Source organism: Pseudomonas thivervalensis, assembly GCF_001269655.1.
Lineage (GTDB): Bacteria > Pseudomonadota > Gammaproteobacteria > Pseudomonadales > Pseudomonadaceae > Aquipseudomonas > Aquipseudomonas thivervalensis.
On the sequence record NZ_LHVE01000011.1, the window covers coordinates 56930 to 113272 of the forward strand.

A 56343-nucleotide genomic window follows, 5' to 3' on the forward strand; every position below is an offset into this window, starting at 1 on the left:
TGGACGCGGTAGATGTCGTCGCGGATCATTTCGCCGGCAATCACGCCGTACTTGTTGGTTTCTTGCGGATCGACTTCCTGGATTGCCACGATGGAGCAGCGGAACTGCTTGTACAGCTTGACCATCTGGGTCAGGACGCCGTCGCCTTCGAGGTTGACACACAGGTCGTCCGCCAGGACCACGGCGAACGGTTCGTCACCGATCAGTGGGCGACCGGTCAGGATCGCGTGGCCCAGGCCTTTCATTTCGGTCTGGCGGGTGTACGAGAACGAGCACTCATCCAGCAATTTGCGGATGCCGACCAGGTACTTTTCCTTGTCGGTGCCTTTGATCTGGTTTTCCAGCTCGTAGCTGATGTCGAAATGGTCTTCCAGCGCGCGCTTGCCACGGCCAGTCACGATGGAGATTTCAGTCAGACCTGCATCAAGGGCTTCTTCGACGCCGTACTGGATCAGTGGCTTGTTCACCACCGGCAGCATTTCTTTGGGCATGGCTTTAGTCGCTGGCAGGAAGCGAGTACCGTAACCGGCTGCTGGGAACAAGCATTTCTTGATCATATAAGTCCTTGAAAAGGCGGTGTGTACGAGTTTCGGCGCAGTCTAATCAGGCGACGGGCACCTTACAATGCCCGCACTGGCCAACCGGTGCCATCATAGAGAAATAAAAAACGGCGGATAGTTCAATCGCCTTTCGTTTCGATGGCGGCAGCGGTCCACTGTACGCCAGTGAGCGCTGTTTGCGAGCATTTGACGTATCATGGCGGCCTTGATAACGCCAACGAGGCAGCTAGATGTCGGCAAGAAACGCAAACGGTTATTCGGTCAGCCAGGGCAAGGACGGCCAGTGGTGGATTATCAACTACCACGGCGAGCAGGTCGCCGGCCCCTTGCCTACCAAGGCCATGGCAGTGGAAGTGGCTGCGGTATTCCAGGACGAGCGCGAGGCTCCGGCGGCGAAAGAACGCGAAAGCGCCCCTGCACGTAGCCCCCGCCGCAAGAAATAAACGGGCGAGCCTCGTTCAATGCCACCCGGTGATTGAACGAGGCTTGTTTAGCTGTACCGCAATGGCCATTCGCTATAACCTCGCCGTTGCCCTTCCCTCCTCGATGACGATCCCATGAAGACACTTCTGGCGCTGTTTACAGTCCTGGCCCTGGCGGGCTGTGCCTCGGCCGAAAAAACCTATCTCGATAATGGCGAACAAGGCTTGGCGATCGACTGCTCGGGCGAGGCCAATTCCTGGGCGACTTGCTACGAAAAGGCCGATGCGTCCTGTGCCGGCACCGGCTACCGCATCGTCGGCACCGACGGCACGCCCCAGGCCAAGGAAAGCGAGAAGACCCTGGGCGTCGACGTCGGCAACTTCAGCAGCCGCAGTGTCGTGGTGGTCTGCAAATAAGTCAGATGTGTATTTCGGCGAACTTGATGCCCAGCCCGCGTATGGTCTCGATCAGGTCATCGAGTTGGCTGAAGGACTCGACTTCGTCCTGCTCATCCACCAGGAAAAAACTGCGCCCGGCGCTTTTCTTGAAGAACACGATCCATTCGCCCGGGCTCGCCGGGTTCTGAATCACGTGGGTGGCAAAGATAAGCCCTTCTGCATGGCGCTCACGCACCTGCTCGCGTTTCATCGAGTGACTCCATGAATGACAATGCCGCCAACGTTGACCGGGGCGGCATTTTTTGTCGAGGGGCAGCAGTTTATCCGATGGCCGGTCCGCTCGTCAGGCGTTGACGGTGTTCAGCCGGAAATGCAGGCGTTGGCCGCGTCCTGCACATCGCCCGGACGCACGGGCACGTTGGACATGCTTTCGTGCAGCTTGATGCTGCTGCCACTGGAACGTTCGTCAATGTCGAACACCGCCGCCGGCAGGGTCGACAGTTTGCCCGGGACGATCAGCCGCACGCCATTCTTGTGCGGCTCCATTTGCAGCGAGCCCCGGCTGCTGGCCAGCTTGTCGGCTACGCACTTGGCATACTCGTGGGGTTTCTTTCCGGAGATGACGCTCATGGTGGGGGGCGTCTGGTTGATGTCCGATACCGATGCACATCCACTCATGGCCAATGCCAACACCCACACGCTGCGCTTCATATGTTTCCTCCAATAAAGATCCTCCGACAGTGCTAACACCGTTTTGCTCCGGTGCCGCACCGCTTTTTTTTCCCGCTACCTGCGATAAATGAACAAAGCCTGGCGCGCGGGCCGGATATTAACACTCGGGGCTGATAAACTGCGCCTCATTGCCCCTTGCTATCGTTTTGATTTTGTAGAAAAAGCCCTTCTGGAGGCGCCCATGAAATTCATTCACCAGCGCGAGCACCTGAACGAAGACGACATTGTCGTCATCGAATGCTCCCAAATGTGCAACATCCGTTTGATGAACGACGCCAACTTCCGCAGCTTCAAGAACGGCGGCCGGCACACGTATCACGGTGGTGCGTTCGACACCTTCCCGGCCAGGATCACGGCGCCGAGCACCGGTTTCTGGAACATCACCATCGACACCGTCAACCGCCGTGCAATCAGCGTCACGCGCAAGCCGACCCTGACCCACAAGATCAAAATCATCCGGCGTTCCAGCTCGAAACTGAGCTGAGCATCGCCCTTTCAAGAAAGGCAAAACCGTGGCCCAGACGACCAAATACGTCATCAAGTACAAGCTCAACGGCGAACGCCGCTTCGAATTCGCGCAACTGAGAACCGGCACCGAGGAAGAAGCCCGGGCCGCGTTGCAGGAGCTGCATGGCGAGACTGGCGATGTGATCAGCGAGGTCAAGGTCAGCAAGGCTCTGTAAGCCTTCGTAGCGGTGAGCTTGCTTGCGCTGAACTCCGTAGGAGCTGACGAGTGCAACGAGGCTGCGATCTTGTTCCAGGCAATTGAGTCGAGGGCGAAAGATCAAAAGATCGCAGGCTTCGCCAGCTCCTACAGAGCCCAGCGGGAGCAAGCTCCCTCGCCACAGGGATGGCTACGCACCGCAAGAATCGGAGTGCCCGGCAACACCGCACTGCGCAGACTGAACAGTCCTTCCAACAAGGATTGCCCTCATGCCCCCCACGCCTTCCCTGTCCAAAGACCTCGCCAACCTTGACTGGCCCACCCTGGAGCACAGTCTTGACCAGGACGGCTGTGCAATCATTCGCAACCTGCTGCCGCCATCGCAATGCCGGCAACTGAGTGGTTTGTACACCGAGCCCGGGCTTTTCCGCTCGCGGGTGATCATGGCCCGCCACGGATTCGGGCGCGGCGAATATCAGTATTTTCGCTATCCACTAACGGACCTCATCCAACAGTTGCGTCAGTCGTTGTACCCCATGCTGGTGCCGCTGGCGAACCGCTGGAACGAATGCATGGGCCTGGAGGTGCGGTATCCCCACGAACATGCCGACTTCATCCAACGCTGTCACGCCGCCGGGCAATCGCACCCCACGCCGTTGTTGCTGCAATACGGCCCGCAGGACTACAACTGCCTCCACCAGGATCTGTACGGCGAAGAAGTGTTCCCCTTGCAGGTGGCGATCCTGCTGTCGGAACCGGGCCAGGACTTTACCGGTGGCGAGTTTGTCCTCACCGAACAACGCCCGCGCATGCAGTCGCGACCCCAGGTCATCGATCTGAAACAGGGCGATGCACTGGTATTTGCTGTACACCAACGGCCGGTCAAAGGCGTTCGCGGTTATTATCGGGTGAACATGCGCCATGGCGTCAGCCGCGTGCACAGCGGCAGACGGCACACCTTGGGAATCATTTTTCATGATGCGCAGTAATGACACACCGCTCACCTTGGACCTGTTCGCCGACCAGGCGCCCACCCCGCCCGGCCAGGTCGAACAGATCGGCCAGCAAGCGTTCGTATTGCGCGGCTTCGCCCTGCCCTGGCTCGAACGTTTGCTGCCGGCGCTGGAAAACGTCTTGCAGGCTGCGCCGTTCCGGCAGATGGTCACGCCCGGCGGCTTTACCATGTCGGTGGCCTTGAGCAGTTGCGGCGCGCTGGGCTGGACCACCGACCGCAGCGGCTATCGCTACACCGCCCATGACCCGCAGACCGGCCAGCCCTGGCCGGACATGCCGGCGGTGTTTCGTGAGTTGGCCCAGGCCGCTGCACGCCAGGCACGGTTCGAGCATTTCGAGCCCGACGCCTGCCTGATCAACCGCTACGTACCCGGCGCCCGCATGTCGTTGCACCAGGACAAGAACGAACGCTCCCTCACGGCCCCCATCGTCTCGATGTCCCTGGGCTTGCCGGCGGTGTTCCAGTTCGGCGGCTTCGAGCGCAGCGACAAGAGCCAGCGCATCCCGTTGTTTCATGGCGACATCGTGGTCTGGGGCGGCGTGGACCGGTTGCGTTACCACGGCGTGTTGCCGCTCAAGGAAGGACAACACCCGCGCCTGGGCGCCCAGCGGATCAACCTGACGTTTCGCACCGCAGGATGAAAATGCGGAATTCAACCGCAAGACCCGGAGTGTTGCCGTCTCATAGGCTCGCTACTGTAGCCAAAACGGGCCAATGGAATAACGACCATGAACAGCACTTCAAACAATCTCGCCCCTGAACTGGATCCCCGCTGGGCCGCCGTGCTCGCTCGCGATCCGCACGCCGACGGTACATTTGTCTATGGCGTGAAAACCACCGGCGTCTACTGCCACCCCAGCAGCCTGTCGCGCTTGCCCAACCCGCGCAACGTGGAATTCTTCGACACGCCGGAACAGGCCCAGGCCGCCGGCTACCGGCCCAGCAAGCGCGTGGCCCGGGACCAGACTCAGATCGCCGCCCAACAAGCGGCACGGGTCGCAGCGGCGTGCCGGCAGATCGAGGCGGCCGAGGAACTGCCAGGCCTGAATGAACTGGCGGAAAGCGCCGGCTTGAGTCCCTTCCATTTTCATCGGATCTTCAAGGCGGTCACCGGCCTGACCCCCAAGGGTTACGCCGCCGCCCACCGCTCACGCAAGGTGCGCGAACGCCTGGCCGATGGCGGCACGATCACCGAGGCGCTGTATGACGCCGGTTTCAATTCCAACAGTCGCTTCTATGAAGCGGCCGATAAAGTGTTGGGCATGAAACCCGCCGACTACCGCGCCGCCGGGCAGAACACCGACATCCGTTTCGCCGTCGGCCAATGTTCCCTCGGGGCGATTCTGGTGGCGCAAAGCGAGCGTGGTGTCTGCGCGATTCTGCTGGGTGACGACCCGGACGCGCTGGTGCGGGACCTGCAGGACAAGTTCCGCCGGGCCAACCTCATCGGTGCCGACCGCGAGTTCGAGCAGTTGATCGCCCAGGTGGTGGGCTTCATCGAAGCACCGGCCCTGGGCCTGGACTTGCCCCTGGATCTGCGCGGCACTGCCTTCCAGGAACGGGTCTGGCAAGCGTTGCGGGACATTCCCGCGGGCAGCACTGCCAGCTATGCCGAGATCGCCCAGCGCATCGGCATGCCCAAGGCCGTGCGAGCCGTGGCCCAGGCCTGTGGCGCCAACAGCCTGGCGGTGGCGATCCCTTGCCATCGGGTGGTGCGCAGCGACGGCAACCTGTCGGGCTATCGCTGGGGCGTGGAGCGCAAGCGTCAGTTGCTGGCGCTGGAACGCTCGTTGGGGGACTGAACGCCGATGTAGATCGCCACCGAGTCGGGGCCGCTGTAGACCTCGAAATCGGTGGTGAAACGGCGCAGTGTCTGCGGGTTATCCGCGAAATATGCCCAGATCAGGCCCCAGGCCTGGATCACGCAATCAGGCATCTCCCCCTTGGCTGAAAACACCAGGTAATCCCCGCCTTCGATGTCCACGGCGGGGTAGCCTGCGCTGGTCTCATCCACCTGGACGCCGGCCGTCACGTCGAAGTGGCCGGTGGCGTCGGACTCGTAATTGGAATACACCCCGTAGACGAACAACTCCGATTGCCGGGCCGGAATCGTGTCGAACAACCCTTCGCTGAAGAACCGTTGCCACATCGGGCCGATCCTCGCCGTGTCGGGCTGCTGCTCGTCGGTGTTGCGGGTGCGCACCTGCAAACCGGCCACGGTGAAGGGTTCGACAGTCTTGAGTTTCACGTCCATGGGTCAGGCTCCTTGATGTATGAAGCCCGCATGGTAACCCTCCCGCCGTCGGGATCAAGGTGCAGCGCTCGATTGAAAAACTCGACTGGCCCTGGCTAACCCACTCCTGTTAAAAACGCTATTTCCTTCTGCCGTCGGAGACCCCGCACATGAGCCAGTGGCCAGACACTCGCATTCTTGACCTGCTCGGTATCGAGTTGCCCATCATCCAGGGGCCGCTGGCCGGGGTGACCGGACCGGCCATGGTGGTCGCGACCTGCAACGCCGGCGGGCTGGGTTCGATGCCGGCGGCGATGCTCGATGTCGAACAACTGCGCCAGGCGCTGACGACCATCCGCGAACAGACCGACAAGCCGTTCAATGTGAATTTTTTCTGTCACCAGCCGCCGGCCTTCGACGAACAGCGGGCCGAGGCCTGGAAGCAACGGCTCGAGCCGTACTACCAGGAATTGGGCGTCGACTTCAATGCGCCGACCCCGGTGTCCAACCGCACGCCTTTCGATGATGCCGCCTGCCGGGTGCTGGAAGAGATGCGGCCCAAGGTCGTCAGTTTCCACTTTGGCCTGCCGGAAAAATCGCTGTTGGACCGGGTAAAGGCCACCGGGGCGAAAATCCTTTCTTCGGCCACCACCGTCGAGGAGGCTATCTGGCTCGAACAGCATGGTTGCGACGCAATCATCGCCATGGGTTATGAAGCCGGGGGGCATCGCGGGATGTTTCTCAGCGACGACCTCAACACCCAGGTCGGCCTGTTTGCCTTGCTGCCGCAGGTGGTGGATGCAGTGAAGGTGCCGGTGATCGCCACCGGTGGCATTGGCGATGCGCGCGGGATTGTCGCGGCGTTCGCCCTGGGCGCCTCGGCGGTGCAACTGGGCAGCGCCTATCTGTTCACGCCCGAGGCGAAGATCAGCGCGTCTCATCACCGGGCTTTGCGCACGGCCAAGGAAAGCCAGACCGCGATCACCAACCTGTTCACCGGCCGCCCGGCCCGGGGCATCGTCAACCGGGTGATGCGCGAAGTGGGTCCGATGAGTCCGCTGGCACCGGCATTTCCCCTCGCGGGTGGTGCGTTGATGCCGCTGCGCGCCAAGGGCGAAGCGGACTTCAGCAACCTCTGGGCCGGCCAGGCCTTCCCGCTGGGGCGCGAGCTGTCGACGGCCGAGCTGACGCGGCGGTTGGCTGAAGAGGCGTTGGCCCGACTCCACAGGACGAATACCTGATCGAACGCCATCGCGAGCAGGCTCGCTCCCACAGGGTTCTGGGGTGGGCATAAATCCGGCGACCACCTCAGGTCCCATGTGGGAGCGAGCTTGCTCGCGATGGGGCCAGCCCTATCACCCGCACCCCAGGCAAAATGCCACGTTCCGTTTGTCGGCCATTCGCTATATATTCCGGTATATAGCGAATCCACCCTTCGGAGCCTCACCCATGCGCCTCACCCGCTTCGCGCCGTTGTTGTTGATCCCGTTCCTGACTATTGGTGCCGTCCAGGCCGCTGAGGTACAGGTTGCGGTCGCCGCCAATTTCACCGCGCCGATCCAGGCCATCGCCACCGACTTCGAAAAAGACACCGGGCACAAACTGGTGGCGGCGTACGGCGCCACCGGGCAGTTCTACACCCAGATCAAGAATGGTGCGCCCTTCGAAGTCTTCCTTGCCGCCGATGACACCACCCCGGCCAAGCTCGAAAGCGAAGGCGACACCGTCAAGGGCTCGCGCTTCACCTACGCCGTCGGCACCCTGGCGCTGTGGTCGGCCAAGGACGGTTATGTCGACAACCAGGGCCAGGTCCTCAAGCACAACGATTTCCAACACCTGTCCATCGCCAACCCGAAAGCCGCGCCCTATGGCCTGGCTGCGACTCAAGTACTGGACAAGCTCGGACTGACCACCCAGGTCAAAAGCAAGCTCGTCGAAGGCCAGAACATCACCCAGGCCTACCAGTTCGTCTCCACCGGTAACGCTGAACTGGGCTTCGTCGCCTTGTCCCAGGTGTATAAGGACGGCAAAGTCACCGGTGGTTCGGCGTGGATCGTTCCGGCCGACCTGCACGACCCGATCAAACAGGACGCGGTGATCCTTACCAAAGGCAGGGACAACCCCGCCGCCGTGGCCTTGGTGGATTACCTCAAGGGGCCGAAAGCCGCCGCCATCATCCAAGCCTACGGTTATCAACGCTAAATGCCCCTGACCAGCGCCGACTATGCCGCCATCTGGCTGACCCTGAAACTGGCGTCCTTGACCACGGTGATCCTGCTGATCATCGGCACGCCCATCGCGTTGTGGCTGTCGCGCACCCGCTCCTGGCTGCGCGGACCGGTGGGCGCGGTGGTGGCATTGCCTTTGGTGCTGCCGCCCACGGTGATCGGCTTTTACCTGTTGTTGGCGTTGGGGCCGAACGGCTGGATCGGCCAGATCACCCAAGCCCTCGGGCTGGGCACCCTCACCTTCAGTTTCACCGGGCTGGTGATCGGCTCGGTGATCTATTCCATGCCGTTTGTGGTGCAGCCGTTGCAAAACGCCTTCGCCGCCATCGGCAGTCGCCCCTTGGAAGTCGCCGCCACTTTGCGGGCCGGGCCCTGGGATACTTTTTTCAGCGTCATCCTGCCCCTGGCCCGCCCCGGTTTTGTCACCGCGGCGATTCTCGGTTTCGCCCACACCGTCGGCGAATTCGGCGTGGTGCTGATGATCGGCGGCAACATCCCGGAAAAAACCCGGGTGGTGTCGGTGCAGATCTACGACCATGTCGAAGCCCTGGAATATGCCCAGGCCCACTGGCTGGCGGCGGCGATGCTGGTGTTTTCCTTCCTGGTGCTGCTGGCGCTGTACTCCAGCCGCCGAACCCGTGCCGGTTGGAGCTGATCGATGATTCACACGCGTTTTCAGCTTGACCAAGGCGCATTTTCCCTGGACCTGGATGTGCAACTGCCGGGCCGTGGCGTCACCGCATTGTATGGGCCTTCCGGCTCCGGCAAGACTACCTGCCTGCGCTGCATCGCCGGGTTGGAGCGGCCGGCCCGTGGTTTTGTCGAGGTCAACGGCCAAGTGTGGCAGGACAGTGAGCACGGCGTGTTCATGCCGCCCCATAAGCGACCGGTGGGGTATGTGTTCCAGGAGGCGAGCCTGTTCGCCCATCTGTCGGTGCGGGCCAACCTGGCGTTCGGCCTCAAGCGCATCGCGCCGGCACAACGGCGGGTGGACATGGACCACGCCACCGACCTGCTGGGCATCGGGCACTTGCTCGATCGGCAGCCGCACAACCTCTCCGGCGGCGAACGCCAACGGGTGGGCATCGCCCGCGCCCTGCTCACCAGCCCGCAGCTTTTGTTGATGGATGAACCGCTGGCGGCCCTCGACACCCGGCGCAAAAACGAAATCCTGCCTTACCTGCAACGGCTCCATGATGAGCTGGACATCCCGGTGCTGTACGTCAGTCATTCCCAGGACGAAGTGGCGCGCCTGGCTGATCACATCGTCCTGCTCGACGCGGGCCGCGCGCAGGCCAGCGGGCCGATCGGCGAAACCCTGGCCCGGCTCGACCTGCCATTGGCCCTGGGGGATGACGCCGGGGTGGTGATCGAGGGCAAGGTCAGCGGCTATGACCCGGCTTATCAATTGCTGACCTTGAACCTGCCCGACAGCCAACTGAACGTACGCGTGGCCCACACCTCATTGGCCCTCGGCCAGCCGCTGCGCTTTAAGGTCCAGGCCCGGGATGTCAGCCTCAGCCTGGCGAACGATGCCCAGACCAGCATTCTCAACCGCCTGCCGGTCACCGTGATCAGCGAACAGGCCGCCGACAACGCCGCCCATGTGCTGATCCGCCTGGAGGCCGCCGGCACTCCGCTGCTGGCGCGCATCACCCGCTATTCTCGCGACCAGTTGAAGCTGCAGCCGGGGCAGGCGTTGTGGGCGCAGATCAAGGCGGTGGCGGTGTTGGCGTAGGATTTGAGCGACTCAGATAAAACCATGTGGGAGCGAGCCTGCTCGCGATAGCGGTGGGCCAGTCGTCTTCCATGTTGGATGAAAAATTGCTATCGCGAGCAGGCTCGCTCCCACAGGTCAAGCGATCTATCCGAGACCTCAGAATCTTGGCACGACCAGAACGGGCTGCGGTCAATGAATTCACAGGCCACCGGATTCGTTGCCAAGGATTTTTTTCATGCCCGACACCCTGCCGCCGGATGCACTGCCGGCCGACCTGCATTATGTCGATGACGCGGCCCCTGGCATCACCCGTAAGAAGCTACGGGGCAAATTCTGTTATTTCGACCCGCAAGGCCAGCGCATCACCGACGCAACCGAGATCCAGCGCATCAATGCCCTGGCGGTGCCGCCGGCCTACAGCGATGTGTGGATCTGCCCCGACCCCCGCGGCCATCTCCAGGCCACCGGCCGCGATGCCCGCGGACGCAAGCAATACCGCTATCACGCGCGATGGCGGGAAGTTCGCGATGCGGACAAGTATTCGCGGATGCTCGAATTCGGACGCGCCCTGCCGCGCCTGCGCGGACGCCTGGAGGAGATCCTGGCCACGCCCGGCTTCAGCCGTGACAAAGTCCTGGCCACGGTCATCACCCTGCTCGACGTGACCCTGATCCGCGTCGGCAACCCGCAGTACGCCCGCGATAATCGCTCCTACGGCCTGACGACCTTGCGCAACAAACATGTCGAGATCAACGGCAGTGCCATCGCCTTCCAGTTCCGCGGCAAGAGCGGCGTCGAGCATCAGATCACCGTGAAGGACCGGCGCCTGGCGCGGATCATCAAGCGCTGCCAGGAGATCCCCGGGCAGAACCTGTTCCAGTACCTGGACGAACACGGCGAGCGCCATTCCATCAGTTCTTCGGACATCAACGCCTACCTCAAGACCCTGACCGGCGCCGACTTCACCGCCAAGGACTACCGCACCTGGGCCGGCAGCGCAGCCGCTCTGGCCGGGCTGCGAGCGCTGCACTGGGAAACCGAGACCGAAGCAAAAAGACACGTCACCGAGATGGTTCGGCAGGTCTCCCGACAACTGGGCAACACACCGACCGTCTGTCGTAAATGCTACATCCACCCCGCAGTGGTGGAAGGTTTCCTGCTCGGCGCCCTGAAGGCATTGCCCAGGCCCCGGGCCCGCAAGGGCCTCAGCGAAGAAGAAGCCGGACTGGCGCTATTCTTGAAGCGTATGACACAAGCGGCCGAGGCGTGCGAACAGGCGCAATCGGTTTAACGCGATTCCCCCGTAGCGAGTCACGAAGGCGGAACATACGCACACCACCGGACTCCCAACTGTACGGCACGACCACTGCGCAGGCATTTAAAAAAGGGTGAAATCGACAGGAGCTGCAGATGTCCGAACACATTGTCCATTTTCATTGCCAGATCGACCAGGGAACCACGGAACGCTTTCGTGACAACTGCCTGGAGGCCATCGAGAAAGGCGCCGACTCGCTGATGCTCAACCTCTCCACCGTCGGCGGCAGCACCAACTTCGGTTTTACGCTGTATACCTTCATCAAGTCCCTCCCGGTGCCGGTTCGTGCGGTCAACGCGGGCAACATCGAATCGATGGGCATCGTCATGTTCCTGGCCGCCAGCGACCGCACCACCACCCCGCATTCGCGTTTTCTGATCCACCCGATGAACTGGTACTTCGGCCAGAAATCCGTGGACCATTCACGCTTGCGCGAGTACCTGTCCAGCCTGGACAACGACGTGGCGCGGTACGTAGAGATCTATGTCAAGGAAACTGCTGGCGCGGCGACTCAGTTGGATATCTTCAAATGCCTGTGTGCCGAGGAACGGGTCATTCCGGCCGAGAACTCCCTGGCCTTTGGTATCGCCCATCGGGTCGAACAGGTGGTGTTCCCCGTGGAAGCCAAGCATTGGAAAGTCAGTGGTGGCGAGGACTAGCGAAACGTATTAACAAACAATATGTTTATTCGTCCTCTAATAAAGACTTCCAATTCTGTATAACTTTCAAGCGAAGCGGCTGTATAACTTTTTTATCCGGCCTTATTAGCATCATGACCGTTCGTCGCCAACGAAACGTTTTCTTTAAACTTCCCTCGGGCATTTTCTTTCACAGTTAGGCGAGGCAGTTTTTGCTCGCTTTAACCAAAATGAGGATTCTCAAAATGGCTAACACCGGAAACAAGAACCCAGGTAATTTCGCAAATGATCGTGAGAAAGCATCGGAAGCCGGCAAGAAAGGCGGGCATGCTTCGGGCGGCAATTTTGCAAATGACCGGGAAAAAGCCTCTGAAGCTGGCCGCAAAGGTGGCGAACGCAGCCATGGCGGCGGCCGGAAATCGTAACCTGGAAAACCGTCGGGGCGCAGTGCTGCTGCGCCCTGGCGCTTAACCGCACCGAGGTCGCCCATGAGCAGCCAGGATCGATTCATCATCAGTTTCATCAGCGATGGCCAGCCCGACAATCGCGTGGTCGAGGCCAGCACCGAAACATTGAGTGTCAGCGAAGCCGAAGCCTTATTGAGGGCGACATTCAGTGAACTCAAGGATGTTGAACTCAGCGATGTCCAAGTTCAGAAGAAAACCAGGCCCAACGAAGAAGAACATGGTGTGCCGGGGCATTTCAAACAACCCTAGTTCAAACTAGTTCCGCAACGCCCTACTCCTTATTACTTCGCACACTTTGTGGCGAGGAAGCTTGCTCCCGCTGGGCTGCGTCTGTAGGAGCTGTGTAGGAGCTGTGTAGGAGCTGTCGAGTGCAACGAGGCTGCGATCTTGTTCCAACCAATTGAGTCTCAAGCGAAAGATCAAGATCAAGATCAAGATCAAGATCAAAAGATCGCAGGCTTCGCCAGCTCCTACAGAGCCCAGCGGGAGCAAGCTCCCTCGCCACAAAAAGCGGAATTTCGATAACTTTTAATGCGCATGACCGCCAGTTGGATCCTTGACCTGCCACACCTGCCACACCTGCCCTTTCTGCCAGGCATCCGCACCCGGATCGATCGCCGGTGTTCCAATACCGGCCCGGGCACGCTTTTTCGCCTCGCTGTCGACCCCCATCCGACCGTCCCGCTCGCGTACCAACTGCGAGTCAATCTGCCCATCGGCGGTGAACCCCATCATCAACTGAGGCACCCCGTAGGGCAGTGCATTGCCCTGTTCGGTGTGCCACGTATGCCAAGTCTTGCCATACGTGCCGATCAGGTTTTCCATCAACCGGGTTTCCGCTGCCTGGGGAATCCCTGGCGCGATCAACTGCCCGGATTTCACCTCGTGCACATGGCTGTGCCACAGCTGTTTTTCACTCGCCGGCAATCCTTCGAACAAGCGCTTGCTGATGATGTACTCGACGCCCATCAGCTTGGCGCTGGAAGTATTGCCGTCGAAGATCGCGCACTGAAAGACCTCCTCGTTCAGCGCCGTACAGTAGTGATGCGCTTCCATCTGCCCGGACATTCGCCCGTTATAGAAATGAAAGCCGTCGAGGTAGGTGTCCAGGGCCCGCAACGGCGGCTTGTCTTGCATGATCCGCGCCCCGGTTTCCAGCGTCGCGGTGGTCGGGGTCTTCGCGGCACCCGGCGCATCGACGGGCGAGTCGCTCGTGCCCCCCGCGCAGCCGGTCAATCCTAAAGCCGTCGCCCATAGCAGGGTCCAGGCGCCATAAACACGTCGATCCGGCATGTCATCTCTCCTTTGCATGACTGTTCATGAGAAAGACAGTGCCGGGGGCGGGTTTGATTTTCCTGGCGGTCCACCGACGAATGGCGCGCCTCTGGCCGATCAACCGACGCTATGGATTTGTTTCACCGTCTCGATCCAGCTCGGGTCCAGGCGCGACTGTTCCGTGTCCAGGCCCAGCGCCTGCATTTTCGCCAGGTGCGCATCGGCCTCTCGAGCCAGGGAAGACTGGGCGCTGGAGTTGGCGTCCAACTGGTGCATCTGGGCGAGCCCCAAATGATAGAAGCGCAACAGCTTCATGGCGGTCGGGTCCTCGGCCTGCACACCGGCCTTCACCTGGTGCATCACGTTGGTGATTTTCATCAGGCTGCGCTTGAGCTGCCAGCCGTACACCGCGGCGGCCATCCACGGCTGCGACCAGAAGTACTGGCGCATCAGCACCGCCATCACCAACACGGCGACAATCACTCCGCCGAGGTTGAAGCGAAAGTTGTCGCCTCCGGGCGTACCGAACAGCATCACGGCGAGGCTGGACAGCACCATCGCCAGGGCCAGGAACACCACCGCGATGATCAGGGTGCTGCGGCGGGTCTGCTTGCGGTAGGTGTCACCATCCCACGGTTTGATCTCGAACATCGCGGCGCAATTTCCTTGTACGGCATCAAAAGAGTCACGCATTATCGCCTGCCCGGTCGATTTAGCTATGCTGGGGCTCATTTTGTATGACCGTCGACTCGCCGGGTCCGGATCGAAGTCCATGGCGATAGCGCAAGGATCGTGCGATCTTTCTACGTGGACGTTTTTTTCAAGATGCCGTCGTTGTGTGCATGGCATCGTTTTCAAGGAAAGCTGAATGACTCAAAGACATGTAATCAACGCCTCGGTCAGCCCCAAGGGCAGCCTGGAGACCTTGTCCCAGCGCGAAGTCCAGCAACTGAGCGAAGCCGGTTCCGGCAGCATCTACGACCTTTTCCGCCAGTGCGCCCTGGCCATCCTCAACACCGGCGCCCATGTCGATAACGCCAAGACCATCCTGGAAGCCTACAAGGACTTCGAGATCCGCATTCACCAGCAGGACCGGGGCGTGCGCCTGGAGCTGCTGAACGCGCCAGCCGATGCGTTCGTCGACGGCGAAATGATCGCCAGCACCCGGGAAATGCTCTTCAGCGCCCTGCGCGACATCGTCTACACCGAGAACGAGCTGGACAGCCAGCGCATCGACCTCAGCTCGTCCCAGGGCATCAGCGACTACGTGTTCCACCTGCTGCGCAACGCCCGCACCTTGCGCCCAGGCGTGGAGCCGAAAATCGTCGTGTGCTGGGGCGGTCACTCGATCAACACCGAAGAATACAAATACACCAAGAAAGTCGGCCACGAACTGGGCCTGCGCAGCCTGGACATCTGCACCGGCTGCGGCCCGGGCGTGATGAAAGGCCCGATGAAAGGCGCCACCATTGCCCACGCCAAGCAACGCATCCATGGCGGCCGCTATCTAGGCCTGACGGAGCCGGGCATCATTGCCGCCGAGGCGCCGAACCCGATCGTCAATGAGCTGGTGATCCTGCCGGACATCGAGAAGCGCCTGGAAGCCTTCGTGCGGGTCGGCCACGGCATCATCATCTTCCCGGGCGGCGCCGGTACGGCGGAAGAGTTCCTGTACCTGCTGGGCATCCTGATGCACCCCGCCAACCAGGACCTGCCCTTCCCGGTGGTGCTCACCGGGCCGAAAAGTGCCGCGCCGTACCTCGACCAGTTGCATGCGTTTGTCGGTGCGACCCTGGGCGAGGCGGCGCAGAAGCACTATCAGATCATCATCGACGACCCGGCCGAAGTAGCACGGCAGATGACCCAGGGGCTCAAGGAGGTCAAGCAGTTCCGCCGCGAGCGCAACGACGCCTTCCACTTCAACTGGCTGCTGAAAATCGACGAGGGCTTCCAACGCCCGTTCGACCCGACCCACGCCAACATGGCCAGCCTGGGCCTGAGCCGCGACCTGCCCGCCCACGAACTGGCCGCCAACCTGCGCCGGGCGTTTTCGGGGATCGTGGCGGGGAACGTCAAGGACAAGGGCATCCGCCTGATCGAAGAACACGGCCCCTACGAAATCCACGGCGACCCCGCCATCATGGAGCCCCTCGACCGCCTGCTCCAGGCCTTCGTCGCCCAACACCGCATGAAACTGCCGGGCGGCGCGGCGTATGTGCCGTGCTATCGCGTGGTGACCTGACCTCAAGCCCCAACACCACTCCAATGTGGGAGCGAGCTTGCTCGCGATGGCGTCGGCCCATCCAATATTGATGCAAGCTGACCCACCGCTATCGCGAGCAAGCTCGCTCCCACAAGGGATTATCTGCGGTTACAGAATTCGCATCAGCCCGGCTTCATCCACTTCAAGGCCCAGCCCAAGGTAATCCTTGATTTGCGGATGAAGGGTTACCACTGGGTGCGTATGGGTTGCCGTCACCACCATCACATCGGCCTCGGCCGCCTCGCCTGCCCGGATTCCGGCCTCGGCGTCTTCGAAAACCAGGCATTCCTGCGGCGCCACTTGCAGACGCTCGGCAGCCAGGCGGTAGCAGGTGGGATTGGGCTTGCCGTCGCTGACGTCTTCGGCAGTGACCATGACCAAGGGGCGCGGAATTCCGGCGGCTTCCATACGGCGCAAGGCCAACCCCATGGGCGCGGAAGTGACGATTGCCCAGCGCTCCGGCGGCAGGCTTTCCAGGAACGCCAGCGCACCGGGCACTTGCACCACCCCTTCGACGTCTTCGATTTCTTCCCGGGTAATCTGCTCGGCTTCCGCCTCGGCATCGACCCCCGGCAGGTGCTGACGGGCAATGGTGTCGATGGCGCGCACGCCATGGATGGTCGGCAGGAACGTCGCCACGTCCACGCCATGGCGCAGGGCCCAGCGCGTCCAGATCCGCTCGGCGGCGGCGATGGAATTGAGCAACGTGCCATCCATGTCGAACAGGAAGGCGCGGTAGGCGATGTTGGAGCGCAGAGTGACAGGCATCGGATCCTCGGTGGGCGGCGTGGCGGGTGATGGCCACTGTAACATCGCCAGGCCCCGAACCTGTGGGAGCGGGCTTGCTCGCGAAGGCGGTGAATCAGTCAATATTGTTGTTGAATGAAACACCGCATTCGCGAGCAAGCCCGCTCCCACATTTGGATTTGAGTTGTGTCACACAGCAGCGATCTACACCAACCGCTCGATCGGCTGGTGCTGCCAGACCCGCTTGTAGTACAGCGTCTGCAACAGCAGCATGCTCAGGTAAGCCACCGGGAATGCCATCCACACCCCTTGCAGCCCGAAATGAGCGTCCAGCAGATACGCCGCCGGCACTTGCACGGCGACGATACAGAAGATCGCAATGGCGACCGGCACCAGCACCGTGCCACTGGCGCGCATGATGCCGCCGACAATCGCCTGGAAACCGAACACCAGCAAGCTCCAAAGCATGATATGCAGCAGGTGTTCGGCCTGGATCCGCGCCGCCGGGTCGGTGATAAACAGCCCCAACAGCCAGTGGGACAACAGATAGCCCAGCAGCACCAGCCCACCGGTCAGCCAGAGGTTGATCGCCAGCCCCGTGCGCAGGATCGGCCCCAGGCGCTCCAGGCGTCCGGCACCAATGGCCTGGGCGCCGAGGATCGAGGCGGTGATGGCAATCGACAGCGCCGGAAACTGCACGTAATTGACGATCTGCGTCACCGCGCCGTAGGCCGCCGTGGCCTGGGAACCGTGGCGATTGACCAGCGCCAGGATCACCAACTCCGACAACGAGATCACCACCATCTGCAACCCGGTGGGCAAGCCAATGCGCAGCACTTTGCCGAGGATGTCCTTGTCCAGGCGCATCGCCGCGAACAACGCACGGTCCGGCGCCAGGGCATGCTCGCGGCGGTTCAAGCGCCACGCCAGCATCAGCATCGCCGATGTCGTCCCCACCAGCCCCGCCCATGCCGCGCTCTGGATGCCCATCTGCGGCAACCCCAGCCAGCCGCGAATCAACGCTGGCGTGAGCAGCAGCCCGACACTGGTGGACACCAGCAGCGCCAACATCGGTGACACCGTATCGCTCACCCCGCGCAGCAGTTGGGTGAACAGCACGAATACCAGCAACATCGGCAAGATCCACAGCATGACCCGGGCATAGGAAACGGCGTCCTCCAGCACATCGGCCGGTGTGCCGAGCCCCTGCAACGCCTGACGCGCAAAGACACTGCCGAGCACCGCGGCCACCAAGCCGATGATCGCCCCCAGCAACAAGGTCGCCCCGGCAATTGCCTTCACCGTGCCGGTTTCGCCAGCGCCGTAGGCCTGCCCGATCAACACCCCCGCCCCCGCGCCCAGGCCGATCACCAACGCGATAAAGAAAAACACGATGGGAAACATGCCTGACACCGCTGCCAACGCCTGGGTACCGAGCATCTGGCCGATGTAGATGCTGTTGAGCGTGCCGGACATGGACTGCAGGAAGTTGGACAGGACCATGGGGAGCAGGAACAGGAGATAGGTTTTCCAGAGGGGCTGGGTGGGCATGGGGGCTCTGATGGCAGGTTCGAAAATCCGATGCGGGGTAATTTAGCGCAATCCATGCAACTCGTTTCAGAAGATTCGGCGCAGGCTGCTCTTGTGCCTCTTGTGGCTCTTGTGCCTCTTATGCCTCTTATGCCTCTTGTGGCTCTTGTGGCTCTTGTGGCGAGGGAGCTTGCTCCCGCTGGGCTGCGCAGCGGCCCCGAAACCGGAACACGCCGTGTATCAGGCTGACCTCGCCAGCCGCTTTTGGGACCGCTTCGCGCTCCAGCGGGAGCAAGCTCCCTCGCCACAAAGGTTCCCTTGAGCCATCTCCCTCGCCACAAAAGCCCCGCGCACCCGCTATCTCGCCAAAGGGGTTCATACCTTCGTCGGGTCTATTCGACATTTCCCAGACTGCGTCTAATCTGAAGGCACAGTGCCACGTACTGGGTAGGCCAATGCCTACGGCAATATCGGAATCGGACAGCCGGTCTTAAAGTCCGAGTAGAGGTAGCAGATAACCAGTTATTCGCAAATATCCTGTTAGCAACACTGTTCAAGGACCGAACCATGACGTCGTATTCTCACGGTCATTTCCTTTCCCAACCACAACCGCGCATCCTCTGGAGTGCCGTGCTGGTGGCCATTGCCGCGAGCGTTGGCGTGCTGGCAGTCAATGGCGCGAGTGGGCAAAACATCGGCTTGAGCGTGGCGATCCTGGCCTTGGGCGTCGCCGCTGGCGTATGGGGTGCGCGTTCGCAACGCCTGCAGTTCGACAGTGCCCTCGCAGCGGCCGTTGCCCATCACGACCTGCAAGGCAACGAGCATCCGGCCCATAAAGCCAACGCACAACTCAACGAAGTCATCCTCGGGGCCATGCCGATCTGGGCCAAGCAGGTCGAAAGCTCCCGGCAGCAGACCGAAACCGCGATCGTCTCCCTGACCAGCCGCTTCACCGGCATTTCGTCACGCCTGGAAGACACCGTGCAAGCCTCGCAATTGGCCGCCGGTGAACTGGCCGGCAGCAGCAGTGGCGGCGCCGTGCAGGTGCTGGCCCAGAGCGAAGGTGAACTGGTCAAGGTCATCGATTCACTGAAGGCCACCCAGGCCAGTCGCGACGAAACCCTGGCCCAGGTGCGCAACCTGACGGCCTATACCGGCGAGCTGCGGACCATGGCCGCCGATGTCGCGGCGATTGCCGCGCAAACCAACCTGCTGGCCCTCAACGCCGCCATCGAGGCCGCCCGTGCCGGCGAGGCCGGGCGTGGCTTTGCCGTGGTGGCCGATGCCGTGCGCAGTCTCTCGAGCAAGTCCAGCGAGACCGGCCAGCAGATGTCGGCCAAGGTCGACATCATCAACACCGCCATCACCCAACTGGTGCAGGCCGCGTCCAGCGGTGCGGACCAGGACAGCCATTCGGTCAGCGCCTCCGAGCAGAGCATCCAGCACGTGCTGGAGCGCTTCAAGAGTGTCACTGGTCGACTGGCCGACTCGGCGGACATGCTGCAACGGGAAAGCTTCGGCATTCGCGATGAGCTCACCGAGGTGCTGGTCAGCCTGCAATTCCAGGATCGGGTCAGCCAGATCCTCAGCCACGTGCGCGACAACATCGAGGACCTGCATGTGCACATGCAGCAGGCCAGCCAGTCGCCCGAACAGGCCGTCTCCATCGACGCCCGCCAATGGCTGGCGCGCATGGAAACCACTTACGCCACCGACGAGCAACGCCGCAATCACCACGGCGACTCGGCCGCGCAACAGACTTCACAGGAAATAACCTTCTTTTAGGAGAGCCGTTCATGGCTAAAAGTGTATTGGTTGTCGACGACTCCGCGAGCGTTCGGCAGGTGGTCGGCATCGCGTTGAAAAGTGCCGGCTATGACGTGATCGAAGCCAGCGATGGCAAGGACGCGCTGGGCAAGCTCAATGGCCAGAAAGTGCACCTGATCATCAGCGACGTGAACATGCCCAACATGGACGGCATCACCTTCGTCAAGGAGGTCAAGAAGCTGGCCAGCTACAAGTTCACGCCGATCATCATGCTCACCACCGAATCCCAGGAATCGAAGAAGCAGGAAGGCCAGGCCGCCGGGGCCAAGGCCTGGGTGGTCAAGCCGTTCCAGCCGGCACAGATGCTGGCGGCGGTCTCCAAGCTGATTCTTCCTTGATGGTCGGAGGCTCCGATGCCGCTGCAATACGAAACAAGCGATGACACCGCCCAGGTACACATCGACGGCGAACTGACGATCTACACCGCCGCCGAACTGGCTGCGCAATGGCTGCCGCACCTGGGGGCAACGCCGCGGATGGCCCTGGATCTGTCGCAGATCACCGAGATGGACGGCGCCGGCCTGCAACTGCTGCTGATGGTCCAGCGCGAGGCCTCCAGGGCCGGGACTCAATTGACACTGACCGGCCAAAGCAAGGCCGTCACGGAAACACTTGCCCTGTGCAACCTGGTTGCCTAGGACCGCAATACGTCGGACACGACAAAGGATATGAGCGTGAGCATCAATCTCGATCAGGCACAACAGACCTTCATCGTCGAGGCTCGGGAACAGTTGCAGGCGATGGAAGAGTCGCTGCTGCAACTGGAAACCGACCCCGGTGACGATGACGCCATCGGCGCGATCTTCCGGGCGGCCCACACGATCAAGGGTTCGGCCGGACTGTTCGGCCTGGAACCGATCGTCAGTTTTACCCACATCGTCGAAGACGTGCTCGACCGTCTGCGCAACGGCAGCGTCGAGGTGGACGCCGGCCTGATCGCGGTGTTGCTCAAGTCCAGCGATCACATGCTGGAACTGATCAACGTGGCCGCCAACCAGGGCGGCGCGCTGCCGCCACCAGCCCTGCAACGGGAAGTGGAGCTGTGCCAGATCCTGCAGGAGTACCAGGCGCCCTCGCCCGTCGCGGCCTCGACGCCTACGCAGGAAACCGAAACACGTGAGCCCGGCGAAACGCGCCTCTGGCACCTTTCCCTGCGCTTCGGCCAGGACGTGTTCCGCAACGGCATGGACCCGCTGTCGTTCCTGCGCTACCTGCAAACCCTGGGTGAAATCGTCGACATCACCACCTTGACCGACACCCTGCCCGCCGCCGAGGCCTGGGACGCCGAGTCCTGCTACCTGGGCTTCGACATCGCGTTTCGCTCGGCCGCCAGTCATGGGGCGATCAACGAAGTGTTCGACTTCGTCCGGGAAGACTGCGAGATCGAGATCGTTGCCCAGGATGACGACATCGCCCCCCCGGCCAACACCGGCCTGATGACCACGTCGCCAGAACCGGCCGAGGAAAGCACCGCGTTGGTGGCCACTGGCGAGTTGTTGGCCGACCAGCGCAAGACGCCGCGCATGCCCGCCCAGATCGCCACCGACAAACAAGCGGTGAGCAGCGACAGCAAGGGCAAGGACGGCACCTATGTGCGGGTCAATGCCGACAAGCTCGACGAGTTGATCAACCTGGTAGGCGAACTGGTCATCGCCAGCGCCGGCGCCAGCCTGCTGGCCCGCACCTGCCACAACGATCCGTTGCAGGAAGCCACCTCATCGGTCTCCGGGCTGGTGGAAGAAATCCTCGACGGCGCCCTGCGCCTGCGCATGATCCCCATCGGCGAAACCTTCAACCGCTTCCGTCGGGTGGTGCGCGATGTCAGCCAGGAACTGGGCAAGGACATCGACCTGATCATCAGCGGTGCGGAGACCGAGCTGGACAAGACCGTGGTGGAAAAAATCGGCGACCCGCTCATGCACCTGCTGCGCAATGCCATGGACCACGGCATCGAAACCGCCGAGGCGCGGCTGGCGGCCGGCAAACCGGCCAAGGGGCACCTGCACCTCAACGCGTATCACGACTCCGGCAGCATCGTGCTGGAAATCGCCGACGATGGCGCCGGCCTGAACCGTGACCGGATCCTGGAAAAAGCCCAGGAACGCGGCCTGGTGCCGCCGGGTGCCAGCCCCACCGACCAGGAAATCTACAACCTGATCTTCGAACCCGGCTTTTCCACCGCCCAGGCCGTGACCAACCTTTCGGGGCGGGGCGTGGGCATGGACGTGGTCAAGCGCAACATCACCCTGCTGCGCGGCACCGTCGACCTGGACAGCCAGCCCGGCAAAGGCACCGTGGTGCGCATCCGCCTGCCGCTGACCCTGGCGATCATCAATGGTTTTTTGGTGGGCATCGGTCAGTCGACCTATGTCATTCCGCTGGACATGGTCCAGGAATGCATCGAGCTGAGCGAAGACGATGGACTCGCCAGCCGCGAACAAGGCTACCTCGACCTGCGCGGCGAGGTGCTGCCCCTGGTCTACCTGCGCGATCACTTCAGCCACGAAGGCCCGCCCGCGCGCCGGCAGAACGTGGTGGTGGTGCGCTACGCAGAACTCAAGGCCGGGCTGGTGGTGGACGATTTGCTGGGTGAATTCCAGACCGTGATCAAGCCGCTGGGCAAGCTGTTTGGCGCTCTTCGCGGCATCAGTGGCTCGACCATCCTGGGCAGTGGCGCCGTGGCGTTGATTCTCGACGTACCGGCGCTGCTCACCCAGATCGCCCAGACCGAAAACCGCTACACCCCGACTCAATTACAACAAGCCAACGCTCGCTGACGCTTTAGCAATTCCATGGAGAGGTACTTCCCAATGAAATGGTTCTACGACCTTAGAATCGCCACCAAACTGATCACTTCATTTCTTGTGGTGCTGGCGCTGACAGCCGTCATGGGGGTGTTCTCGATCATTCAACTGGGCCAGGTGAACCACACCGCCCTCGATATCCGTGAAAACTGGATGCCGTCCATGCGCGCCGCCTCCGGCATGCGTTTCTATGCGGCGAGCTATCGCCTCAAGGAAAATCGTCACATTGCCGCCGATTCCGAGCAGGAGCGCATCATCCTCGAGCAAGAAGCCGAGGAAGCCAGGAAGGCCTTCGACACGCGATTGGACACTTACGAAAAACTGCTCTCCAGCGCTGAAGATCGGCAGGTATTCGACACCACCCGCAACGACTGGGCCGCTTATCTGGCGATCAGCAAAGACCTTCTGGCACTGTCCCGGCAGAACCTGACCGAGCAGGCCAATGCGATGCTCAAGGGCGAGTCCAAGCGTCGGTTCGACCTGGTGACCGGCGACCTGCAAAAACTGGTCGAGCTCAACGCGGCTGGCGCTGATGTCGCCAGTGCACACGGCACCAAGCTGTTCGAAAACGCACGCCTGTCGATCATCGCCGTGCTGGTCGCCGCCCTGCTGGTGGGCGTGGGCCTGGCACTGTTCATCTCGCGGATCATTTCTCGGCCGCTGAAACAGGCCGCCGTCGTCGCCGAACAATTGGCCGAAGGCAACCTGAACGCGAAAATCGAAGGCGGCTCCAAGGATGAAACCGGCATGGTGCTCAACGCCATGCAGAACATGGTCGGCAAGCTCTCGCACATCATTGGCGAAGTGCGTAACGCCGCGGACAACCTGGCCAGCGCCTCCGAAGAAGTCAGCGCCACCGCCCAATCGATGAGCCAGGCCACCAGCGAGCAGGCGGCCAGCGTCGAGGAAACCAGTGCCTCCATCGAGCAGATGAGCGCCAGCATCAACCAGAACACCGAGAACGCCAAGGTCACCGACGGCATGGCCAGCAAGGCCGCCAAGGAAGCTACGGACGGCGGCGAATCGGTGCAGCAGACCGTGGTGGCGATGAAGAAAATCGCCCAGCGCATCAGCATCATCGACGACATCGCCTACCAGACCAACCTGCTGGCGCTCAACGCCGCCATCGAGGCCGCCCGCGCCGGTGAGCACGGCAAAGGCTTCGCGGTGGTCGCTGCCGAGGTGCGCAAACTGGCCGAACGCAGCCAGGTGGCCGCTCAGGAAATCGGCGAGCTGTCGTCCAGCAGTGTCGACATGGCGGAAAAGGCCGGCAACCTGCTCAACGAGATGGTCCCCTCGATCAACAAGACTTCGGACCTGGTGCAGGAAATCAGCGCCGCCTCCGAAGAACAGGCCGCCGGCGTGGCGCAGATCAACACCGCCATGACCCAGCTCAACCAGGTGACCCAGCAGAACGCTTCCAGCAGCGAAGAACTGGCCGCCACCGCCGAGGAAATGAGCAGCCAGGCCGAGCAACTGCAACAGGCCATGAGCTTCTTCACCCTCGACACGCCGCCCAAGTCCGCCATTCAGGTCGCCCGGGGCGACAACACCCCGGGGCCATCCAGCCGCAAACCGGCGCGGGCACCGGCACCGGTCATGCCCAAGGCGTTTGCCTACAACATGGCCAGCGCGCCGGACGAATCCGAGTTCACCCGGTTCTGACGGCCCGGTTCCACAGGCTTGCTTAAAGGAGAAAAGGCAATGGGCGCCATCGCGACCACACGTCAAACCGCCCTCGCGGTCGAGGAAGAAGCGCAATACCTGACGTTCATGCTCGGCACGGAGATGTTTGCCATCGGCATCCTGTGCATCAAGGAAATCATCGAGTACGGCAACCTCACCGTGGTGCCGATGATGCCGGCCTTCGTGCGCGGGGTGATCAACCTGCGCGGCGCGGTCGTGCCGGTGGTGGATTTGTCGGCCCGGTTCGGCCGGCCGAATTCGGCGATCAGCCGGCGCTCGTGCGTGGTGATCATCGAGGCGTCCAGCGCCGATGGCCAGGCCCAGGACATTGGCCTGCTGGTGGACACGGTGTCGGCGGTCCTGGAAATCCCGGCCTCGCAGATCGAACCGCCACCGAGCTTCGGCGCGAAGATCCGCGCCGACTTCATCAGTGGCATGGCCAAGGTCGATGGCAAGTTCGTCATCGTGCTGGAGGTGGACCGCGTGCTGTCCATCGACGAAATGTCCCAACTCGCCGAAGCCAGCCCGAACGCGCTGGAAGTGGATGCCCCGTGAACGCCGATATCTGCAAGGAACGCACGCTGAACGCGCAGGCGCTCACTGACCGGGAGTTCGGCCAGTTCCAGTCCTGGCTGTACCAGGCCGCGGGCATCAGCCTGTCCGAGGCCAAGAAAGCCCTGGTGGCCGGGCGTTTGTTCAAGCGCCTCAAGCACTATGGTCTGGACAGCTACGGCGAGTATTTCAAGCTGATCATGAACGGCCAGCGCACCGATGAACTGCAGGTGGCGCTGGACCTGCTGACGACCAACGAGACCTACTTTTTCCGCGAACCCAAGCATTTCGATTTCCTGCGTCAACACGTACTGCCCCACGCCACGCCGGGCAAGACGTTCCGCCTGTGGAGCGCGGCCAGCTCGTCGGGGGAAGAACCCTACAGCCTGGCCATGACCCTGGCCGAAGGGCTCGGCACCACGCCTTGGGAAGTCATCGGTTCGGACATCAGCAGCCAGGTGCTGGCCAAGGCACGCTCCGGGCATTACCCGATGGAACGCGCCCGCACCCTGCCCCAGCCGCTGCTGGTGAAATACTGCCTCAAGGGCACCGGCAGCCAGCAAGGCACGTTCCTCATCGACCGGGCGTTGCGCAACCGGGTCAACTTCATCCAGGTCAACCTCAACGACACCTTGCCGGAGCTGGGGGAATTCGATGTGATCTTCCTGCGCAACGTCATGATCTATTTCGACCAACCCACCAAAAGCAAAGTGGTTGCCCGCCTGATCCCCCGGCTCAAGCCCGGCGGGTATTTCATCGTCAGCCACTCGGAAAGCCTAAACGGTGTGTCCGATGCGTTGAAACTGGTGGCGCCATCGATCTACCGCAAACCATGAACGCCGCCATCCGGGACGTGGCCGAGGTGTACCTGGCGCCGGGGGAATTCCGCTTCGCCACCTGCCCGACCCGCCTGCGCACGATCCTCGGCTCTTGCGTGGCGATCACGCTGTGGCATCCCGAACGCCGGATCGGCGCCATGTGCCACTTCATGCTACCCAGTCGCGTACGCTGCTCCACCGCGCTGAACGGCATTTACGCCGACGAAGCCATCGAACTGTTCATCCGCCAGGCCCGGGCCCACCACACCGAACCCGAGGACTACCAACTCAAGCTGTTCGGCGGTGGTGAGATGTTCCCCGAGCTGCAACGCCATGTGCCCTATGGCGATGTGGCGCGGCTGAACGTCAACGCCGCGCTGGAAATGGCCGCCCTCTATCGCCTCGACCTGATCGCCCAGGACATGGGCAGCACCGGTCACCGCAGCATCATCTTCGACCTGTGCAGCGGCGATGTGTGGGTCAGGCACCAACCCTTAAGGACCCGGCACTGACCATGTCAAAAAAGATCAATGTATTGCTGGTGGATGACTCTGCCGTGGTGCGCCAGGTGTTGCTGGCGATTCTCAGCGACACACCGGATATCCACGTCATGGGCGCGGCGTCCGACCCGATTTTCGCCATGGACAAACTGGCCAAGGAATGGCCCGACGTGATCGTGCTGGACGTGGAGATGCCGCGCATGGACGGCATCACCTTCCTGAAAAAAATCATGAGCGAGCGCCCCACGCCGGTGGTGATCTGCTCGTCCCTGACGCCCCGGGGCGCGGAAACGACGTTGCAGGCGATGGCCGCCGGCGCGGTGGAAATCATCACCAAGCCCACCACCGGCCTGAAGAATTTCCTATTGGAATCGGCGCCGGAACTGGTCTCGGCCATCCGCGCCGCCGCCCAGGTCAACGTGCGCAACCTGGGCAAACGCCCGGCCCCGGCCGCGCTGACGCCGGCGACCAAACTCACGGCAGACGCCATGCTGCCCGCCGCCAACGGCCACGCCATGGCGCAGACCACCGAGCGCATCGTCGCCCTGGGCACCTCCACCGGCGGCACGCAGGCCCTGGAGGCGGTGCTCACCGCCCTGCCGAGGGTGTGTCCGGGCATCGTTATCGTCCAGCACATGCCGGAAAAATTCACCGCTTCGTTCGCCGCCCGGCTCAACAGCCTGTGCCAGATCGAAGTGCGCGAAGCCCGCAACAACGACCGCATCCACCCGGGCCTGGCGCTCATCGCACCGGGCGGCAAACACATGATGGTGACCCGCAGCGGCGCGTTCTATCACGTGCAAGTGGTGGACGGCCCGCTGGTCAACCGCCATCGGCCTTCGGTGGATGTGTTGTTCCGCTCAGTCGCCAAATTCGCCGGCCGCAACGCCACCGGCGTCATCATGACCGGCATGGGCGACGACGGCGCCCGCGGCCTGAAGGAAATGCTCGACGCCGGCGGCAGCACCGTGGCCCAGGACGAAGCCAGCTGCGTGGTCTTCGGCATGCCCAAGGAAGCGATCAAGCTCAATGCTGCGCAACGGGTGATGGGGTTGCAGGAGATTGCGCAGGTGATTTTGCATCGCTAACAGGAACCGACCCCACAGTGAAGCTCGATCAGGGCGGTGAAGATCGTTCCTCACGCTCCGCGTGGGAATGCCGCCAGGGACGCTCCGCGTTCCAACTTCACAACGGTCAATACCATCGCTGAATCTCAATCAACCCTTCCATCCCTGCATAATTGCGCGCACTGGAGTAGCGCCAGTGCTCCGGTAACTCCACATACCCGCGCTTCACTGGGTTGAAATGTATGTAATCCAATTTCTGGCGCATGACCGCTTCGCTATAGATCTGCTCCGCATGTGAGCCTTCTTGCCAGAGCTGATAGACCCTGTCCTGCTTATGCGCTCGCTTGCTGAACCGCAGGCGTTGCAATGCCCGCTCAGCCCCCTTGCTCTGCAGGTCATTGATAATCTGGCGCGCCGTAAAGGATTTGAACTGACGCAAGCACTTACTCAGATTCGGAGCCTGGGCAACGAAATGCAGATGGTTTTCCAGAACGACATAGCCGAATAACTGCAAGCTCTGATGGGTTTGCTGATAGCGCCAGCACCCAAGCAGGTGCTCAACGAGATAGGGCCGTATGAACAGCGGCAACCACTCCATCAAGGTGCAGGTGAGAAAATGGGGTTTTTCGGGTTCGGTGATGACGTAGCGGCTCCGGCCCATTGGATGCCTTCCTTTGCGGCGTGGGGAATGACCATGTTGCCGGTTTCGAGGCGTTTGGGGATAGACGAACAGGACTCGGAGCATGTGGGAAGGGTCGGTAAACCCTCGATGATCGCTCCCCCGCTCTGCGTGGGAATGCAGCCCGGGATGCTCTGCGTCCCTTCAAGAGCCGAACGCGGAGCGTCCGTAGAGGCATTCCCACGCAGAGCGTGGGAACGATCGACCACATGACGCTTCTGCAGCGTGTGCCTATACGGGCGAAATCGTTGCCAGCACGCCGATCAAAAGAGTCAGCGCCAAAAACCCACCCAAAAAAATCGCCATCTTCGCCATGAGCACTCCTGAACCAAAAAATTGCGGCACACGGGCCGCCTGACAGGCAAACCGCGTGGTTATTCTGGGGTGGGGGCCGGGTTCATTACAGAGGCACCTGACGCAGGAAAATACGGATCAGACGAACGCCCTCCAGCCCTTGTCGCGCAACTTTCAATAGGCGACAAAAGATAAAACCCCGCCGCTAAGTTCTCTCACCGAAGGGAACGGATATACCAACGTATATTTTCATGTCCCAAGTCAGCGTGGTCATCGGCCCGGGCAACACTTAGTCTTGCCGGGCATTCAACGCCCTCGTCCAAGTGCACTTCAACTTCATCACGTCCAATGATCGCAAGTGTGGTCGCAGCCCTGGTTTTCAAAGCGTAATAGAGGTGATCCATGCGCCCTTCATTCCTTGCACCTGCATTGACGCCCTTCAACAGGGAACAACTCCCCGCCCATTCCTGGCGCGCCGATGTAGCGTTATTGGGCCTCCTGGTGCTCTTGGCTGCCTTTGTATTCCATGGCCTGGATCAAATGAACCAGCCCCTCGGCGTGCTCGATGTTTCGCCACTGTCCCTCGATCTGGTGCACCTGCCGGAATACACCCTGCGCACCACGTTGCGCATGTTCATCGCCCTGTTCGCTTCGTTGGTTTTTTCCCTGGTCGTTGCCACCTTGGCCGCCAAAAGTCGCAAGGCGGCAATGGTGATCCTGCCGGCTTTGGATATTCTCCAATCCGTCCCAGTCCTTGGCTTTCTGACGTTTACCGTTGTGTTCTTCATGGGACTTTTCCCCGGTAAGGAAACCGGTGTGGAGTGCGCGGCCATCTTCGCCATTTTCACCAGCCAAGTCTGGAACATGACCTTCAGTGTCTATCAATCGCTGAGAACCGTGCCCAACGATCTCTACGACGTCAGCCGACAGTTCTCGTTTTCGCCATGGCAACGTTTCGTCAGAGTGGAATTGCCCTTCGCCACGCCGGGCCTGGTGTGGAACATGATGATGTCGATGTCCGGCGGCTGGTTTTTTGTGGTCGCCTCCGAAGCCATCACCGTCGGCGACACCACCGTCAGCCTGCCGGGCATCGGTTCATGGTTGGCCCTGGCGATCGAGCAGCAAAACATCGCCGCGATTGCCTGGGCCGTGCTGGCTATGGTCGGGGTGATCATTGCCTATGACCTGTTGTTCTTCCGGCCTATCGTCGCCTGGGCGGACAAGTTCCGCTTCGAACAGACCGCCTCCCAGAAGCGCCCACGGTCCAGGGTCTACGACCTGCTGCGCTCGACTCGCCTGGTGCCCTTGGTGCTGCGGGCGCTGGGCAGCCTCAAGGCCTCGTTATTCCTGGAGAAGCTCCCCCGGCTGCCGTCCATCCGCTTCAAGGCCAGTGCCCGCGTCAGCCGCGCAACCGACCTGATCTGGCTCGCCCTGGTCGCCGCCGCCTGCATCGCCGGTGCCCTGCAATTGTCGCGGTTCATCGGCAGCACATTGGGCTGGGAGGACGTCGCCAGTACCTTCGGCCTGGGGCTGGCCACCCTGTTGCGCGTCTGCGTGCTCATCATCCTGGCCAGCGTAGTGTGGGTGCCCATCGGCGTCTGGATCGGCTTGAACCCACGTTGGGCCGAACGCCTGCAACCCATTGCGCAATTGCTGGCGGCCTTCCCGGCCAACGTGCTGTTCCCGTTTGCGGTGATCGCCATCGTCGCCCTGAAACTCAACCCCGATGTCTGGCTCTCGCCGCTGATGATCCTGGGTACCCAGTGGTACATCCTGTTCAACGTGATTGCCGGTGCCAGCGCCCTGCCGACGGATTTGCGCGAGGCGGCGCGCAGCTTTCGCGTGCGCGGCTGGCAGTGGTGGCGCCAGGTCGCGCTGCCGGGTGTTTTCCCGTACTACGTCACCGGCGCCCTCACGGCGGCGGGTGGTTCATGGAACGCCAGCATCGTCGCCGAGGCAGTGTCCTGGGGCGACCAGCACCTGTACGCGTCCGGCCTGGGTGCCTTCATCGCCCAGGCCACCACGGCCGGAGATCTGCATCGGGTGGCGCTGGGCGTCATGGTCATGTCGATTTTCGTGGTGGGTTTCAACCGGTTGCTGTGGCGCCCGCTGTACGGTTTCGCCGAACGTCGGCTTCGAATTGATTGAGGGTGATCCTATGCAAGTGATAGACAAACGCTGCCTCGTGGATGTGCAGCAAGTCGGCCACGTCTATGGCAGCACGGGCGGCGCCGAGCGACGGGTCCTGGATGATGTCTGCATGCGCCTGGACGAGGGCGAAATCGTCGGCCTGCTGGGGCGCTCGGGCTCCGGCAAATCGACCTTGCTGCGCGCCATCGCAGGGCTGATTTCACCCACTACTGGCGTGGTGGATTTTCCGGCCAACGCCCAAGGGTTGGCGAGCTCGGTGCGCATGGTGTTCCAGAGCTTCGCCCTGTTCCCCTGGCTGACCGTGCTGCAAAACGTCGAGGTCGGGCTCGAAGCCTTGGGCGTGGCGACACTTGAGCAACGTCGCCGGGCGCTGGCCGCCATCGACATGATCGGCCTCGATGGCTTCGAAAGCGCCTTCCCCAAGGAGCTGTCGGGCGGCATGCGCCAGCGCGTCGGCCTGGCCCGTGCGTTGGTGGTCAACCCGGATGTGTTGTTGATGGACGAGCCGTTTTCCGCCCTGGACGTGTTGACCGCCGAAACCCTGCGCACCGACTTGCTGGAGTTGTGGCGGGAGGGGCGCATGCCGATCAGGTCGATCCTGATGGTCACCCACAACATCGAAGAAGCCGTGCTGATGTGCGACCGCATACTGATTTTTTCCTCCAATCCGGGGCGGGTCACGAGCGAAATCACCGTGGACCTCCGTCAGCCGCGCAATCGCGCGGACCCGGCGTTCCAAGCCCTGGTCGAGCACATCTACGTGCAGATGGCTGGCGGCGCGAATGTTAGCTCCGCACGCCAGGAGACCTCTGCCGGCAACGGCATGAGCATGGTCCTGCCGTCGATTTCCAGCAACGCCCTGGCCGGGCTGATCGAAGCCGTGCAGGACCAGCCGTTTGCCGGCCAAGCAGACTTGCGCGAGCTTGCCGACGCGTTGCGCTATACCGCCAGTGACCTGTTGCCGGTCGCCGAGGTGCTGCAGCTCCTGCGCCTGGCCGACCTGCAGGACGGCCACATCACCCTCCTGCCGGCCGGGCAGCGCTACGCCGAGTCAGCGGTGGATGAACGCAAGCACCTGTTTGCCAAACACCTGCTTAAATACGTGCCGTTGGTGGGACATGTACGTCGGGTGCTGGACGACCGCCCTACCCACACCGCCCCGGCCAGGCGTTTCCGTGACCAACTGGAAGATTTCATGTCCGAGCACGACGCCGCCATTACGCTGGACTGTGTCACGCAATGGGGCCGCTACGCCGAGTTGTTCGCCTATGACGAAGTGGCCGATCAGTTCAGCCTGGACAATCCATCCTGAGATGCCGCGGTATAAACTGCGTGGATCGGTCGTTGGAGCAATGCGCGATGGACATTCAATGAGAAGAACCCAGTTGACCCTGCGCCTGATGCTCCTGCTGGGGTTGGCCCTCGGCATCGCGGCGATCGACACCGTCACCGACCTGGAAATCGCGGTCGGGGTCTTCCAGATCGCGGTGGTGCTGATCGCGGTGAGAATCCTGCCGGCGCGGGCGGTCGCGGGTGTGGCGGTCATCTGCATGGCCCTGACGATCGTGAGCTATCGACTCACGCGTTTTGGCGACACGGAGGCCGGGCTGATCAACATGCTGATCAGCCTCGCGGCCATCGCCGGCACCACCTACCTGGCGCTGCGCCTATCGGCCGCCGTGCGCACCGTGCATCAGACCCGCGCCCACCTGGCCCACATCGCCCGCATCAACATGCTCGGCGAACTCGCCGCCTCGATCGCCCACGAAGTCAACCAGCCCCTGGCCGCCGTCGCCACCAGCGGCGGTGCCTGCCTGCGCTGGATGGCCACCGAACCGCCCAACCTGCCCAAGGCCCGGCAGGCGGTGGAACGGATCATCGCCGATACCCACCGGGCCAGCGACATCATCGCCCGGCTGCGCGGCATGGCCCGGCATCAAGCGCCGACGAAGCAGTGGCTGAACGTGGCCGACACGGTCAACGCCGCGCTGCGATTAATGGCCGGAGAGCTGAACGAACAAAACATCACCTTACGCGTGCAAGTCCAGGACGGGCTGCCGCCGATGCTGGCGGATGAAGTACAAATCCAACAAGTGATCCTGAACCTGGCAATGAACGCGGTCGACGCCATGCGCCAGGTTGACGTCGACCAGCGAACTCTGCAGTTCCAAGTGACGCTTGAGTCACCTCAGCAGTTGCTCTTTGCGGTGTCCGACCAGGGCAGCGGCTTGTCGGCCAGCGAGCGGGAACGGGTGTTCGATGCCTTCTACAGCACCAAGCCGGACGGCATGGGGATGGGATTGGCCATCAGCCGCTCGATCATCGAGGCCCATGACGGGCGAATCTGGGTTGCCAGCCATTCGCCGTCGGGCTCGACGTTTCACTTCACCCTGCCAGCCGTAACCGGGGAACCCAATGAGCCAAACTGACCTGCATGACCAGGCCGATTCGATGGTCTACATCGTCGACGACGACCCCTCGGTGCGCGCTTCACTGCAAGACCTGCTGGCTTCCGTGGGCCTGGCAAGCCTGGCCTTCGGCTCGGCCCGGGAGTTCATCGACGCCGAACGGCCAGACGTCCCGGCGTGCCTGATTCTCGACGTGCGCATGCCGGGCCTGAGCGGGCTGGATTTCCAGCAGGAAATGGCGCGCTTGAACATCCTGCTTCCGACTGTCTTCATCACCGCCCATGGCGACATTCCCATGTCCGTCAAAGCCATGAAAGCCGGGGCGCTGGAGTTCCTGACCAAGCCGTTCCGCGAACAGGACCTGCTCGATGCAATCACCCAGGGCCTGGCCCGCGATCAGGAACGGCGCAAGGCCGCAGCGAGCGTAGACGCGTTGAAACGCCGGCATGAGACCCTGACTGACGGCGAGCGCGAGGTGATGGAGCTGGTCGTGTCAGGGCTGTTGAACAAGCAGGTGGCCGCCCGACTGGGCTTGAGCGAGGTGACCGTGAAAGTGCGGCGCGGGTCGTTGATGCGCAAGATGAATGCGGACTCGTTGGCAACGCTGGTGAAGATGTCGGAAAAACTCAAGGTGGTGAATCGCTAACGGTCCCCGATCACGGCTATGATTGCCGCTCGCCGTTCGGACAGGCGATGTCGCAGGCCACCCTCAAGGATCCAGGTATGACTTTTCTGCCGTCACGCTCCACCCTCTTCGTCTCCAGCCTCCTGCTCAGCTCCCTGTGCTTTGCCGAAGGCGAGCCAACCGACGGCAGCCTCATCAAGGACTCGACCAAGGCAGCCGTTTCAACCTTCATTACCGCCGGCAAGAACCTGTTGGGCGGCGTTAGCGAAGGTGTGCTCGATGGCCGCGAGTCGGCCCAAGGCACCGATGGCGCCGCGATCATTTCCTCCGGCGAACAGATGAAAGATCGCATCGCCATTGAAGTGTTGAAACTCGAACCCAGCGACGACAACGTCAGCATCACCCTCGGCTTCAAGAACAGCACCGACACCCAACTGCGCGTGGTCAACCTCGGCCAGACCGGCGTGCTGCTGGCCATCGACCAGGCGGGTTACTCCAACCGCCTCACCGGCCTGGACAACCCGGATGAAGTCACCATTCCGCCGAAGACCGCCGTGCGCCAGAAGTTTGTGTTTGAAGGCATGAACGAGGCGGTCAGCACGGTACGGGTGTGGGGGCAGGATTATCCGGTCAAGAAGTAGTGCGGCAGCGTGTCCGGGTAACGTGCTTGGTTCTCGCCATGGGCATGCTTGTGGCTTGCGAATACGGTGCGGAGCCGGACCCGCTGAAAAACGCCCTGCTCGACGCACCACCCGAGCTCGTCTTCAAGGGCCAGCTTGCAGGGCAGTTTACTCACTTGGTTGTTCACGATTGTGCGGTTTACAAGATCGAAGGCCAGTCTGCGAAAGACATGACCTGGACCGTGGTGCTGGAAACGGAGCCCTACCCTTTTTTCACCAGTTGCGATCGGCAGTCGCTGAGCAAGGGAAAGGAGAGTGTCACGGTTGAGCTGGGGCGTATGGCATTTGGAGCCGGTGGATGCTGCGCCACTGGGGGAACCTACCGCACGAACGATGGACGTGGATGGAAGAAGTTGTAGGCTTGAGACGCAGCCTTACGTTCACTTAACCAATCGCGTATCCAGGCCAAACCTTTCCTGCGAGACAAGCCTGAACTGATCCGCCGCCAAATCGCAGCTCACCAGTAGATTCCAGGAGTGCCGAGTCACCGCCGAAGGAATCAGTACAAAGGGATGCTGCGCCAGCAACTCGTCAGCAAACTGCTGCTGATTGGGCGACGGTCGAGCCGGAATCAGCCAGTTGGGGTTTGGCACGTCTTTGACCTGAATCACTTTGATGAGCGCCGGATCCAGCACCTCAAAACATGTCAGTAAGTAAGGCACCCTGTCCAACGCGTCGAATCCCAGGTGGGCCGCTACTTCCAAAATGGCCGTGGACGGGTCAGCCGAAGCGTAGATAACCCGCCGTCCGGGCGGATTCCAGCGGCCACCGGTTCGTTGCGCCCCGATGCCGCTGTCCCATGTATCCTTGTAGACCTCCCGGTCAAGGCGCCAAGCGTGCCATCGTCCGTCCCAGGGCAAAGGATTCATTGATAAACCCCATGTTCAATCCGGGTCAGGTAATCCTCCACCGCCTGGAAGCCCAGCGAGTTGTCGATCAACTCCAATGGCACGTAACCGTCCAGGTACTTGCAGGGTTTCTTCAACCAGTCCTCAGCCAGTTGCTGGCTGCCAAAGACGTTGGTGGCGTGCTCCAGGGTCTGAGCATACTGAAAGGCAACCGTACTCTGCTGCTGGTTCAGGCGTATTGGCTTGGTCTCCTTCGCCAGACGCTGAACGGTCCTGACGGATCTCCCGGTAATGCGTTGAACCAGATCCTGCTCCATGTACAGAGTGGACGTAGAAAGCATGTCCTTGACGTCGCTCAGGTAAAAGCCTTCCTGCGCATACCGGATAATCAGCAAACGCTCATCACCTTTACGGCCATCCAACAGCACCTCCGTAGGCTTTCTGGTTACCCTTGCCTCCATACCAGTTTTTCCGGCGGATTTCACAGCCGGCTTGTCTGCTTGCTTCGCTAGGGACATAACATTGACCTCCGCACGACATTTGACGCAATCATAGCGCCAAATGTCGCGATAGCGACAACTCAATTCGTCGGTTTTGACGTATAGGGTTTCAGGCATCGATCTGTCCTCACTATATAAAACGAAACTGAGCATGCCGGATGTCACACGGAGCACCGAGACAACGCCAGATCGTAAGTGCGGTACTTCCGAAGGCCAACCCTATAAAGTTGTCAGAGACTTCTGCGATTTATCCCAAAGCGGTCGACTGTCCGTAGGACGGTGTTCGTGATACTCCGTGTGCGACAACACCCAACCTCATTGCCTACACCCACAACAGAATCAACCGATTTTTGCCCCACTCCCCGGCTCAAGCTTCAACGCCAGCACACTCATCAACACAATCACCGCCCCCACAATAACCGTCGCTGACGGTCGCTCAGCCAACACCAAAGAAGCCATCAACATCGCCGTGGGCGGTATCAGGTAAAGCGCCATGGAAGCGCGGCTCACGTTGCTGTGCGCCAGCACGTAAGCCCAAGCAAGGTACGCCAACGCGCTGGGAAAAATACCCAGAACCAACACCGCCAGATTCACCGAAGCCGAAGCCTGTCGCGCCGCACTCAACATGCCCGGCGCGAAAATGAACAACAAAACTGTGCCCGACCAAACGGTGTAGCAAACCAGGGTCAAACCGTCATAACGATGGGCATGGTGCTTCTGCAAAGCGAAATACAAACTCCAGGACAGCGCCGCCAACAGGATCAATAGCCCATGGGCGTCCATGTCACCCAAGCCACGATCCCCCGCGACCACCACGCCAGCGCCAAGCAAGCCGCACAGCACACACCCCCACTGCCAACCACTGACCCTGTCCTTGAAGACAAAATGCGCCAGCAGCGTGCTGAACAACGGCGTGGACTGGGCCAGTACACTGGCCGCCCCGGCGCTAACGCCCCGCTGGCCATAATTGAGGGCGATGTGGTGCAGGCTGACCGCAAAGAAACCCAACACCGCCAGCAACGGTAGATCCCTGAGACGCGGCCAGGAAATACCCTTCACCATCGCAACGAGGGCCATGAACACCGAAGCGATGAGAAAACGCATCAACGCCAATTGTCCGGGTTCGTAAGCCTGCAAGCCAATGCGAATACCAATCGGCGAATAGGCCCAGCAAACAATCACCAACAGCGTCGCCAGGATAACCTTCACACCGGTTTTGCCGGAGGAACCTTCTACCAGCGCGAAACGCGTTTCCATCTAAAGTTCCTGCTCACCGGCCGATTTGCCTCGAAGTATCGAAACCACCCCACCTCAGCACAAGTGACTTAAACTCAGCCCACCATTCACTTTTGGTGAGCTATGGAACTGTCTCAACTGCGCATGCTCAAGACCGTCTGCGAAACCGGCAGCATCGCCCGCGCCGCCGAAGTGCTGCACTGCGTGCCGTCCAACATCACTGCACGCCTCAAGTCCCTGGAACGAGAACTCGGCACGCCGCTGTTTTTCCGCGAAGGTCGCGGGCTGCGGGTCAGCCCGGCGGGCGAAGTGTTTCTGGAGTACGCGACAAAAATACTGAGCCTGACGGAAGAAGCCCGCCGCGCAGTCGCCCCCACCCGCGCACCGAGTGGCCCACTGCGCATCGGCGCAATCGAGTCCAGCGCCACCGGGCGCCTGCCTCAATTGCTCGCCAAATACCACGCGCAGTATCCACAAGTGTCACTGGAACTGAGCACCGGCACCTGGGCGCAGCTGCTGGACGATATCCAGCATCACCGGCTCGACGGCGTGATCGTCGCGGTGGACATCGAACGGCCTGGACTCAAGCGAGCCGTGATGTACCGCGAAGACCTGGTGCTCATCGCCTCCGAGTCCCACGGCCCGTTGCGCAGCGCCGCCGATTTGCAAGGCAAGGCGATCTTCATGTGGCCCACGGGCTGTCCGTACCGCTTGGCTCTGGAACAGTGGCTGCTGCGTCATGACCAAGTGCAACCGATCATCAGCATCGCCAGTTATGGCGCCATTGTTGGCTGTGTCAGCGCTGGCGCAGGCGTCTCGCTGGTGCCCCGGGGGATCTATGAGCAATACCGCCAGGGGGCGGGTTGGACGGGGTATGAATTTCCTGAGCTGACGGGCATCGATAACCTTTTTTACTGGCATGAAAACGCTGGCCGGCATCCTGCCAGAGAAGCTTTTTTGACGATGCTGCAAACGGAGTTCGAAGGCTAGTTGCAGCACTACCCCTTGTGGCGAGGGAGCTTGCTCCCGCTGGGCTGCGCAGCAGCCCCAATACCCGATCAACCTGATAAACGAAGATTTCAAATTAACAGGGAGTCAGCTTTGAAATTAGCCCCCCACTTCATCCTCCACGAAACCACCCACTGGCTAGTCAACCACCACCTGGCCTCCGCCCTGCCCGGCTACCTCATGCTCGGCTCCAAGCATCACGTTAACTCACTGGCGCAACTGCCCGAACCCGCACTCGCCGAACTGGGTAGCCTAATGGCAAACATTCAGAGCGTCGTTGAAACACAACTGAACCCCAAATGGCTTTACATCAGCCGCTTCGGCCACGATCCCCGCTACCCCATCCATTTCCATTTCATCCCGGTGTACGACTGGGTCGAGGCACTGTTCTGGAAAGATGCGCGGTACAGGTTGCTGGAGACCTTTGGCACTCAAGAAAACGCCCAGACATTGACCGATGGTGCCGAGCTGACATTGTTCATCTGGCGTGAGTTTGGTGAGAGCCCTACGCCGCCTGCGATCCATGGGCCCTCTATCAGCCAGGTAATTGAAAGGTTGCGGCAAGCGTTCAGGACTCGGCCAACACCAAACCTTCTTCCAGCGCGCTGGCCATGATGTCTGCTGCAGATGCGTTGACCCAGGTCGAAATATCAGTTTCGCCCCTCGATGCAAGCCAACGCCCGACCATTTGATAACCCAACGAGTAACCGAGCCATTTGGGTTTGTCGCCAAAACCAAAGAACCACTCGTTGTGATCGTAATACCGTGATTCAAGAGTTTGCAGCCCAACCGGTGAGCGCAAAAGATCGGCAGATGCGATGGCATGCTCCCAAGGCTCCGGATCGCTACCAAGCACATGCCGAACAAACTGACCGGCAAGCCCTTCGCTGACCAACGCCTCGCCTAACGTCCAACCATAACCAGGACCGCCCATGCGCAGGCAATGGTGAACCTCATGAACAACCTGTCGACGCAGTGCGCCGGTGCGCAGGCTGGAAAAGAAATTCGGATTGTCGGGATCAAGGGTCATGGTAAACATGGAGCTGCGATACGCCCGTCCTACCAGACCCATTTCCGGAATGGTTTCGCCCGGTAGCCTCTGAATCAGGACATCGAGTCTCGGCGGGGGCATCAGGCAAGCAATAGCCTCGTAAGCGGCGTCAAACTCATCAACCAGCTCGCGGCGAAACTCGGCAAGACTCCCCGAGGCCTCCAGCCAGTGCAGCGTCCATTTCTCCATGCCCCATCTCCTTTATTAATCAAATCACCTGGCTCGATGACTCCGGGCCGCTCGCGACGGTAGATCCCCCGCCGGGCAGCTGTCCAGTGTCGATCAGGTTTGACTGCGCCTCTGTTTGCCCGGTTATCTCTGGCAAAAAACTGTCTCGATTCCTACAAGGCTCTCGGAAGCAGGTGTCTTGCTCGTCGTGTCTGGTGAAATCTATAGTCATTTCCATCGCCGCAGAATGGCGATCAGGTTTGGCGACCTGAGGATCGAGTGCAAAAGTACTGCGTTTTTTGCAGAGGCTTTGGCACACTTGCACGGCTGCCCGTTACGGCAGTTGTGCGTGGGAGGCCTTCGGGTCTGCCGGTTTCCGATCCCGGTTCGCCAACCTGCGTACAACTGCCACCCAATTGTTTGGCGACGATTGAGTGGCTAAAACCTCATTAGATCGGAGTTTTGAACATGGAAAGATATGTCCCCATCACCGGCATCGACTGCACTCCCGCTTCCCTCCTCATAGATACTCAAGCCCCGCTGGACGTCCTGCATGCAACCGCTGATTACCGCATCCGTGTGGTGACGCAGGTACTGGAGAACATTGCGTTTCGCTCTGAAATCACCAGCGATACGGTGGTGCTTTCAGATTTCGCACAGCTTCTGGTAATTCCGTTGCGGGATGGCTGTGATTTGCTGGAGGTGATTGGTCGGCGGCTTCAAGCGCAGGTCGAAAGCTGATGGAACGACGGGCGTCTAAAACGCGCCCGTTTTACATAATTAGGGATGGTATTCGCACCGTGCATCAGATCTGACCATCCAGTTTAAAGATCCCAGCCGACAGAGAGCGGCCAATAGCTGACGTAGCGAAAGGTGCACCGATGGATGGGGAGGTTTCAGCAAGGCTTCAGGCCCGCCAGGTATGGGATGCCTGATAGAAGTCCGAAGTCGACGCAAACCTCCACGAGCTGGAGCCTAGACTCGCCCCATGGGGATGGGTATCCTCAGCCAAAAGCTTGAGGTCGTGGCCCAATGCCATGGAACTGATGCGACAGTTATCAAGGGATGAATGCATGGAGCTCGTACGCGCAACTGTGGGACCTTTTCGCTCAATCAATGAGCCCCAAGCGGTGTCGATTGATCCTGAAGTAACTGTGCTGGTCGGCATGAATGAGGCCGGAAAAACAGTTTTTCTCAAAGCGTTGCACAAGGCCAAAGATGCTTTGGGTAGAGAGGTTTTTAACATCACGGATGACTACCCAAGGAAAGACGTCACCACATACAGGCGTCGTCACGAAGAGGAGCCGGACGTCGCGGTGAAATTGACGTATCGGGCTGTTGCGCGGGAGATTGAGAGAGTTAATAAGCTAGTCGGCACCGACTTAACCGACGGCTTTGAGTTTTCGGTGACTTTTGATTATAAAAATCAGCGAGTCAATTCGTTGAATGTCACTGATGGACCCGTACTCAAGAAAATGTCCACGAACGCGGCCTTGAGCGAAGGGGTGAGAGCTATTCTCAAGGATGCGACGACTATCAGATCTGCCTCAAAGACTCTCGTAGAATTTGAATCTCCAAATGATGCGGATACGACGTTGATCGAGTCGTTGACAAAAAGAATAGCCGCCGCAGATGGGAGTAAGGGCTGGGATCACATCTCCGCCTATGAGGTATTGATCAATTTAATGCCATCAATACCCAGCTTTTTGTATTTCAGTGATTATGATTTGCTTCCCGGAAAGCTGAACCTTCACGATCTTAAGCAGCGAGTGAATGCTGCTGCGGCTGATCCTGCTAATGCGAGTAAACAGATCGAGCCAAAGCACCAAGCGGTCCTTGCACTGCTTCGAATGGCGGAGGTGGATTTGACTGATTTCGATAATGGTAAATCCTACGAGGAGTTGAAATCACAGATTGAAGCTGTCTCTATCAGTCTAACTGACCAAGTTCTAGAGTTCTGGAAGCAGAATGAAGACCTTGAAGTCGAAATAGACATTCGCACAGACGTCTCCGAAGCTGCCCCATTCAATAATGGGCCCAATATTTATCTCAGGATCAGAAACCGCCGTCATCGTGGTGTTTCGACACCCTTTGATCAACGTAGCCGTGGATTCATCTGGTTCTTTAGCTTCCTTGTATGGTTCGACAGTGTTCAGCACCAGCTTGATGCGAGTGGCAAGGCTAGTAATAAATCCTTGGTACTTCTGCTTGATGAGCCTGCACTGGCTCTTCACGCGCTTGCACAGACAGATTTTCTGAGCTATATCGATCACCTATCAAAAAACTATCAGGTGATCTACACCACTCACTCGCCGTTCATGGTGCATTCTGACAGATTGCATCAGGTGCGTGTGGTGGAAGACAAGGTTAAGATTGGTACAGTGGTTTCGGACAACCTTTCAGGCTCTGATCCTCGTACCATTTTCCCTCTCCAGGCAGCACTTGGTTGGAACTTAGCTCAAAATCTATTTGTCACAAAGTTCAACCTACTGGTTGAAGGTATTTCTGAATTGTCGATCTTGCAGGCTATGTCCCATGTAGTCGAGACCGCTGGAAATGCGGGCTTGATGAGTAATGCCACCATCGTTCCGGCTGGTGGCTTAAGCAACGTTGCCACCTTTGTTTCTTTGTTGGGGGCAAATGGCCTTAATCTAGCGGTATTGCATGATTACAATGGGAAGCCGGAGCAAAAGCTTGAGTCATTAGTGCAGCAGAAATTGCTCAAGAAGAAATCGGTATTCAATTTCTCCCAATTCCGCGATCTTTCAAAAATTGGGGAGAACAGTATTGCTACGGATGTCGAGGATTTGCTTGACGCCGATAGATACATGATGGTTTTTTCAAGCGTATTCCAGAAAGAGCTGGACCATAAGGCCATTACTCAAGCTGACCTTCCACTAGGGGATCGAATTGTCGGGCGAATTGAAAAGTACCTCACAACCAATAGCATAAAAATTCGCCTCTCAGGAGGTTATAACCATTACGCTGTGGCTGCTGCTTTCGTGGCAAACATCATGGAAAACTGTACCGATGACACTGTTACTCGGTTTACAGCGCTGTTCAAAGACATTAACGCTGCACTGAAATAACCTGTAGCCCCAGCCGGGGACTCTCTTGGCTGGGTGATTATCGTGAAGTCATATTTTCCGCTCCGATTAGACTAACCAACTCTGGCACATAAGCTTCATTGAGCGTTTGACGGACACGCTGCGTGTCGTTGCTCTGCCTGACTCATGAAGTCGGTAATCGCTTCGACTACCTGCTCAGGGTGCTCGCGGTGCGAGACGTGTTTGCAATGATCAAGCAAAATCGGCGGCTTCTCGTGTGTTGTGAGAATCTCGTAGCAAGCTTGGTGAAGAGATGAGCCGAACTGGTCCTCTAGCTCTTGTATGGCCAGTACTGCGCACGCCGACGTACAGATATAATCCCCGACTCGCCAACCGATGGAATGAATAGATATGAAGCTGGAACTTATTGAGCAACTTGGCGATGGAGCGTTCGCAGATGTTTGGCGCGCACGAGACGAATTAGAAAGAGAGGTTGCTGTAAAGATTGTTAGGGAGGCTAGTTTAGGAGTTGCAGATGCCTTGGCGCATGCAAAAGCCTTAGCTCGTGCAACCCACCCGAATGTTGTAGCGGTCCTCACCCTAGAAACTATTCAAGACCCAAACACTGGCAAAGACGCTAGCTGTGTTGTAATGGAGTTGATTCACGGAGTAACACTTGCAACACACCTCAGCCGTGGAAAATTGACAGCTGCTGACGTTGTTTTGTTTGGGCTAGGAATAATTGATGGACTAGCTCACATTCACGCACAAGGTATGGCGCATGGGGATCTTCATGCTGAAAACGTTATGATTGGTGCCAACACAGCCAAAATTATCGACATTTTATACTTGAATTCGCTGTCAACATTAACAAGTGAAAATCGTGCATCTCGTTTAAACAGAGACATACTTAGTCTCCGACTAATGATTCAGGAGTTAATCGTCAATTCGGATATTGACTCTGCTGAGGCCACTGAATTCAATAACATGCTTGGATCACGCGCCCAGTTAAGCGACATACGTACCGCCTTCATAAAGATAACTTCGCCTGATGATCCTGGGCGGGAGCAGCGTACACTTGACCACCTATTCTCCCGTGTAGTCGACACAGACTTTGTAGAGGGGGAAGCGTATGCAGCGGCATTAGGCGAAGACACACCAGACCACGCTGTATTTGATTTGCTTAAGCGCATCGCAGACGAGTTAGTATATGAATACAAACATGGCAACTATGTTAGAGTCCTTTGGTCACGACTATCTACTGCCAAACGAAGCGAGTTCCTCACACACCTAAGCGTCGTTATCGATAAGGAGACACCAAGAGGAAAGTGGTCGCCAAACTTACGACTACTCTCTACTTTACCACGAGCCAACTGGTCTGGATTGCGGAAGCTGGTGCAAATACGGCTTGAAGAGCTCATCACCAAAGACGTACTGGCTGGCCATGTCGACATACATGGAACAAAGAAAATATCCGGCGGCGTTTTAGGCACTTATGCGAATAGCTTCTGGGCTGTCTTTCAGAATAAAGGAATTCTGGCAGACAATCTTATTTCGCTCCTGCGACAAAGCTGGTACACACAGAACTATATTGGAAGTTACTTTATGACTACCATCCCCCCGCTCGCAGAAACTACTGGCAAACGAGCTGACTTTATAAAAGCTTTCCGCACAGCATTGAATAATGATGCCCGAATAGTAAAAAACAAACTTGATGAGCTACCGCCTGACTGGATCGAAGAGATTCGTGCCAAATGATGTTCTCTTATGCTAAACACCGCTAGCATTAAGCTATAATCAGACTCCGCTAGAGAGAGTGGCGAGTGAGCATTGGCACGCTCCAAGCAATGTAATCTCGCCTCCCCTTATGTTTTGCACTATTCGACCGAGCCGCGCATCAGCATTGGGAAAAAGATCGAGTCGAATATCGTAGCGCCAAAGCAGTTGTTTTGCAGAACGTCCAGGTCTGGCTGATTGCTGCCTGTCGTGAGGCTGAAACCCATTACAGACGCTCGAGCATCACTTTATCGCAACACCTACCGACCTACCAGACTTTTTAGTCGATTAATATTTTGCGAATAATTAACTATATAAGCTCCAAATGAATGCGTCATTGTTATACCTTGACCCATCCACCTTCTCATATCCCACCCAAGATCAAGTAGGTCTGAGGCAGCGAAAACAAATTCTAGCGTGTCAATTATAAACGCGAATTCTGCGAAGTGTTTTTGATAGTCGAACGACCCGGCGCTGCCATGCACATAGTGATTTCGAGACAAAACAGCATGATTGCATGGCAGATAAAGTTCCGGAAACTTATCGCCGGCCACCTCGATTATTTTGTCGGCACGGTGATGTATCTTGTCGCGCAGGCTCGCCTTACCAATGCGTCCCAAGCTTGAGAGAACTGACTGCCTAGCGAAACTTTCCGGCAGGCCTGCGAATATTTTTCGGCACTGCGCCACCGCATCTTTCAGCGACGCATCAGTTTCCTTTGTTTTAGGTACATGGCTCTCTGGTAGCAAATCAAACATGTTGGCAGCGCCAACTATACGATTGATGCTGTAGCTTCCAAAAAATGCGGTCGCAAATCGTACCCTTGGATCACCCATAGTATCCGCACTATCCATCCAACCTGTCGCCACCTTGGCAAACTCTTCAGGGTTACGATCTGGGCAAAGAAGAATGTCACCTAAACTAGTCGAGGAATTCCCCTCGACGCGTTCATTGCACAAGCTCCAGTACAGCCGGGCAGTCTGAGGTCTCTCGGGCGTGGGCTCCTTTGAGCGCTGAGTCAGTTCCAACTCAATCCAACGGAAGCGCTGACGATGCCCGAGGCTAAGCTCAAACAACCCGTGTAAGGTGCGAAGAGCATCGATCGCTTCGCTCAGTGTCTTAAGTTCTGCGAACTCTATATTGGCGGTGACTTCGTTGTTGATGCCTATTCCAGCAGCACTTCCCGAGTTATGAGAAGATCGGTTCGTCAATGAGACTTTCCCAATCTTTGCGTTGCTCGCTACGATTTCCCACAAGCCGCTAAAATACAGCAAGTGAGGATGCTCGCTGATCTGAGGCTTGAAAGCGCGGCTTTCCCAACCATACTCTTCTGCTATCTTTTCCTTACGCTTGTAATCCATCTCAAGAATCTGATGGATTTCTGCTATTTCTGGGTATAGTGATTGAAAGGTCTCACGCCCGCTTACAAGGCAGTCGACATTCTGAAAGTGGTAGCGAATCGCCTGGATAACAGGCTCACCAGAAGTAATAGACTCTTCACCTACTACGATGTAGTGCGGAAAAAAAATGCTCTCAAACTGAGAATTCTCATCGAAGCGGTGTTGGTTTTTACCATGGAGCACGCAATCCAGAAGCGAGACTTTCTTGCCATCGTTTAGCATTCCATGAATATCAGCAGGTCCGGTTTCGGGATGATCCCAGAAACTTTTCCCTACGAGTTTAAGGATGCTATCCGCACCAGCAATTTTGAGTAGTCCGGCAAATTGGCTGTTTGTCGAGAGGAAAATTCCATTGTACTGTTCGTGCGTCGGCATAGAAAACACTCAATTAAATTATAGGTAAGCACGGCAACCCTTAGACTAGCACTCAGTCGAAATTTTCACCGGGAGCTTTCGTTGCGATAGCTAGTACTAAGTGCGCAGCCACCCCTGGCGTCTAAACCTGATAGGCAACGTGCATTCGCTTTTTTTGCGAATCGCGGGATGACGAAGGCGTGCTGCGAGCCAAGAGTGGACTAGGGTTATCCTCCGCTCTTGGCCGAAAGCCGCCGATCAAGAAAATCGCCTATCTCCTCATCAACCCACCAACCAACTAGCCTCTAACCGCTTTCATATTGCCAAGTATCCTCCCCGCATCCTGTCCAAGCGGAAGTCCAAACACCCGCGCATAATCCCGGCTGAATTGCGTCGCGCTCTCGTAGCCCACTTCGAAGGCAGCCGCCATGACGCTTTTGGCATTCGCCACCATCAGGGTTCTGGCCTGATGCAGGCGAACCCGCTTCTGGTACTGCAAGTGGCTCAGGTTGGTGACAGCCGTGAAGTGACGATGGAATGCCGAGACGCTCATTGAAGCGCGTTGCGCCAATCGCTCAACACCAATGGACTCGGCGAAGTCGCTGCGGATTCATTGGATTGCCAGGTTGATTCGGGCCATCGCGGTATCCGGCACTGCGATGTCTCGCAACATCCAGCCATGGGGGCCTTGGAGTACGCGGAGGATAATCTCTCGCTCTTAGACGGGGGCCAGGGTCTTCGAAGAAGGGTTCAGCCTGAGCATCGCCGGGCCCGTCATTACTGACCTCCAAGAATGATCAATCCCGAGGTGCGCGACCCAACTACCAGCCCCCTTGGTCTCAAGCCTCCAATACGCGTTTCACCTCAAACCCTCTCCCCGTCACTGACATGAATACCAAGATCACAACGCCCCGACGCAAGATGCGATTTAAGCGTCAACGCCGGGATTTCGTAATCACCGTGATTCTGGCGACGAAATGGCAGAGGTTGATCACTAAAAAGCGTATCCAAGCGAGCGGCATAAGCCGTGCAAATGGATTGGAAGCGGGCGGCGTCCATCTTGCTGGTCTTATAGATTGGGAAGGCCGGCATGACCGTGAAGCCAGGATAGAAAAGCACCCCATGCTGGATAGGAAATAGCAGGTCATCCAACGCGCCGTTCACCCCTCGGCCACTGTAGTGGGACTCCCAACCGCCCATCGTGACCACCAACATGGCGCGCTTGCCTGTCATGCTGCCTTCGCCGTAGCGATCGCCCCAGTGGCTTTCGCTATGTTCGCCGACACCATAGGCAAACCCGTAGGCGTAGACGCGTTCGATCCAGCCCTTGAGAATCGCGGGCATCGAGAACCACCACAGCGGAAATTGAAAGATGACGGCATCGGCCCAGAGCAATTTGGCCTGCTCTGCCTGGATGTCCGCCGGTTGGCTGTCAGCGGCAAATACACGCTGGGATTCAAGTGCCGGGTTGAAAGGCGTTTCTGCGTCATAACCTGGGGCGTCGTCCGGATCGAGGGATGCTTTCCACCCCATGCCGTAGAGATCTGAGACTTCGACCTCGTGACCTGCTGTTTCCAGGTGAGTGATCGCAAAATCCTTCAGTGCGCCATTGAGCGAACGAGGTTCGGGGTGGGCGTAGATCAGTAGTATTTTCATGAGGGCTCCGCGTTGAGTTTGTCCCTCAGCGTAAGCATGCATCCGCTATGATAGAAATGAATTCCCGAAACACATGGTATTTGCATGCACAATAGCTTGCGCCGTCTGGATCTTAATTTGCTGGTCACATTGGATGCCTTGTTGGCCGAGCAAAATGTGACGCGGGCGGCGCGCTTGCTCAATCTCGCGCAGCCGACCGTCAGCCTGCAACTGGGCAGGCTGAGAGATCTGCTTGATGATCCGCTTTTGCTGCCTGGCCCCCGAGGGATGTCGCCCACCGAGCGAGCTCGCGAATTGCAGGGGCCCCTGCGTGACGCGTTGGCCGCGCTGGAAAGCGCACTGAGTCCTGTTGCCGCTTTTGAACCCGGACGGTCCGATCAAACGTGGAAGATCGCTGCCAGTGATTATGCGACGACTGCCTTGATCTGGCCGTCGCTCTCGCGGCTCAGGCACCTGGCCCCGTACACGCGGTTAGCGCTTATGAATAAACCGACTGTCGACTTTGCCAAGGATCTGGAAAACGGCCTTATCGATCTGGCGCTGCACACCCGCGATGAAGCGCCGCCCAAGTTGCGTCAGCGTTCCTTGATTCACGAACGCTATGTGCTGGCGGCACGGCGCGACCATCCCGCGCTGGCAACCAGGCTGTCGCTCAAAGCGTTCTGCGCGCTTGAACATGCCGTCATGTCACCTGATGGCGCCGGCTTCGTTGGCAGTACCGACCACGCGCTGGCAGCTGAAGGTCTGGAACGGCGAGTGGTATTGTCCGTGTCCAATTTCAACTCGCTGGTCTCGGCATTGGTGCACAGCGATTTAGTTGCCGTGGTGCCGGAAAGGCTGGTGAAACATGAGCCTGCGCTTCACGTCCAGGCACCTCCCCTCGCCATTCCCGGGTTTGAAATGCTGATGTTATGGCCCGAGCGACTGCATCGCGATCCTGCCCATATGTGGCTGCGCGACCTTATTGCTTCGACGTTGGAAACAAGCGGCACGCAGAAATAAATGGACCGGAAGACACACATTCAATCCATGCCATTCGGAGAGCATGGGGACCGAATAACGGAGACAGATCTATTTATCTTGAGTTAAATAATCCGCCCCCTTTTCCCACGGGGGATTGCCCACCGGGCTGGCGATGTCGAGCGGTCTACGCAACATGTGTTGTGGGGGTTGAGAGTGGGGTAGGATAAAGCTAGGTTAATACTTATGGCATCTGAAAAAGCGGGCACCCACGCAGTAACTGTGAACGCTTCTCCAGCCAGCGATTGAAACCCGCAACTCTAAGTCCAGGGAAAGACATGAAAATAAGCTCGTTTTTAGATGTGACAAAACTCAAGCCATTCAAGCGTAGACGCCTAAAAAAAATGGAAGACCCCTTCAATCTTTACTATGAGGAGAAGGCGGAAGTCTTTTGCATTGGGAAGATCCCATTGCGAATAAAACAAGAGGCACGCTCTATAATCAAGGGAAAACTCGAAAATGACATTCAATTCAATCGAGACTACGTAAATTCTCTTGACCTCTCTTCAGAAGGCAAAGAAATATTTGACTCCGCCCTTTCACAACTATCGTTTTGGATATCAAAACTAGTCGGCATGAAGAAGAGAAGAAAAGGACAGTCATTATACCCATGGCAATATGCAGTCATTATTGTTCCATCGCTGAGCTTCAATGCTTGGGTCAGACTGTCTTATGATGAAAAAGATAATACCGCATTAATTTTTCTCAATACGGGTGTGTTACTAGAGAATCTCGACAGGCTACACGCAACTTTTTCGACACCTGGCTTTCTTGAAGAGTTTTGGAGCGGTAAAGCTCCTATTGAAAAGCCATTGGAGATAAAGCAAGGATACCTATGCAATTTATCCGAGAATCAAGTCTTTCGCGCGATGGCTACAGAGATAAGTATCAAGGCAGCAATGTTCGTAGTTTTTCATGAGCTCGCACACTTCCTTCGAGGGCACGTATCTTATTTGAGAGGTGAGTTGGATCACTCAGGAGAAATTCATGAAGCGCCAACCTCGAACACAGAGGAAGTGCTGGACAATACCACAAGAAGGGTTATGGAGGTCGACGCCGATCAAATGGCAGGTATATTTGCATCGCAATTTTGGCGACAATTTGATCACCCTGCGGTATCCCCCAAGGAGTTTCGAAATGAAGCTTTTTCTTTAGAGGTCATGTCGGCGATCCTTTCCAACAACTTGATACTTGGACAATATGAATTCTCAGATAAATATTACAGCCCAATATGGCGCACGCAGCATATATTAGAATTTTTCTATAAAGACTTTTTCTATGTAGATGAAACGCTCCCCCTCCTAGAAAGACAAAATCGACGCGAAAAAATCAGCCGTGACATGTATAAACTACAGCTGGAGTTGATGTCAGAACATGAGCGCTCCTATGAAATAATGGGATGGGGTAAGGGGCTATCAACTGAACGATTAGAAAAAGAGATCGATAGTTTATTGGGCGATGATCAATTAGCGTTTAACAGGTTGATACCGGTACTGGCTAAATACATGCCACCCAATTTTTTTTATCAGCGGCCTGACGGTCAGGAACAATATTAGGCACTGTACGAAAAGTAATGTCGCAAACACCGCATAGCACAAGCTAACGATACCATCGCTGCATAACTTTTCGCGAGCTTGTCGACGCGCGTGACGATGCGGCGGTTCTCTTTCAGCCAGCCGAACCTGCGCTCGATGAAGTTGCGCTGCCGGTATTTTGGCCGATCAAACAAGCGGGGCAAGCCGGGCTTGGGTTTGCGTTTCATGGTTCGCAGAGGGATTACTGGCTGCATCCGGTAACGGTCGCAGTAGCGACGCAGGGCTTCGGCATCGTAGCCCTTGTCAGCCAAGAGCCAGCGACAACGCTTTCGAGGACGACCGCGTAAGCTGGGGACATAGGCTTCATCGAGCAGTGGGCTGGGCATACGAGATATTACTGACCTGCCCACCCGAAAGCAGAAAACGCAGCGGTATGCCGTTGGCGTCACACCACACATGAATCTTGGTCGTCAGGCCTCCGCGACTGCGGCCTAGCGCGTGGTCTGAGGGTTCATCAGGCCCCCTTTTTTCCCGGCGCCTGATGAGGCTCGGGTTGCGCTTACAGCCGTGGAGTCGATCATCCATGTTTCCAGGTCGAACGTTCCTTGGTTACGCCAATCCCGAAACCGTTGGTAGACCGTTGACCAAGCCCCGAAGCGCTCGGGCATGTCGCGCCATGCGGCACCTGAGCAAAGCACCAAGAGCACGCCATTGAGCATCAAACGATCATCGGCTCTGGGCCGACCACTGCGCCGGGCTGTTCACAGAGGTCAGCAACCAGCTCCCAGGCTGCATCGGGAATTTCGTACCGTTTCACCATCGTGGCCTCCTGCCTTCGATGGGCGCGAACTCTATCGAATGTCAGTGTTCAAGTGCGGTGACGGCGGTTTCAAAGGATTTCGTACAGAACCTAGACTGACATTGTTCGATCAATGCTTTGCGCATACTATTACTCCTTCTCTGCCGCATGACAAACCTAACATGAGCTACGACACAGAACTTGAACTTATATTCCACAAACTCGACGGACTGTCATTTCAAGGCTTCTTTAATGAGCTTATGGTATATGACACGAACGGCTTCTGCCCCGTGCGACAAAAACTGGATGGTGGCAATGACGGTTTCGTGCCAGCCACAGGAACCTTCTATCAGGTGTACGCTCCAGAATCCATAACGAGCTCAACCATTAACACCGCCTCATCAAAGCTAATCGAGGATTTTGAAAAACTAGCCAGCAAGTGGCACTACACAATTAAAATTCAAGAATACATATTTGTAATCAACGACAAATTCAAAGGAGCCGATAAAAAGCTAATCGAGCGCGTGCACGGACTAGGAATTGAGCACAACATAAAAACCCAGGTACTTACCGCATTAAACCTCCAAAGTATATTTTATAATTTACCCCTAGAAAAACAGGGCCACCTGATTGCAAAACACTCCAGTGGCAGACCCAGCAAATCAGCCATTAAAGTCGCCGCCGACGTTGTTTCCAGCAAACTTCCAATCGACCTCTGGAAATCAATTGACGAACAGATACCATTTTTCGCTGTTGACGAAGCCTACCTAAACCTGCTCTCTGAAATCAGATCAACACTATTTTCTATACATTTTAGTGAGCCCGAAAAAGACATTACCGACAACCTCATCAAAAGCATCAACACCTTAGTCAATCGCTTCTACGCCGACAACACTACAGAAAAGAACGGAGAGAGAACCTGGGACAACTCTTGGAAAAGAATATATCCTCACCCAAAAGCAAGAGAATTCGACGCTGCCCTTATCAATTGGGAAAAAGATATTTTCCTCGCTGCCGAACAACTTTGCGCGGCCTTAAACGCTTTCGCCAACCATGTCAGGCAATACCATCTACCAGACTTTCTCAACCATAGAAACTACACCATAACAAGGCTAATCGACACTATAAAAAATGAATACATAGAGTACCAGCCTTAAATTGTATTTAGAGGCCGGTGCCCTAGGGATGGCCTGAAAATGGCCGGATATTAGAGGGTGCCCTGACTGCCCTAGGGTGCATGAAAATCAACCTGCAAATTGTCAGCGCAAATGAGCACGTCAAAACCTTCTACGAGTCGCTGGGCTACTCGATCGAACCGCGCATCAGCATGGGGAAGAAAATCGAATCGAATATCGTGATGCCTGGCGGACAGTCCTGAGGGAGGAAAGTGTCCCCCTAGGCTCCAAAAGTGTGTCCCCCTACGCCCTTGCGCATCGCCTACTCCAACCGCAACAAACTTTATCGCCCAGACAAATCCTGTGATACTTAATGCGAATTACTCTCACGCGCATTAGCATCAGGATCTATTCATGTCGACTCGTGCCACCCCACCACGTCACTTCACCCCTACCCGCAATCTTCTGGCCATGGCCATCTGCATGGCCGCCCTCGCCCCCGCCTACGCCGATGACAACACCACGACGCCACCCGCCACCCTGGAGCTAGGCGCAACCGAAGTCACCGGCAGCGGCCAATTAGGCAGCACCACAGAAGGCACCGAGTCCTACACCACCGGCGCGATGTCGACCGCGACCAAACTCCCGCTGACAATGCGTGAAACCCCGCAAGCCGTCACCGTCATTACGCGCCAGCGCATGGATGACCAGACGATGACCAGCATCAACGACGTGGTCAAGGCGACGCCCGGCTTGTTCCTGGACTTTTCCGGCGGTCCTGGTCGGCAGACCTACAAGGCGCGCGGTTTTGAGATCGACAACCTGATGTATGACGGCATCCCGAGTGGCTACGACGGCGTTAACGTCGGTGCCCAGCCTAACTTGGCGATGTTCGATCGGGTCGAGGTGGTGCGCGGTGCCACCGGTCTGGTGACGGGTGCGGGCAACCCTTCGGCCGCCATCAACCTGATCCGCAAGCGGCCATTGGCCGAGCAGAAACTCACCCTGACCGGTGCCGCCGGCAGTTGGGACGACTACCGTGGCGAGGTCGATGCCTCCAGCCCGCTCAACGACAGTGGCACGCTGCGTGGTCGGGTCGTGACGTCTTACCGCGACGCCAACAGCTTCATCGACAACGTCGAGGAAGATCACGGCCTGTTTTACGCGGTCACCGAAGCGGACCTGAGCGAAGACACCACCCTGACCCTGGGTTTTTCCCATCAGAAAGACAAGACCAATTACTTCTGGGGTGCCTCGATGATCGGTCAGGACGGCCATCATCTGGACCTGCCACGCTCCTACAACCCCGGTACGGATTGGGAGAACAAGGATCAGGAGATCAACACCGTATTCGCCGAAGTCCGTCATCGCCTGGCCAATGACTGGAACCTTCAGGTCAACGCCAACTACGCCGAACAGAACGCGTTGTTCTCCGGATCTTACCAATCGCGCTGGGTCAACAACACACTGGCCCGCACGGCCTACCAGGCCGACTTCGATGAAAACCAGGCCGGCGTGGATGCCTTTGCCAGCGGGCCCTTCGAGGCGTTCGGGCGTAGCCATGAACTGGTGGTGGGCGCCAGCAAGCGCATCTACGACATGAATACCCACAACTACAGCCCGTACGACACCAACTGGCCGATCAATGCGGGTAAACCGAACTTCGTCCACACCGATAACCAGCGCGAAGTGACCACTCAGGACGGCGTCTACCTCACCACACGCCTGAGCCTGGCCGACCCGTTGAAGTTGATCCTCGGCGGGCGCCTGGACTGGTACGACTACGATAACCGGGATGGCGACACCGACTACAAGGTCACCCGTAACGTCACCCGTTATGCCGGTTTGATCTACGACGTGGACGACCATCACTCGGTCTATGTCAGCTACAGCGACATCTTCACGCCGCAGCGCGAAAAAGATACCTCCGGCAGCCCGGTCAAGCCCATCGTCGGCAAGAACTACGAGGTCGGCATCAAGGGCGAATATTTTGGTGGCGCGCTGAATGCGAGCGTGGCGCTGTTCCGCGTCGACCAGGAAAACCGCGCCGTACAGTTGTTCACGGCAAACTGCCCACAGGCAAGCTGCTATGAAGCCTCCGGCGAGATTCGCAGCCAGGGTATCGACTTCGAACTGCAAGGCGCCTTGACCGAAAACTGGCAAGTCGGCGGTGGCTACACCTATGCGCGCACCCACACCATCAAGGATGCCGCCAACCCACAGAACGTGAACAAGCAGTTCGACACCGACACACCGGAGCACCTGTTCAAGCTGACCACCCATTATCAATTCCAGGGCCCGCTGGAAAAACTGCGGGTTGGCGGCAACGTCTCCTGGCAGAGCCGCATGTACAACGACATTCCGCTGGTGGATGGCAATGAGTACCGGCTCAAACAAGGCAGCTACGCGGTCACGGACCTGATGGCCGGCTACCGGGTCAACGAGAACCTGGATTTGCAGGTCAACGCCAACAATATCTTCGACCGTCGGTACTACTCGACGATCGCCAACTCCGCGAGCTACGGCGGTGATGCCTACGGCAGCCCGCGCAATATGATGCTGACTGCAAAGTACAGCTTCTAGAAAAAAGGGGGGCGTGCCTTGGAACGCCCCCCTTTTTCGGGTTGAGCGGACGCTCTATCTGTCTGGAAACAGGCCTATCCCTCTAATGCCAGTCAGTTAAGTGACTCCACGGGCAAACACACAAACCGTGGCGAGGGAGCTTGCTCCCGCTGGGCTGCGTAGCCGCCCCAAAAACAGGGCCGCTTCGCGACCCAGCGGGAGCAAGCTCCCTCGCCACGAGGCTACTGCCCGGCTTTATTTCGCTTGACTGACTGGCATTAGCCCTGCCAACCAGACAGCGCGCACGATAACGTGCCATTGACCACTGTTTCAGGCCGCTTTCGGTCCAGGCTGCGTGAAAACGCCAGAAAAATCGAGACTCGATCACAATTCGATAACTGTGATATGCCCCAGGTTCTGCGACGCCTAGCCAAGTACAAATACCAAACTAGACTCCGTAACACCGTCACTTCACACCCCCCCACCAAGCGCATCACCAAAACCACCGTAGCCTCGCAGATAGGGATATCGCTCATGTTCAATCTCGACGAATCCGAACAGACGAAAAGTGCCATCGCCCCTGCATTTTCCGCCGTGCCACCCACCAATGGCGGCATCGAAAGTACCGGCGTGGCGGTTGTCTGGCAGAACATTCTTTGGAGTGATGTGCTGCAGATGCTCTCGGACATCAATCCCCCGCTGACCGGTTCCTTCATCGATTACCGCTACTGGGCAAACGGCATTCTTCGTTGGGCGCTGAGCCAGCTGGATGACGATGGCAACCCGCTTTATGCGTTCGCTATCCCATCGTGGGAAACGGGCTCCGATGACAACGGCAATCCTGTCGTCGGGGCGTTCCTGTTCCCGCTGGGCACCCAAGTTGCCCTGCTCCAGCCCAGCGACGACGAGCTCAACGCCGCGCTGGCGAGCGCCTACGGCAATCAGCCGCCCCTCACGCTGACCTCGAACCAGACCGGCGATCCTGACGAGCGCCGCTGGGCCGCTGCTGCCCACGCCTATGCCCAGACGCAAATCGACGCTAACGGTAATCCCTACGCGGCCGGGATCCCGAGCTGGGAAATGGTGGTCGAGAGCGGGCAGAACTACCGAGGCGTCTACGCCTTCAGCTACACCCCTGGTATCCAGGTACTCAAGGCGGGTCGCGCCGCCCTGATGGATCAGATTCTCACGGGCATCCTCGAACCCTTGAACAGCCCGAACCTGATGGACTCGAACATGAGTGTCCTCGCCGTGGCGGCCAACCGTTGGGCCATGCGCTACGGGGGGGTGTGCGGCGCAGGGACCTTTGGCTACTGCTCTGCCAAATACGCGGTGGAGAACGATTGGTACACCATCTTCACTCACGACGTCGTCATTTGCTTCGCACCACAACAGCCGACCATGGACTTGCTGCAATCCATCGTCGACCAACCCGCCGTGGCCTGGCCTGATTTCAACAATGCCTACTCGGCGCTGTGCGTCGCGCTTGGCAATATCATCAACGGGGCAAACTCCAACGACCCACTCGACCCACGCGCGCTTGCGCTGGCGTCACCGGACTGGTCGCCGAACACGGTCGCCACCGAGCTTGCCACCTGGTTGCAGTTCGACACCAGTGGCAACTACGGTTTTTCGTCCACCGCCCCCGCGGCACCGACGGGTGTGGCCGCCGACGACTGGCTCCAGATCATCTATACGGTCTGGCAGGAGATGAGCGCCATCGAACAGCTTCAATCGCTCTACACCTACACCCAAGGCACCTTGAATACGGCCCAGGGCACGGCCAATACCCTGATCAGCGGCGCGATCGCCAACATGCAGGCCAAGACCGACGACAGCGCGCTGCTGGACTTCTGCCAACTGCTCAAGGATCTCGGTTATTCGCTGGTGTGGTTTTTCCCCGAAGCCGTCGCCCCCTGGGCCAACCTTGCGGTGGTGGCGGTGACCGATGTCATCCGCGTGATCACCA

The 56343-nt window shown here is 58.7% G+C and carries 56 protein-coding genes and 3 pseudogenes (2 of these 59 only partly in view); 42 read left to right on the plus strand and 17 right to left on the minus strand.

Translation table 11 applies throughout. The features are described from left to right. A protein-coding gene (gene galU / locus AD659_RS15910) for a UTP--glucose-1-phosphate uridylyltransferase GalU (RefSeq protein ID WP_003182953.1) crosses the window boundary here: on the minus strand, positions 1-557 show its 5' portion. The gene continues 283 nt to the left of window position 1, outside the view; 557 of the gene's 840 nt are visible here — the first part of the coding sequence; its start codon is at positions 555-557; its stop codon lies beyond the left edge, outside the window. Between the two features lie 233 nt (positions 558-790). On the opposite strand from galU, the gene AD659_RS15915 reads away from it, so the two are divergent. Beyond that, complete coding sequence (locus AD659_RS15915; RefSeq protein WP_053122947.1) at positions 791-1003, plus strand: hypothetical protein; 213 nt, start codon at positions 791-793, stop codon at positions 1001-1003. Between the two features lie 114 nt (positions 1004-1117). Further along, positions 1118-1399, plus strand: a complete 282-nt coding sequence (locus AD659_RS15920) for a hypothetical protein (RefSeq protein WP_053122949.1) — start codon at positions 1118-1120, stop codon at positions 1397-1399. Between the two features lies 1 nt (position 1400). Here AD659_RS15920 and AD659_RS15925 read toward each other — a convergent pair whose 3' ends face one another. Continuing rightward, positions 1401-1631 carry a hypothetical protein gene (locus AD659_RS15925; RefSeq protein ID WP_053122951.1) on the minus strand — a complete coding sequence of 77 codons (231 nt, stop codon included), beginning with the start codon at positions 1629-1631 and terminating at the stop codon, positions 1401-1403. A 110-nt stretch (positions 1632-1741) separates the two neighbouring features. Further along, positions 1742-2092 (minus strand): hypothetical protein, encoded by a 351-nt coding sequence (locus AD659_RS15930; RefSeq protein WP_053122953.1) that lies wholly within the window; start codon positions 2090-2092, stop codon positions 1742-1744. Positions 2093-2294: 202 nt separating this feature from the next. Here AD659_RS15930 and AD659_RS15935 point away from each other — a divergent pair, with 202 nt between their 5' ends. The 5 genes from AD659_RS15935 to ada all read left to right on the plus strand — a co-directional run bounded on the left by AD659_RS15935 (position 2295) and on the right by ada (position 5594). Then, positions 2295-2597 carry a DUF1883 domain-containing protein gene (locus AD659_RS15935; protein ID WP_003182962.1) on the plus strand — a complete coding sequence of 101 codons (303 nt, stop codon included), beginning with the start codon at positions 2295-2297 and terminating at the stop codon, positions 2595-2597. A 28-nt stretch (positions 2598-2625) separates the two neighbouring features. After that, the gene (locus AD659_RS29990) at positions 2626-2796 is read left to right on the plus strand and encodes a hypothetical protein (protein ID WP_167352830.1); all 171 of its coding nucleotides are present in this window, start codon (positions 2626-2628) and stop codon (positions 2794-2796) included. 250 nt (positions 2797-3046) lie between these two features. Next, the gene (locus tag AD659_RS15940) at positions 3047-3766 is read left to right on the plus strand and encodes a 2OG-Fe(II) oxygenase (RefSeq protein WP_053122955.1); all 720 of its coding nucleotides are present in this window, start codon (positions 3047-3049) and stop codon (positions 3764-3766) included. Then, positions 3753-4433, plus strand: coding sequence for a DNA oxidative demethylase AlkB (alkB, locus tag AD659_RS15945; protein ID WP_053122957.1), 681 nt, complete (start codon positions 3753-3755; stop codon positions 4431-4433). Before AD659_RS15940 ends, alkB begins: the two co-directional genes overlap by 14 nt. Before the next feature lie 87 nt (positions 4434-4520). After that, on the plus strand, positions 4521-5594 hold the full coding sequence (gene ada / locus AD659_RS15950; protein WP_053122960.1) for a bifunctional DNA-binding transcriptional regulator/O6-methylguanine-DNA methyltransferase Ada: 1074 nt from the start codon (positions 4521-4523) through the stop codon (positions 5592-5594). Here the strand turns inward: ada and AD659_RS15955 are convergent. Continuing rightward, on the minus strand, positions 5558-6046 hold the full coding sequence (locus AD659_RS15955) for a GyrI-like domain-containing protein (protein WP_053122963.1): 489 nt from the start codon (positions 6044-6046) through the stop codon (positions 5558-5560). The genes ada and AD659_RS15955 overlap by 37 nt on opposite strands. 149 nt (positions 6047-6195) lie before the next feature. Between AD659_RS15955 and AD659_RS15960 the strand changes: the two genes are divergently transcribed. The 8 genes from AD659_RS15960 (at position 6196) to AD659_RS15995 (ending at position 12642) form a co-directional block, all read left to right on the plus strand. Continuing rightward, positions 6196-7266: an NAD(P)H-dependent flavin oxidoreductase gene (locus AD659_RS15960; RefSeq protein WP_053122965.1), complete on the plus strand. Its 1071-nt coding sequence runs from the start codon at positions 6196-6198 to the stop codon at positions 7264-7266. Positions 7267-7474: 208 nt separating this feature from the next. Further along, positions 7475-8227 (plus strand): molybdate ABC transporter substrate-binding protein, encoded by a 753-nt coding sequence (gene modA, locus AD659_RS15965; RefSeq protein ID WP_053122966.1) that lies wholly within the window; start codon positions 7475-7477, stop codon positions 8225-8227. Continuing rightward, positions 8228-8908 carry a molybdate ABC transporter permease subunit gene (gene modB, locus AD659_RS15970; RefSeq protein ID WP_053122968.1) on the plus strand — a complete coding sequence of 227 codons (681 nt, stop codon included), beginning with the start codon at positions 8228-8230 and terminating at the stop codon, positions 8906-8908. It begins immediately after the preceding gene. A 3-nt stretch (positions 8909-8911) separates the two neighbouring features. Beyond that, the gene (gene modC, locus AD659_RS15975) at positions 8912-9991 is read left to right on the plus strand and encodes a molybdenum ABC transporter ATP-binding protein (RefSeq protein ID WP_053122970.1); all 1080 of its coding nucleotides are present in this window, start codon (positions 8912-8914) and stop codon (positions 9989-9991) included. A 217-nt stretch (positions 9992-10208) separates the two neighbouring features. Further along, positions 10209-11264, plus strand: a complete 1056-nt coding sequence (locus AD659_RS15980) for a DNA topoisomerase IB (RefSeq protein ID WP_053122972.1) — start codon at positions 10209-10211, stop codon at positions 11262-11264. A gap of 119 nt (positions 11265-11383) precedes the next feature. Continuing rightward, positions 11384-11947: an ATP-dependent Clp protease proteolytic subunit gene (locus tag AD659_RS15985; protein ID WP_053122974.1), complete on the plus strand. Its 564-nt coding sequence runs from the start codon at positions 11384-11386 to the stop codon at positions 11945-11947. A gap of 224 nt (positions 11948-12171) precedes the next feature. After that, positions 12172-12351 (plus strand): con-10 family general stress protein, encoded by a 180-nt coding sequence (locus AD659_RS15990; RefSeq protein ID WP_082343568.1) that lies wholly within the window; start codon positions 12172-12174, stop codon positions 12349-12351. 63 nt (positions 12352-12414) lie between these two features. Beyond that, positions 12415-12642, plus strand: a complete 228-nt coding sequence (locus AD659_RS15995) for a hypothetical protein (RefSeq protein WP_053122978.1) — start codon at positions 12415-12417, stop codon at positions 12640-12642. 279 nt (positions 12643-12921) lie between these two features. Here AD659_RS15995 and AD659_RS16000 read toward each other — a convergent pair whose 3' ends face one another. After that, positions 12922-13686: an OBAP family protein gene (locus AD659_RS16000; protein WP_053122980.1), complete on the minus strand. Its 765-nt coding sequence runs from the start codon at positions 13684-13686 to the stop codon at positions 12922-12924. Positions 13687-13785: 99 nt separating this feature from the next. Next, the gene (locus AD659_RS16005; protein WP_053122982.1) at positions 13786-14319 is read right to left on the minus strand and encodes a DUF3087 domain-containing protein; all 534 of its coding nucleotides are present in this window, start codon (positions 14317-14319) and stop codon (positions 13786-13788) included. A 217-nt stretch (positions 14320-14536) separates the two neighbouring features. On the opposite strand from AD659_RS16005, the gene ppnN reads away from it, so the two are divergent. Beyond that, positions 14537-15910, plus strand: a complete 1374-nt coding sequence (gene ppnN, locus AD659_RS16010; RefSeq protein WP_053122984.1) for a nucleotide 5'-monophosphate nucleosidase PpnN — start codon at positions 14537-14539, stop codon at positions 15908-15910. Between the two features lie 129 nt (positions 15911-16039). Here the strand turns inward: ppnN and AD659_RS16015 are convergent, their stop codons facing one another. Further along, positions 16040-16699, minus strand: a complete 660-nt coding sequence (locus AD659_RS16015) for an HAD family hydrolase (protein ID WP_053122986.1) — start codon at positions 16697-16699, stop codon at positions 16040-16042. A 183-nt stretch (positions 16700-16882) separates the two neighbouring features. Beyond that, positions 16883-18229, minus strand: coding sequence for an MATE family efflux transporter (locus AD659_RS16020; protein WP_153043876.1), 1347 nt, complete (start codon positions 18227-18229; stop codon positions 16883-16885). A gap of 852 nt (positions 18230-19081) precedes the next feature. Between AD659_RS16020 and AD659_RS16025 the strand changes: the two genes are divergently transcribed. From AD659_RS16025 to AD659_RS16065, 9 genes are read left to right on the plus strand one after another with little or no spacing between them, the layout of a single operon-like run. Beyond that, a complete protein-coding gene (locus AD659_RS16025) occupies positions 19082-19993 on the plus strand; it encodes a methyl-accepting chemotaxis protein (RefSeq protein ID WP_419242261.1) in 912 nt (303 codons plus the stop codon). 11 nt (positions 19994-20004) lie between these two features. After that, the gene (locus AD659_RS16030; protein ID WP_003203044.1) at positions 20005-20373 is read left to right on the plus strand and encodes a response regulator; all 369 of its coding nucleotides are present in this window, start codon (positions 20005-20007) and stop codon (positions 20371-20373) included. Between the two features lie 15 nt (positions 20374-20388). Further along, positions 20389-20673, plus strand: coding sequence for an STAS domain-containing protein (locus tag AD659_RS16035; RefSeq protein ID WP_053122991.1), 285 nt, complete (start codon positions 20389-20391; stop codon positions 20671-20673). A gap of 36 nt (positions 20674-20709) precedes the next feature. After that, positions 20710-22812 (plus strand): chemotaxis protein CheA, encoded by a 2103-nt coding sequence (locus tag AD659_RS16040; protein WP_053123089.1) that lies wholly within the window; start codon positions 20710-20712, stop codon positions 22810-22812. Between the two features lie 33 nt (positions 22813-22845). Next, positions 22846-24504 (plus strand): methyl-accepting chemotaxis protein, encoded by a 1659-nt coding sequence (locus AD659_RS16045; RefSeq protein WP_053122993.1) that lies wholly within the window; start codon positions 22846-22848, stop codon positions 24502-24504. Between the two features lie 39 nt (positions 24505-24543). Then, entirely contained in the window at positions 24544-25080 is a 537-nt protein-coding gene (locus AD659_RS16050; RefSeq protein WP_053122995.1) for a chemotaxis protein CheW, read from the plus strand. Then, positions 25077-25913 (plus strand): CheR family methyltransferase, encoded by an 837-nt coding sequence (locus tag AD659_RS16055; RefSeq protein ID WP_053122997.1) that lies wholly within the window; start codon positions 25077-25079, stop codon positions 25911-25913. The genes AD659_RS16050 and AD659_RS16055 overlap by 4 nt, the downstream gene beginning before the upstream one ends. After that, positions 25910-26407: a chemoreceptor glutamine deamidase CheD gene (gene cheD / locus AD659_RS16060; protein ID WP_053122999.1), complete on the plus strand. Its 498-nt coding sequence runs from the start codon at positions 25910-25912 to the stop codon at positions 26405-26407. The genes AD659_RS16055 and cheD overlap by 4 nt, the downstream gene beginning before the upstream one ends. Before the next feature lie 2 nt (positions 26408-26409). Then, positions 26410-27483 (plus strand): protein-glutamate methylesterase/protein-glutamine glutaminase, encoded by a 1074-nt coding sequence (locus AD659_RS16065; RefSeq protein WP_053123000.1) that lies wholly within the window; start codon positions 26410-26412, stop codon positions 27481-27483. A 106-nt stretch (positions 27484-27589) separates the two neighbouring features. Here AD659_RS16065 and AD659_RS16070 read toward each other — a convergent pair whose 3' ends face one another. After that, a complete protein-coding gene (locus tag AD659_RS16070; protein ID WP_053123002.1) occupies positions 27590-28123 on the minus strand; it encodes an REP-associated tyrosine transposase in 534 nt (177 codons plus the stop codon). Positions 28124-28837: 714 nt separating this feature from the next. On the opposite strand from AD659_RS16070, the gene AD659_RS16080 reads away from it, so the two are divergent. The 6 genes from AD659_RS16080 (at position 28838) to AD659_RS16105 (ending at position 34658) form a co-directional block, all read left to right on the plus strand. Continuing rightward, positions 28838-30583, plus strand: a complete 1746-nt coding sequence (locus AD659_RS16080; RefSeq protein ID WP_053123006.1) for an ABC transporter permease — start codon at positions 28838-28840, stop codon at positions 30581-30583. Between the two features lie 10 nt (positions 30584-30593). Beyond that, complete coding sequence (locus AD659_RS16085; RefSeq protein WP_053123008.1) at positions 30594-31898, plus strand: ABC transporter ATP-binding protein; 1305 nt, start codon at positions 30594-30596, stop codon at positions 31896-31898. 40 nt (positions 31899-31938) lie between these two features. Beyond that, on the plus strand, positions 31939-33015 hold the full coding sequence (locus AD659_RS16090) for a sensor histidine kinase (protein ID WP_053123010.1): 1077 nt from the start codon (positions 31939-31941) through the stop codon (positions 33013-33015). After that, positions 33002-33640 (plus strand): response regulator transcription factor, encoded by a 639-nt coding sequence (locus AD659_RS16095; RefSeq protein ID WP_053123012.1) that lies wholly within the window; start codon positions 33002-33004, stop codon positions 33638-33640. Before AD659_RS16090 ends, AD659_RS16095 begins: the two co-directional genes overlap by 14 nt. Positions 33641-33717: 77 nt before the next feature. After that, positions 33718-34260 carry a hypothetical protein gene (locus tag AD659_RS16100; protein ID WP_053123014.1) on the plus strand — a complete coding sequence of 181 codons (543 nt, stop codon included), beginning with the start codon at positions 33718-33720 and terminating at the stop codon, positions 34258-34260. 38 nt (positions 34261-34298) lie between these two features. Further along, positions 34299-34658, plus strand: coding sequence for a hypothetical protein (locus AD659_RS16105; protein WP_053123091.1), 360 nt, complete (start codon positions 34299-34301; stop codon positions 34656-34658). A gap of 21 nt (positions 34659-34679) precedes the next feature. Here AD659_RS16105 and AD659_RS16110 read toward each other — a convergent pair whose 3' ends face one another. The 3 genes from AD659_RS16110 to AD659_RS16120 all read right to left on the minus strand — a co-directional run bounded on the left by AD659_RS16110 (position 34680) and on the right by AD659_RS16120 (position 36904). Next, positions 34680-35168 (minus strand): RES family NAD+ phosphorylase, encoded by a 489-nt coding sequence (locus AD659_RS16110; protein WP_053123016.1) that lies wholly within the window; start codon positions 35166-35168, stop codon positions 34680-34682. Beyond that, positions 35165-35608 (minus strand): type II RES/Xre toxin-antitoxin system antitoxin, encoded by a 444-nt coding sequence (gene parS, locus AD659_RS16115; RefSeq protein WP_053123093.1) that lies wholly within the window; start codon positions 35606-35608, stop codon positions 35165-35167. Before parS ends, AD659_RS16110 begins: the two co-directional genes overlap by 4 nt. A 378-nt stretch (positions 35609-35986) precedes the next feature. Further along, positions 35987-36904 (minus strand): DMT family transporter, encoded by a 918-nt coding sequence (locus AD659_RS16120; protein ID WP_053123018.1) that lies wholly within the window; start codon positions 36902-36904, stop codon positions 35987-35989. A gap of 102 nt (positions 36905-37006) precedes the next feature. On the opposite strand from AD659_RS16120, the gene AD659_RS16125 reads away from it, so the two are divergent. Both AD659_RS16125 and AD659_RS16130 read left to right on the plus strand, forming a co-directional pair. Continuing rightward, positions 37007-37873: a LysR family transcriptional regulator gene (locus tag AD659_RS16125; RefSeq protein WP_053123021.1), complete on the plus strand. Its 867-nt coding sequence runs from the start codon at positions 37007-37009 to the stop codon at positions 37871-37873. Between the two features lie 111 nt (positions 37874-37984). Further along, positions 37985-38506: an HIT family protein gene (locus tag AD659_RS16130; RefSeq protein WP_053123023.1), complete on the plus strand. Its 522-nt coding sequence runs from the start codon at positions 37985-37987 to the stop codon at positions 38504-38506. On the opposite strand, the gene AD659_RS16135 is transcribed toward AD659_RS16130, so the two are convergent. Continuing rightward, positions 38460-39131 carry a DUF2268 domain-containing putative Zn-dependent protease gene (locus tag AD659_RS16135; protein WP_053123025.1) on the minus strand — a complete coding sequence of 224 codons (672 nt, stop codon included), beginning with the start codon at positions 39129-39131 and terminating at the stop codon, positions 38460-38462. The two genes, AD659_RS16130 and AD659_RS16135, sit on opposite strands and share 47 nt — an antisense overlap. Positions 39132-39578: 447 nt before the next feature. Between AD659_RS16135 and AD659_RS16140 the strand changes: the two genes are divergently transcribed. From AD659_RS16140 to AD659_RS16150, 3 genes are all read left to right on the plus strand, one after another. After that, positions 39579-39851, plus strand: coding sequence for a hypothetical protein (locus AD659_RS16140; RefSeq protein ID WP_025569626.1), 273 nt, complete (start codon positions 39579-39581; stop codon positions 39849-39851). Positions 39852-40183: 332 nt separating this feature from the next. After that, positions 40184-42199, plus strand: a complete 2016-nt coding sequence (locus tag AD659_RS16145; RefSeq protein WP_053123027.1) for an AAA family ATPase — start codon at positions 40184-40186, stop codon at positions 42197-42199. A gap of 369 nt (positions 42200-42568) precedes the next feature. Next, positions 42569-43915: a protein kinase domain-containing protein gene (locus AD659_RS16150; protein ID WP_053123029.1), complete on the plus strand. Its 1347-nt coding sequence runs from the start codon at positions 42569-42571 to the stop codon at positions 43913-43915. Between the two features lie 278 nt (positions 43916-44193). Here the strand turns inward: AD659_RS16150 and AD659_RS16155 are convergent, their stop codons facing one another. The 3 genes and pseudogenes from AD659_RS16155 to AD659_RS16165 all read right to left on the minus strand — a co-directional run bounded on the left by AD659_RS16155 (position 44194) and on the right by AD659_RS16165 (position 47343). Next, positions 44194-45708, minus strand: a complete 1515-nt coding sequence (locus AD659_RS16155; RefSeq protein ID WP_053123031.1) for an ApeA N-terminal domain 1-containing protein — start codon at positions 45706-45708, stop codon at positions 44194-44196. A gap of 277 nt (positions 45709-45985) precedes the next feature. Then, a pseudogene (locus AD659_RS16160) lies at positions 45986-46405 on the minus strand (helix-turn-helix domain-containing protein); the annotation flags it as partial. A gap of 146 nt (positions 46406-46551) precedes the next feature. After that, positions 46552-47343 carry an NAD(P)H-dependent oxidoreductase gene (locus AD659_RS16165; RefSeq protein ID WP_053123033.1) on the minus strand — a complete coding sequence of 264 codons (792 nt, stop codon included), beginning with the start codon at positions 47341-47343 and terminating at the stop codon, positions 46552-46554. A gap of 84 nt (positions 47344-47427) precedes the next feature. Here AD659_RS16165 and AD659_RS16170 point away from each other — a divergent pair, with 84 nt between their 5' ends. Next, a complete protein-coding gene (locus tag AD659_RS16170) occupies positions 47428-48345 on the plus strand; it encodes a LysR family transcriptional regulator (protein WP_053123035.1) in 918 nt (305 codons plus the stop codon). A gap of 296 nt (positions 48346-48641) precedes the next feature. Next, complete coding sequence (locus AD659_RS16175) at positions 48642-49919, plus strand: hypothetical protein (protein WP_053123037.1); 1278 nt, start codon at positions 48642-48644, stop codon at positions 49917-49919. Here AD659_RS16175 and AD659_RS29335 read toward each other — a convergent pair. Next, positions 49916-50718 (minus strand): annotated as a pseudogene (locus AD659_RS29335) (IS5 family transposase). The gene AD659_RS16175 and the pseudogene AD659_RS29335 overlap by 4 nt on opposite strands. A gap of 161 nt (positions 50719-50879) precedes the next feature. Here AD659_RS29335 and AD659_RS16190 point away from each other — a divergent pair. The 4 genes and pseudogenes from AD659_RS16190 to AD659_RS16205 form a co-directional block, all read left to right on the plus strand. Further along, a complete protein-coding gene (locus tag AD659_RS16190; RefSeq protein ID WP_053123039.1) occupies positions 50880-51854 on the plus strand; it encodes a hypothetical protein in 975 nt (324 codons plus the stop codon). Between the two features lie 44 nt (positions 51855-51898). Then, positions 51899-52075, plus strand: a pseudogene (locus AD659_RS16195) (GNAT family acetyltransferase); the annotation flags it as partial. A gap of 151 nt (positions 52076-52226) precedes the next feature. After that, complete coding sequence (locus AD659_RS16200) at positions 52227-54395, plus strand: TonB-dependent siderophore receptor (RefSeq protein WP_053123041.1); 2169 nt, start codon at positions 52227-52229, stop codon at positions 54393-54395. 513 nt (positions 54396-54908) lie between these two features. Further along, positions 54909-56343, plus strand: the 5' portion of a protein-coding gene (locus tag AD659_RS16205; RefSeq protein ID WP_053123044.1) for a hypothetical protein. The gene runs 596 nt beyond the window's last position; the window shows 1435 of its 2031 coding nt (coding positions 1-1435); its start codon is at positions 54909-54911; the stop codon falls past the right edge of the window.

Excerpts from the sequence above, each read along its gene's own strand:
- AD659_RS16190 (WP_053123039.1), top strand. The coding sequence starts at position 50,880 with ATGAGCTACGACACAGAACTTGAACTTATATTCCACAAACTCGACGGA.
- AD659_RS16175 (WP_053123037.1), top strand. The coding sequence starts at position 48,642 with ATGAAAATAAGCTCGTTTTTAGATGTGACAAAACTCAAGCCATTCAAG.
- AD659_RS15930 (WP_053122953.1), bottom strand. The coding sequence starts at position 2,092 with ATGAAGCGCAGCGTGTGGGTGTTGGCATTGGCCATGAGTGGATGTGCA.
- AD659_RS15990 (WP_082343568.1), top strand. The coding sequence starts at position 12,172 with ATGGCTAACACCGGAAACAAGAACCCAGGTAATTTCGCAAATGATCGT.
- AD659_RS16050 (WP_053122995.1), top strand. The coding sequence starts at position 24,544 with ATGGGCGCCATCGCGACCACACGTCAAACCGCCCTCGCGGTCGAGGAA.
- AD659_RS16110 (WP_053123016.1), bottom strand. The coding sequence starts at position 35,168 with ATGAATCCTTTGCCCTGGGACGGACGATGGCACGCTTGGCGCCTTGAC.
- AD659_RS16000 (WP_053122980.1), bottom strand. The coding sequence starts at position 13,686 with ATGCCGGATCGACGTGTTTATGGCGCCTGGACCCTGCTATGGGCGACG.
- AD659_RS16015 (WP_053122986.1), bottom strand. The coding sequence starts at position 16,699 with ATGCCTGTCACTCTGCGCTCCAACATCGCCTACCGCGCCTTCCTGTTC.
- AD659_RS16140 (WP_025569626.1), top strand. The coding sequence starts at position 39,579 with ATGGAAAGATATGTCCCCATCACCGGCATCGACTGCACTCCCGCTTCC.
- AD659_RS16150 (WP_053123029.1), top strand. The coding sequence starts at position 42,569 with ATGAAGCTGGAACTTATTGAGCAACTTGGCGATGGAGCGTTCGCAGAT.
- AD659_RS16145 (WP_053123027.1), top strand. The coding sequence starts at position 40,184 with ATGGAGCTCGTACGCGCAACTGTGGGACCTTTTCGCTCAATCAATGAG.
- AD659_RS16125 (WP_053123021.1), top strand. The coding sequence starts at position 37,007 with ATGGAACTGTCTCAACTGCGCATGCTCAAGACCGTCTGCGAAACCGGC.
- alkB (WP_053122957.1), top strand. The coding sequence starts at position 3,753 with ATGATGCGCAGTAATGACACACCGCTCACCTTGGACCTGTTCGCCGAC.
- AD659_RS16090 (WP_053123010.1), top strand. The coding sequence starts at position 31,939 with ATGCGCGATGGACATTCAATGAGAAGAACCCAGTTGACCCTGCGCCTG.
- ppnN (WP_053122984.1), top strand. The coding sequence starts at position 14,537 with ATGACTCAAAGACATGTAATCAACGCCTCGGTCAGCCCCAAGGGCAGC.
- AD659_RS15980 (WP_053122972.1), top strand. The coding sequence starts at position 10,209 with ATGCCCGACACCCTGCCGCCGGATGCACTGCCGGCCGACCTGCATTAT.
- AD659_RS15940 (WP_053122955.1), top strand. The coding sequence starts at position 3,047 with ATGCCCCCCACGCCTTCCCTGTCCAAAGACCTCGCCAACCTTGACTGG.
- cheD (WP_053122999.1), top strand. The coding sequence starts at position 25,910 with ATGAACGCCGCCATCCGGGACGTGGCCGAGGTGTACCTGGCGCCGGGG.
- AD659_RS16200 (WP_053123041.1), top strand. The coding sequence starts at position 52,227 with ATGTCGACTCGTGCCACCCCACCACGTCACTTCACCCCTACCCGCAAT.
- AD659_RS15915 (WP_053122947.1), top strand. The coding sequence starts at position 791 with ATGTCGGCAAGAAACGCAAACGGTTATTCGGTCAGCCAGGGCAAGGAC.
- AD659_RS16070 (WP_053123002.1), bottom strand. The coding sequence starts at position 28,123 with ATGGGCCGGAGCCGCTACGTCATCACCGAACCCGAAAAACCCCATTTT.
- AD659_RS15925 (WP_053122951.1), bottom strand. The coding sequence starts at position 1,631 with ATGAAACGCGAGCAGGTGCGTGAGCGCCATGCAGAAGGGCTTATCTTT.
- AD659_RS15985 (WP_053122974.1), top strand. The coding sequence starts at position 11,384 with ATGTCCGAACACATTGTCCATTTTCATTGCCAGATCGACCAGGGAACC.
- AD659_RS16165 (WP_053123033.1), bottom strand. The coding sequence starts at position 47,343 with ATGAAAATACTACTGATCTACGCCCACCCCGAACCTCGTTCGCTCAAT.
- AD659_RS16120 (WP_053123018.1), bottom strand. The coding sequence starts at position 36,904 with ATGGAAACGCGTTTCGCGCTGGTAGAAGGTTCCTCCGGCAAAACCGGT.
- ada (WP_053122960.1), top strand. The coding sequence starts at position 4,521 with ATGAACAGCACTTCAAACAATCTCGCCCCTGAACTGGATCCCCGCTGG.
- AD659_RS15960 (WP_053122965.1), top strand. The coding sequence starts at position 6,196 with ATGAGCCAGTGGCCAGACACTCGCATTCTTGACCTGCTCGGTATCGAG.
- AD659_RS16135 (WP_053123025.1), bottom strand. The coding sequence starts at position 39,131 with ATGGAGAAATGGACGCTGCACTGGCTGGAGGCCTCGGGGAGTCTTGCC.
- AD659_RS16030 (WP_003203044.1), top strand. The coding sequence starts at position 20,005 with ATGGCTAAAAGTGTATTGGTTGTCGACGACTCCGCGAGCGTTCGGCAG.
- AD659_RS16155 (WP_053123031.1), bottom strand. The coding sequence starts at position 45,708 with ATGCCGACGCACGAACAGTACAATGGAATTTTCCTCTCGACAAACAGC.
- AD659_RS16105 (WP_053123091.1), top strand. The coding sequence starts at position 34,299 with ATGGGCATGCTTGTGGCTTGCGAATACGGTGCGGAGCCGGACCCGCTG.
- AD659_RS16080 (WP_053123006.1), top strand. The coding sequence starts at position 28,838 with ATGCGCCCTTCATTCCTTGCACCTGCATTGACGCCCTTCAACAGGGAA.
- parS (WP_053123093.1), bottom strand. The coding sequence starts at position 35,608 with ATGGAGGCAAGGGTAACCAGAAAGCCTACGGAGGTGCTGTTGGATGGC.
- AD659_RS15955 (WP_053122963.1), bottom strand. The coding sequence starts at position 6,046 with ATGGACGTGAAACTCAAGACTGTCGAACCCTTCACCGTGGCCGGTTTG.
- AD659_RS15995 (WP_053122978.1), top strand. The coding sequence starts at position 12,415 with ATGAGCAGCCAGGATCGATTCATCATCAGTTTCATCAGCGATGGCCAG.
- AD659_RS16095 (WP_053123012.1), top strand. The coding sequence starts at position 33,002 with ATGAGCCAAACTGACCTGCATGACCAGGCCGATTCGATGGTCTACATC.
- AD659_RS16020 (WP_153043876.1), bottom strand. The coding sequence starts at position 18,229 with ATGCCCACCCAGCCCCTCTGGAAAACCTATCTCCTGTTCCTGCTCCCC.
- AD659_RS16045 (WP_053122993.1), top strand. The coding sequence starts at position 22,846 with ATGAAATGGTTCTACGACCTTAGAATCGCCACCAAACTGATCACTTCA.
- AD659_RS16035 (WP_053122991.1), top strand. The coding sequence starts at position 20,389 with ATGCCGCTGCAATACGAAACAAGCGATGACACCGCCCAGGTACACATC.
- AD659_RS16025 (WP_419242261.1), top strand. The coding sequence starts at position 19,082 with ATGCCGATCTGGGCCAAGCAGGTCGAAAGCTCCCGGCAGCAGACCGAA.
- modC (WP_053122970.1), top strand. The coding sequence starts at position 8,912 with ATGATTCACACGCGTTTTCAGCTTGACCAAGGCGCATTTTCCCTGGAC.
- AD659_RS15935 (WP_003182962.1), top strand. The coding sequence starts at position 2,295 with ATGAAATTCATTCACCAGCGCGAGCACCTGAACGAAGACGACATTGTC.
- AD659_RS15920 (WP_053122949.1), top strand. The coding sequence starts at position 1,118 with ATGAAGACACTTCTGGCGCTGTTTACAGTCCTGGCCCTGGCGGGCTGT.
- modB (WP_053122968.1), top strand. The coding sequence starts at position 8,228 with ATGCCCCTGACCAGCGCCGACTATGCCGCCATCTGGCTGACCCTGAAA.
- AD659_RS16170 (WP_053123035.1), top strand. The coding sequence starts at position 47,428 with ATGCACAATAGCTTGCGCCGTCTGGATCTTAATTTGCTGGTCACATTG.
- AD659_RS16065 (WP_053123000.1), top strand. The coding sequence starts at position 26,410 with ATGTCAAAAAAGATCAATGTATTGCTGGTGGATGACTCTGCCGTGGTG.
- AD659_RS16085 (WP_053123008.1), top strand. The coding sequence starts at position 30,594 with ATGCAAGTGATAGACAAACGCTGCCTCGTGGATGTGCAGCAAGTCGGC.
- AD659_RS16005 (WP_053122982.1), bottom strand. The coding sequence starts at position 14,319 with ATGTTCGAGATCAAACCGTGGGATGGTGACACCTACCGCAAGCAGACC.
- modA (WP_053122966.1), top strand. The coding sequence starts at position 7,475 with ATGCGCCTCACCCGCTTCGCGCCGTTGTTGTTGATCCCGTTCCTGACT.
- AD659_RS16100 (WP_053123014.1), top strand. The coding sequence starts at position 33,718 with ATGACTTTTCTGCCGTCACGCTCCACCCTCTTCGTCTCCAGCCTCCTG.